Annotated in this window: 53 protein-coding genes (2 of these 53 cut by a window edge); 36 read left to right on the top strand and 17 right to left on the bottom strand. The window is 61.3% G+C overall.

Annotation, left to right across the window (positions count from 1 at the left end; genetic code table 11):
• Together F8197_RS20660 and F8197_RS20655 are read left to right on the top strand one after the other, a co-directional pair.
• On the top strand, positions 1-296 hold the 3' portion of the coding sequence (locus F8197_RS20660; protein ID WP_152883394.1) for an aldo/keto reductase. 715 nt of this gene lie to the left of the window's left edge; the window shows 296 of its 1,011 coding nt (coding positions 716-1,011); the start codon falls outside the window, past its left edge; it ends in the stop codon at positions 294-296.
• A 96-nt stretch (positions 297-392) separates the two neighbouring features.
• The gene (locus F8197_RS20655) at positions 393-1,898 is read left to right on the top strand and encodes a Fic family protein (protein ID WP_152883393.1); all 1,506 of its coding nucleotides are present in this window, start codon (positions 393-395) and stop codon (positions 1,896-1,898) included.
• Here F8197_RS20655 and F8197_RS20650 read toward each other — a convergent pair.
• The 3 genes from F8197_RS20650 to F8197_RS20640 all read right to left on the bottom strand — a co-directional run bounded on the left by F8197_RS20650 (position 1,862) and on the right by F8197_RS20640 (position 5,663).
• Positions 1,862-2,938, bottom strand: a complete 1,077-nt coding sequence (locus F8197_RS20650; protein WP_373996941.1) for an SUMF1/EgtB/PvdO family nonheme iron enzyme — start codon at positions 2,936-2,938, stop codon at positions 1,862-1,864. The genes F8197_RS20655 and F8197_RS20650 overlap by 37 nt on opposite strands.
• Before the next feature lie 230 nt (positions 2,939-3,168).
• On the bottom strand, positions 3,169-5,103 hold the full coding sequence (locus F8197_RS20645; protein ID WP_152883392.1) for an arylsulfatase: 1,935 nt from the start codon (positions 5,101-5,103) through the stop codon (positions 3,169-3,171).
• Between the two features lie 119 nt (positions 5,104-5,222).
• Entirely contained in the window at positions 5,223-5,663 is a 441-nt protein-coding gene (locus tag F8197_RS20640) for a DUF3597 domain-containing protein (protein WP_152883391.1), read from the bottom strand.
• Between the two features lie 118 nt (positions 5,664-5,781).
• Between F8197_RS20640 and F8197_RS20635 the strand changes: the two genes are divergently transcribed.
• Complete coding sequence (locus tag F8197_RS20635; RefSeq protein ID WP_152883390.1) at positions 5,782-7,056, top strand: MFS transporter; 1,275 nt, start codon at positions 5,782-5,784, stop codon at positions 7,054-7,056.
• Here the strand turns inward: F8197_RS20635 and F8197_RS20630 are convergent.
• Positions 7,004-8,431 carry a PLP-dependent aminotransferase family protein gene (locus F8197_RS20630; protein WP_152883389.1) on the bottom strand — a complete coding sequence of 476 codons (1,428 nt, stop codon included), beginning with the start codon at positions 8,429-8,431 and terminating at the stop codon, positions 7,004-7,006. The genes F8197_RS20635 and F8197_RS20630 overlap by 53 nt on opposite strands.
• 74 nt (positions 8,432-8,505) lie before the next feature.
• On the opposite strand from F8197_RS20630, the gene F8197_RS20625 reads away from it, so the two are divergent.
• Positions 8,506-8,745 (top strand): hypothetical protein, encoded by a 240-nt coding sequence (locus F8197_RS20625; protein WP_056142708.1) that lies wholly within the window; start codon positions 8,506-8,508, stop codon positions 8,743-8,745.
• A gap of 178 nt (positions 8,746-8,923) precedes the next feature.
• On the opposite strand, the gene F8197_RS20620 is transcribed toward F8197_RS20625, so the two are convergent.
• Both F8197_RS20620 and glmS read right to left on the bottom strand, forming a co-directional pair.
• Entirely contained in the window at positions 8,924-9,457 is a 534-nt protein-coding gene (locus tag F8197_RS20620) for a hypothetical protein (RefSeq protein WP_152883388.1), read from the bottom strand.
• A 556-nt stretch (positions 9,458-10,013) separates the two neighbouring features.
• Positions 10,014-11,843, bottom strand: coding sequence for a glutamine--fructose-6-phosphate transaminase (isomerizing) (gene glmS / locus F8197_RS20615; RefSeq protein WP_152883387.1), 1,830 nt, complete (start codon positions 11,841-11,843; stop codon positions 10,014-10,016).
• Between the two features lie 141 nt (positions 11,844-11,984).
• Here glmS and F8197_RS20610 point away from each other — a divergent pair, with 141 nt between their 5' ends.
• Positions 11,985-12,437 (top strand): Lrp/AsnC family transcriptional regulator, encoded by a 453-nt coding sequence (locus tag F8197_RS20610; RefSeq protein ID WP_152883386.1) that lies wholly within the window; start codon positions 11,985-11,987, stop codon positions 12,435-12,437.
• 139 nt (positions 12,438-12,576) lie between these two features.
• Here F8197_RS20610 and F8197_RS20605 read toward each other — a convergent pair whose 3' ends face one another.
• Entirely contained in the window at positions 12,577-14,802 is a 2,226-nt protein-coding gene (locus F8197_RS20605; RefSeq protein WP_152883385.1) for a TonB-dependent siderophore receptor, read from the bottom strand.
• 535 nt (positions 14,803-15,337) lie between these two features.
• Positions 15,338-16,702: a bifunctional UDP-N-acetylglucosamine diphosphorylase/glucosamine-1-phosphate N-acetyltransferase GlmU gene (gene glmU / locus F8197_RS20600; RefSeq protein WP_152883384.1), complete on the bottom strand. Its 1,365-nt coding sequence runs from the start codon at positions 16,700-16,702 to the stop codon at positions 15,338-15,340.
• Between the two features lie 26 nt (positions 16,703-16,728).
• Here glmU and F8197_RS20595 point away from each other — a divergent pair, with 26 nt between their 5' ends.
• The 4 genes from F8197_RS20595 to F8197_RS20580 all read left to right on the top strand — a co-directional run bounded on the left by F8197_RS20595 (position 16,729) and on the right by F8197_RS20580 (position 19,185).
• Positions 16,729-17,616 carry a DUF6279 family lipoprotein gene (locus tag F8197_RS20595; RefSeq protein ID WP_373996927.1) on the top strand — a complete coding sequence of 296 codons (888 nt, stop codon included), beginning with the start codon at positions 16,729-16,731 and terminating at the stop codon, positions 17,614-17,616.
• A gap of 51 nt (positions 17,617-17,667) precedes the next feature.
• Positions 17,668-18,324: a 16S rRNA (guanine(966)-N(2))-methyltransferase RsmD gene (rsmD, locus tag F8197_RS20590; protein ID WP_152883383.1), complete on the top strand. Its 657-nt coding sequence runs from the start codon at positions 17,668-17,670 to the stop codon at positions 18,322-18,324.
• Positions 18,325-18,423: 99 nt separating this feature from the next.
• Complete coding sequence (gene coaD, locus F8197_RS20585) at positions 18,424-18,915, top strand: pantetheine-phosphate adenylyltransferase (RefSeq protein WP_019924066.1); 492 nt, start codon at positions 18,424-18,426, stop codon at positions 18,913-18,915.
• Positions 18,916-18,930: 15 nt separating this feature from the next.
• Entirely contained in the window at positions 18,931-19,185 is a 255-nt protein-coding gene (locus F8197_RS20580) for a YfhL family 4Fe-4S dicluster ferredoxin (protein ID WP_026637688.1), read from the top strand.
• Here the strand turns inward: F8197_RS20580 and F8197_RS20575 are convergent.
• A complete protein-coding gene (locus F8197_RS20575) occupies positions 19,182-19,361 on the bottom strand; it encodes a hypothetical protein (RefSeq protein ID WP_152883382.1) in 180 nt (59 codons plus the stop codon). The two genes, F8197_RS20580 and F8197_RS20575, sit on opposite strands and share 4 nt — an antisense overlap.
• Positions 19,362-19,516: 155 nt before the next feature.
• Here F8197_RS20575 and F8197_RS20570 point away from each other — a divergent pair, with 155 nt between their 5' ends.
• Entirely contained in the window at positions 19,517-20,479 is a 963-nt protein-coding gene (locus F8197_RS20570) for a LysR family transcriptional regulator (RefSeq protein WP_019924063.1), read from the top strand.
• A 33-nt stretch (positions 20,480-20,512) separates the two neighbouring features.
• Here the strand turns inward: F8197_RS20570 and F8197_RS20565 are convergent, their stop codons facing one another.
• Positions 20,513-22,075 (bottom strand): methyl-accepting chemotaxis protein, encoded by a 1,563-nt coding sequence (locus F8197_RS20565; RefSeq protein WP_152883381.1) that lies wholly within the window; start codon positions 22,073-22,075, stop codon positions 20,513-20,515.
• An 81-nt stretch (positions 22,076-22,156) separates the two neighbouring features.
• The gene (locus F8197_RS20560) at positions 22,157-22,612 is read right to left on the bottom strand and encodes an Lrp/AsnC ligand binding domain-containing protein (protein ID WP_008443393.1); all 456 of its coding nucleotides are present in this window, start codon (positions 22,610-22,612) and stop codon (positions 22,157-22,159) included.
• A 233-nt stretch (positions 22,613-22,845) separates the two neighbouring features.
• Here F8197_RS20560 and putA point away from each other — a divergent pair, with 233 nt between their 5' ends.
• Positions 22,846-26,496, top strand: a complete 3,651-nt coding sequence (gene putA, locus F8197_RS20555) for a trifunctional transcriptional regulator/proline dehydrogenase/L-glutamate gamma-semialdehyde dehydrogenase (protein WP_152883380.1) — start codon at positions 22,846-22,848, stop codon at positions 26,494-26,496.
• A gap of 48 nt (positions 26,497-26,544) precedes the next feature.
• Here putA and F8197_RS20550 read toward each other — a convergent pair whose 3' ends face one another.
• Together F8197_RS20550 and F8197_RS20545 are read right to left on the bottom strand one after the other, a co-directional pair.
• Positions 26,545-27,231, bottom strand: coding sequence for a 5'-methylthioadenosine/adenosylhomocysteine nucleosidase (locus tag F8197_RS20550; RefSeq protein ID WP_152883379.1), 687 nt, complete (start codon positions 27,229-27,231; stop codon positions 26,545-26,547).
• Between the two features lie 384 nt (positions 27,232-27,615).
• Positions 27,616-29,577, bottom strand: a complete 1,962-nt coding sequence (locus F8197_RS20545) for a diguanylate cyclase domain-containing protein (protein WP_152883378.1) — start codon at positions 29,575-29,577, stop codon at positions 27,616-27,618.
• Positions 29,578-29,952: 375 nt separating this feature from the next.
• Here F8197_RS20545 and F8197_RS20540 point away from each other — a divergent pair, with 375 nt between their 5' ends.
• The 23 genes from F8197_RS20540 (at position 29,953) to F8197_RS20435 (ending at position 52,489) form a co-directional block, all read left to right on the top strand.
• On the top strand, positions 29,953-31,614 hold the full coding sequence (locus F8197_RS20540; protein ID WP_152883377.1) for a GMC family oxidoreductase: 1,662 nt from the start codon (positions 29,953-29,955) through the stop codon (positions 31,612-31,614).
• A 111-nt stretch (positions 31,615-31,725) separates the two neighbouring features.
• Complete coding sequence (locus tag F8197_RS20535) at positions 31,726-32,508, top strand: ABC transporter ATP-binding protein (protein WP_056142663.1); 783 nt, start codon at positions 31,726-31,728, stop codon at positions 32,506-32,508.
• Positions 32,508-33,215, top strand: a complete 708-nt coding sequence (locus F8197_RS20530; protein WP_152883376.1) for an ABC transporter ATP-binding protein — start codon at positions 32,508-32,510, stop codon at positions 33,213-33,215. Before F8197_RS20535 ends, F8197_RS20530 begins: the two co-directional genes overlap by 1 nt.
• A gap of 33 nt (positions 33,216-33,248) precedes the next feature.
• Complete coding sequence (locus F8197_RS20525) at positions 33,249-34,445, top strand: ABC transporter substrate-binding protein (protein WP_152883375.1); 1,197 nt, start codon at positions 33,249-33,251, stop codon at positions 34,443-34,445.
• Between the two features lie 109 nt (positions 34,446-34,554).
• Positions 34,555-35,439, top strand: a complete 885-nt coding sequence (locus F8197_RS20520) for a branched-chain amino acid ABC transporter permease (protein WP_152883374.1) — start codon at positions 34,555-34,557, stop codon at positions 35,437-35,439.
• 10 nt (positions 35,440-35,449) lie between these two features.
• On the top strand, positions 35,450-36,433 hold the full coding sequence (locus F8197_RS20515; RefSeq protein ID WP_152883373.1) for a branched-chain amino acid ABC transporter permease: 984 nt from the start codon (positions 35,450-35,452) through the stop codon (positions 36,431-36,433).
• Between the two features lie 137 nt (positions 36,434-36,570).
• Positions 36,571-38,643 (top strand): 3-hydroxybutyrate oligomer hydrolase family protein, encoded by a 2,073-nt coding sequence (locus F8197_RS20510; protein WP_152883372.1) that lies wholly within the window; start codon positions 36,571-36,573, stop codon positions 38,641-38,643.
• A gap of 409 nt (positions 38,644-39,052) precedes the next feature.
• Complete coding sequence (locus F8197_RS20505; protein ID WP_373996926.1) at positions 39,053-39,814, top strand: sulfite exporter TauE/SafE family protein; 762 nt, start codon at positions 39,053-39,055, stop codon at positions 39,812-39,814.
• Between the two features lie 183 nt (positions 39,815-39,997).
• Positions 39,998-41,935, top strand: coding sequence for a tRNA uridine-5-carboxymethylaminomethyl(34) synthesis enzyme MnmG (gene mnmG / locus F8197_RS20500; RefSeq protein ID WP_152883371.1), 1,938 nt, complete (start codon positions 39,998-40,000; stop codon positions 41,933-41,935).
• On the top strand, positions 41,932-42,591 hold the full coding sequence (rsmG, locus tag F8197_RS20495) for a 16S rRNA (guanine(527)-N(7))-methyltransferase RsmG (protein WP_056142643.1): 660 nt from the start codon (positions 41,932-41,934) through the stop codon (positions 42,589-42,591). The genes mnmG and rsmG overlap by 4 nt, the downstream gene beginning before the upstream one ends.
• A 141-nt stretch (positions 42,592-42,732) precedes the next feature.
• Positions 42,733-43,503 carry a ParA family protein gene (locus tag F8197_RS20490; protein WP_152883370.1) on the top strand — a complete coding sequence of 257 codons (771 nt, stop codon included), beginning with the start codon at positions 42,733-42,735 and terminating at the stop codon, positions 43,501-43,503.
• Positions 43,504-43,514: 11 nt separating this feature from the next.
• On the top strand, positions 43,515-44,399 hold the full coding sequence (locus tag F8197_RS20485) for a ParB/RepB/Spo0J family partition protein (protein WP_019924047.1): 885 nt from the start codon (positions 43,515-43,517) through the stop codon (positions 44,397-44,399).
• 279 nt (positions 44,400-44,678) lie between these two features.
• Positions 44,679-45,014, top strand: a complete 336-nt coding sequence (locus F8197_RS20480) for an ATP synthase subunit I (RefSeq protein ID WP_019924046.1) — start codon at positions 44,679-44,681, stop codon at positions 45,012-45,014.
• A 21-nt stretch (positions 45,015-45,035) separates the two neighbouring features.
• The gene (gene atpB, locus F8197_RS20475) at positions 45,036-45,833 is read left to right on the top strand and encodes a F0F1 ATP synthase subunit A (RefSeq protein WP_026637683.1); all 798 of its coding nucleotides are present in this window, start codon (positions 45,036-45,038) and stop codon (positions 45,831-45,833) included.
• A gap of 71 nt (positions 45,834-45,904) precedes the next feature.
• Positions 45,905-46,174 carry a F0F1 ATP synthase subunit C gene (gene atpE, locus F8197_RS20470; protein WP_371851800.1) on the top strand — a complete coding sequence of 90 codons (270 nt, stop codon included), beginning with the start codon at positions 45,905-45,907 and terminating at the stop codon, positions 46,172-46,174.
• Between the two features lie 37 nt (positions 46,175-46,211).
• Positions 46,212-46,682: a F0F1 ATP synthase subunit B gene (locus F8197_RS20465; protein ID WP_026637682.1), complete on the top strand. Its 471-nt coding sequence runs from the start codon at positions 46,212-46,214 to the stop codon at positions 46,680-46,682.
• Between the two features lie 2 nt (positions 46,683-46,684).
• Positions 46,685-47,218 carry a F0F1 ATP synthase subunit delta gene (locus F8197_RS20460; protein WP_152883369.1) on the top strand — a complete coding sequence of 178 codons (534 nt, stop codon included), beginning with the start codon at positions 46,685-46,687 and terminating at the stop codon, positions 47,216-47,218.
• Positions 47,219-47,286: 68 nt separating this feature from the next.
• Positions 47,287-48,828 (top strand): F0F1 ATP synthase subunit alpha, encoded by a 1,542-nt coding sequence (atpA, locus tag F8197_RS20455; protein ID WP_152883368.1) that lies wholly within the window; start codon positions 47,287-47,289, stop codon positions 48,826-48,828.
• A 61-nt stretch (positions 48,829-48,889) separates the two neighbouring features.
• A complete protein-coding gene (gene atpG / locus F8197_RS20450) occupies positions 48,890-49,765 on the top strand; it encodes a F0F1 ATP synthase subunit gamma (protein ID WP_019924040.1) in 876 nt (291 codons plus the stop codon).
• Positions 49,766-49,795: 30 nt separating this feature from the next.
• A complete protein-coding gene (gene atpD / locus F8197_RS20445; RefSeq protein WP_056142632.1) occupies positions 49,796-51,196 on the top strand; it encodes a F0F1 ATP synthase subunit beta in 1,401 nt (466 codons plus the stop codon).
• 66 nt (positions 51,197-51,262) lie between these two features.
• Complete coding sequence (locus F8197_RS20440) at positions 51,263-51,685, top strand: F0F1 ATP synthase subunit epsilon (protein ID WP_026637681.1); 423 nt, start codon at positions 51,263-51,265, stop codon at positions 51,683-51,685.
• Positions 51,686-51,821: 136 nt separating this feature from the next.
• A complete protein-coding gene (locus F8197_RS28640; protein ID WP_193333493.1) occupies positions 51,822-52,016 on the top strand; it encodes a hypothetical protein in 195 nt (64 codons plus the stop codon).
• The gene (locus F8197_RS20435; protein ID WP_152883367.1) at positions 52,007-52,489 is read left to right on the top strand and encodes a type II toxin-antitoxin system VapC family toxin; all 483 of its coding nucleotides are present in this window, start codon (positions 52,007-52,009) and stop codon (positions 52,487-52,489) included. The genes F8197_RS28640 and F8197_RS20435 overlap by 10 nt, the downstream gene beginning before the upstream one ends.
• A gap of 3 nt (positions 52,490-52,492) precedes the next feature.
• Here the strand turns inward: F8197_RS20435 and F8197_RS20430 are convergent, their stop codons facing one another.
• Positions 52,493-53,320 carry an AraC family transcriptional regulator gene (locus F8197_RS20430; RefSeq protein ID WP_152883366.1) on the bottom strand — a complete coding sequence of 276 codons (828 nt, stop codon included), beginning with the start codon at positions 53,318-53,320 and terminating at the stop codon, positions 52,493-52,495.
• Between the two features lie 81 nt (positions 53,321-53,401).
• Between F8197_RS20430 and F8197_RS20425 the strand changes: the two genes are divergently transcribed.
• Both F8197_RS20425 and F8197_RS20420 read left to right on the top strand, forming a co-directional pair.
• The gene (locus F8197_RS20425; protein ID WP_152883365.1) at positions 53,402-54,016 is read left to right on the top strand and encodes a glutathione S-transferase family protein; all 615 of its coding nucleotides are present in this window, start codon (positions 53,402-53,404) and stop codon (positions 54,014-54,016) included.
• Between the two features lie 62 nt (positions 54,017-54,078).
• Positions 54,079-54,771, top strand: a complete 693-nt coding sequence (locus tag F8197_RS20420; RefSeq protein WP_152883364.1) for a CPBP family intramembrane glutamic endopeptidase — start codon at positions 54,079-54,081, stop codon at positions 54,769-54,771.
• On the opposite strand, the gene speD is transcribed toward F8197_RS20420, so the two are convergent.
• The 3 genes in view from speD to F8197_RS20410 are tightly spaced (each overlapping or abutting the next) and all read right to left on the bottom strand, a layout consistent with a single transcriptional unit that may run on beyond the window.
• Positions 54,738-55,208, bottom strand: a complete 471-nt coding sequence (speD, locus tag F8197_RS20415) for an adenosylmethionine decarboxylase (RefSeq protein ID WP_373996925.1) — start codon at positions 55,206-55,208, stop codon at positions 54,738-54,740. The genes F8197_RS20420 and speD overlap by 34 nt on opposite strands.
• Positions 55,205-55,381: a hypothetical protein gene (locus tag F8197_RS28635; protein ID WP_019924033.1), complete on the bottom strand. Its 177-nt coding sequence runs from the start codon at positions 55,379-55,381 to the stop codon at positions 55,205-55,207. Before F8197_RS28635 ends, speD begins: the two co-directional genes overlap by 4 nt.
• Positions 55,378-56,816, bottom strand: partial view of a DUF4178 domain-containing protein gene (locus F8197_RS20410; RefSeq protein ID WP_152883363.1) — the 3' portion only. The gene runs 28 nt beyond the window's last position; only the last 1,439 of its 1,467 coding nucleotides appear in the window; the start codon falls outside the window, past its right edge — the gene reads right to left on this strand; it ends in the stop codon at positions 55,378-55,380. The genes F8197_RS28635 and F8197_RS20410 overlap by 4 nt, the downstream gene beginning before the upstream one ends.

Genomic DNA, 56,816 nt, shown 5'->3' with positions numbered 1-56,816 from the left:
CCGGCATCCTGGCCGGCGGCACGCATTTCGAATACGCCAAGGCGCCGCCTGCGATTATCGAAAAAGTGGCGCGCCTGACCGCGCTGGCCACCCGCCACGGCATCAGCATCAAGGCCGCCGCCTTGCAGTTCGCGCTGGCGCATCCGGCAGTGGCCAGCGTGATCCCGGGCGCCAGCCGTCCCGAGCGCCTGCTGGAAGACCAGGCCGCGCTGCGCCAGGCGGTGCCGGCAGCGTTCTGGCAGGAGTTGCGCGAGCAGGGGCTGGTGTCGGCGCTGGCGCCGTTACCGGGCGCATGAAGATGGACGGCAACCGGAGAGAAACCGCTAGTTTTCGGTCATAAAGTGCCATAATTCCTCTGCTTTTCAGTCATTCGAACGAGGCAGGGGGAAACAATGGCACAGTTTTCAGACACCGACACTGCAGAAGTCCTGTTCACCGACGGTAATGCGGCGCTGCAGCGGACCCTGGCCCGTCAAGTGGATGCGGGTACGCTCAGGCGCATCTACGCCGGGGTGTACACGACTAACCTGGACAGCCCGCTTGAGGCCATCGTAGTTCGCAACTGGGCGGCGATCATCAGCCACCTGCTGCCAGCAGCTGTGTTGGCATATCGCTCCGCAATCGAACACCGGCCCGTAGCCGGGGTTATTCACGTACGCCGCGCCAGCACGCGGCGCACGCTGCACCTGCCCGGCCTCGTGGTCGAGGTATACCCGGGCGCGGACCAGCCACCTTTGCTGGAACACCCCAACGCCGACCTGTTACACAGGCAAATCTACCTTCCTGGCGAGGCACGAGGTTTTCTTGAAAACATGGGTACCGCGCGCGGTGCGGTGAACCGGGTACTCCCGCAAGCCGACATCGAAACCCGGCTCGATAAAATTCTGACCGTGCGGGGCGACTTCAAACTCAATGCGCTGCGCGACCATGCACGCAGCGTCGCCGCATTACTGGGGATGGCCGCAGAGGGCAAGCGTCTCGACAGCTTGATCGGCGCGCTGCTTGGCACGCACGCGGAAAAAAAATTGCACAGCAAGCTGGCGCTGGCGCGCGCAGCCGGCAAGCCTTACGATCCGGACCGGCTCGACCTGTTCGATATGCTGCAGGGCGCACTGGCTGCCGAGGTGTTTGCGCACCCGGCCGATCTTGCCAGCAAGGGGACGGCGCTGGAAAATTTCGCTTTCTTCGAAGCATATTTTTCGAATTTTATCGAAGGCACCACGTTCGAGGTAGCCGAGGCCAAGCAGATCGTGTTCGAGGGTGCGATCATTGCCAACCGCTCGCAGGATTCGCATGACATTCTCGGCACTTTCCAGGCCGCGAACGCAGCGCCATGGCGCAACCAGCCGGCGGCAACTGCGCAAGACTTTCTCGGCTGGCTCAAAAGCGTCAACGCCCTCGTCATGCAGGCGCGCCCCGACCAACTGCCGGGTCAATGGAAAGAACAGCGCAACATGGCAGGCAACACGTTATTCGTCTTGCCCGAACAGGTATCAGGAACCCTGGTCGAAGGCTACGAGCGTATTCGTGCATTGACCGACCCGGTGGCACGCGCACTGATGACGATGTTCGTCGTGTCGGAAGTCCACCCGTTCAAGGACGGCAACGGACGCACGGCCCGGCTGGCGATGAATTGCATACTCAGCGCGGCTGGCATTTGCCGGATCATGGTGCCCACCGTGTATCGCGAAAACTATCTGTTACCCCTCAAGCGCCTGTCGAACGACCGCGATGCCAGCCCGTATGTGCGCAGCATGACGCGTGCCCATGACTGGACATCGCGCTTCGACTACGAGCAGCCGCTGCACGACGTCCAGATACAACTTGCGCGGTGTAATGCGTTTCAGGAAGATTTGCGCAATTATCGGCTGATCTTCCCCGACACGACATCCAAGTGAGCGGCAGTGAGGTCCCTTTGCACCGTGCGAAAGCCGATGTGCGCTGCGGCCAGGTCGCGTTCCTGCGACTCGCGCGCCGAGGCCCGGTAGCGGACGCAGTAGTCGGGGGCGCACAGGAATGAGCCGCCCTTGATCACCATCGTGGCGTTGGCGGCATTGCCGGCGTTGGGCGCTTTGGGCGCGTTGCCGGCACCGGCGATGCGGCCGGCTGCGACAGCGGTATCGCCATTGGCGTGCGGCTGGCGCGGGCCGGTGTAGGGGTCTTGCGTCCATTCCCAGACGTTGCCGATCATGTCGTACAGGCCGAAGCCGTTGGGCGCGTAGCAGCCCACGGGGGCGACGCCCGCATGGCCGTCAGCCCCGACATCGAGTTGCGGAAACGCGCCTTGCCAGTAGTTGGCGGCGGGCTTGCCTTCGGCGTCCGTCGGCGCGGTGTCGAGTTGATTGTCGCTGCGGCCGGCCTTGCCGGCGTATTCCCATTCCGCCTCGGTGGGCAGATCGCGGCCCAGCCAGCGCGCGTAAGCCAGGGCGTCGGCTTGCGTGACCAGGGTCACCGGCAGGTGGCCGCCGGGTGCTTTGACAGGGGCTGATGCTGATGCTGGTGCTGGTGCTGGTGCCGATGCCGATGCCAGTGATGGCGATGGCGATGGCGCGGCAGCTTGCGCCGTGCGCCACTGCGCGCCTTTTTCCAGCGTCCACCAAGCATACGGCCGTTGCTGCAGTTCTTCCGCTGTCGGCACATGGAACACCACGCCAGCGCCTTGCCGTTCCGCTTCCGTCACATAGCCAGTAGCTGCCACGAACGCGGCGAACTGCGCTTGCGTCACTTCCGTGCGGTCGATCCAGAAGCCGGCAACGCGGGTGGCGCCGGGCTGCGCGGGACGCTCATCCGGATAGCCGCGCTCACTGCCGAAGATAAAGCTGCCGCCTTTTACCTGCACCATGCCCGCGTGAGGATCGGCGCCCCAGCCGGCCGGCAGGCCGCTGTAGGCGGCGCACAATGGTTCACTGCCCAGCTGGGCAGCCGGTGCATTGGCCAGCGCATTGCCGGTGCTGGTGCCGGTGCTGGTGCCGGTGCTGGTGCCAGTGCTGCTGCTGCCGGTGCGGTTGCTGCTGGTCACGGTGCTGGTATCGCTGCTGCTGCCGCTGCCATTACCGCTGCCGGTACCGGTGCTGGCGCTGGTATGCCAGACCAGCGCCAGCAGCGCGGCGCCCAAGGCCAGCGCTGGCAGCGCCATGCGCCAGGCCCTGCTGCGTGACGCCACGCCCATCAGTAATAGCCCTGCGGCTTCAGTGGCTCCACGCCGCCCACGCGCTGCATGAATTGCTGCCACTCGCCGACCATGGTGTTGGTCAGCGCCTGGTTTTGCGCAGCGACGTCGGTGGTTTCGCCGCGGTCGCGGGTGAGGTCGTACAGTTGCCAGCGGCCGTCGAGCGGACCTGTCGGCGGCTCGTTCCACAGCGCCTTCCACTTGCCGTCGGCGCTGATCAGGTAGGCGCGGCCGTATGACTCGTGCCCCAGCGGTTCGGTGCGTACGCTGGCGGTGCTGCCTTGCAGCAGCGGCAATAGCGACTTGCCGGTGACGGGATAGACGTTGCGGCCGTTGTACACCACCTTGCCCCGGTTGCGATCGACGCCGCTTGCGTCGATCGCGGCCGGCGCAGTCTGGGTGGGCGGCGTTACGCCGGCCAGCGCCAGGAACGTCGCGGTGTTGTCGGTAATGTGGGTGAGGGCGCTCAGGTTGGGCAGACGCGCGGTCTGGCCCGGCAGGCGCACGATCAGCGGCGTGGCGACGCTGCCTTCGCCGGCATAGCCCTTGGTCAGGCGGAACGGCGTGGCGCTCACCTCGGCCCAGCGCAGGCCGTATTGCAGGCGCCTGGCTGCCTGGGCGCCGTTGTCGGTGCCCAGCGTGGCGTACACCGGTTCGGTGGCGTTGGCTTCGTCGGTCAACCTGGGGTCGGCGCCGCTGTCGATCGGCCAGCCTTCGGCGCCGTTATCGGACTGGAACATGATGTAGGTGTTGTCGTATTCGCCGATGTCCTTCAAATGCTGGATCAGCAGGCCGATGTTGTGGTCGAGGTTATCGACCATGCCGGCGTAGATTTCCATGTAGCGCGCTTGCGCCTTCTTTTCCAGCGCACTCAAGCTGGCCCACTTCTTGTTGACCTTGCCCGGACCGTAATCGGCATAGCCCTGCGCCATGCCGTTGTTGGCGTTGATGTACTTGGCATTGGCCGTGTTGAAGCCGGCCGTGGCCGGGCTGCGCGACGTGGTTTCCGGCGCACCTGGGTACGGCGTGAAATCGGCCGGGATGATGCCGAGCGGCTTCTGGCGGGCGATGCGCGCATCGCGCACGGCCTCGTAGCCGGCGTCATATTTGCCCTTGTACTTCGACAGCCACGGCTCCGACACTTGCAGCGGCCAGTGCGGCGAGGTGTAGGCGGCGTACGCAAAGAATGGCTTGCCGTCGGCCTTGTTGCTGTCGATGTAAGAGATCAGGCGTTTGGTATAAAAATCGGTCGAATAAAACGGTTCGCCGCCGGCGCCACCGGGCTGGCCCGGTTGTCCAGGCTGCACGAACATGCCGTCTTCCGTGTAGTTGGTGGAGCCTTCGCGTTCGTGGGCGTAATGGTTGGCGGCGGCGCCGGCCAGCAGCGCATAGCTGCGCTCGAAACCCCACTGGTCCGGCGTCTTGCCGGCGGTGGTGACGGCGCCGCCGGCAATCGCGGAACCGAGGTGCCACTTGCCGGCCATGTACGTGTGATAGCCGTTATCGCGCAGCAGCTGGGCAAACGACAGCGAGCTGTCGTTGAGGAAGCCTTCGTAACCGGGCAAGCCACGCCGTTCATCGTTGGGCGCGCCCATATGGCCTTCGCCCACCAGGTGGTGGTCGGTACCCGACACCAGCATGGCGCGCGTGATGGCGCAGACGGTGCCGGTGTGGTGGTTGGTCAGCAACCGTCCCTGTTTGACCAGCGCATCGAGGTTGGGCGTCTCGATCTCGCCACCAAAGGCGCCGAGGTCGGAATAGCCGAGGTCATCGGCCATGATGTACAGGATGTTCGGCTTTTTCTTGATCGCCGGCGCCGCCTCGGACAGCGGCGCCTTGGCGGACTCGCTGCAGCCGGCAAGCACCAGGGCGCTGGTGACGGACAGGCCGATCAGGCTTCGTTGAATGACGCGCAGCAGGCGTGGAGCGGGCATGATATTCCTTGCGGATGAAAAGTGTGCAAAGAATAAATGTTATCGAGGTGATCAGAAACGAAGCATTTCGACTTAGCTCATGCGGTTTTTACATGCCCTGCCTGCTGCGCGGTTGCCGATCAGTCTTTCAGGTCGGCCGGCACCTTGCCGCCATTTTCCGCCAGCTTGTTCATGACCTGGCGGTGCAGCCAGATGTTCATCTTGGCCGAGTCGCCGGTGTCGCCGCTGTAGTGCAGTTCCTGCGCCAGGTCCTTGCGCGATTGCAGGCTGCTGTCGAGGTCCAGCAATTTCAGCAGATCGACAATCGACGTGCGCCAGTTGAGCGGCTGGCCGGCTTGCTGCGCCCTGGTGTTGAGGATGGACTCCACGTCCACTTCGGACAGGTGCACAGCCGCTGGCGCTGCGGTGGTGTCTGCGGCAGGCACGGAAGGTGACGCCGGTGCGGTTGGCACAGCGGCAGGGTTGGCTGGCGCCGGCACCGTGGTGCCTTGCGGCGCCTGGGCGATGGCCGGGTGCGAGGCCGGGAAGATTTTGTGGAAGATGTTGCTCAGTATGCCCATGTCGGGATCTCCTGTGGGTGGGTGTAGGGGATCAGCATACCGGTTGGGGGCGGGGGGTCTGTGCGGGAGCTAACAGCTTCGGAACCAAGCTGCGGCTCTGCGGCTATACTCGCACCCCATGAAAAATACCTATAACGAGACCCCCACCCGCATCCTGCGCCGCCAGCAACTCTCGCTGGTGCTGCTGGTCGTCTGCGGCGTGATCAACTACCTCGACCGCGCCACGCTGGCCGTCGCCAATGAATACATCCGCGCCGACCTGGGGCTGTCGCTGGGGCAGATGGGATTGCTGCTGTCGGCGTTCTCTTGGAGCTATGCGCTGTGCCAGTTGCCGGTGGGTGCGCTGGTGGACAAGATCGGGCCGCGCTGGCTGCTTGGCGGCGGCCTCGTGGTGTGGTCGCTGGCGCAGGCGGCCGGCGGTTTTGCGGCCACGTTCGGCTACTTCGTGCTGGCGCGGATTGCGCTGGGCATCGGCGAAGCGCCGCAGTTTCCGGCGGCGGCGCGCGTGGTGAGCAACTGGTTCCCCGCACGCGCGCGCGGCACGCCAACCGGCATCTACAACTCGGCCTCGCCGCTGGGCGTGGCGCTGGCGCCGCTGGTGCTCGCGCCCCTGATCATCGCCACCAGCTGGCACTGGGCCTTCTTCATCACCGGCGCCATGGGCCTGGTGGCGGCGCTGGTCTGGGTGGTGCTGTACCGCGACCCGGTGCGCGCCGACATGACGGCCGCAGAGCAAGCCTATCTCGAAGTGGACGAGGTGGCTGCTGCCGCCCCCAAGGCGAACTTCTCGTCGTGGCTGGCGCTGTTCCGCTACCGCGTGACGTGGGGCATGATGCTCGGCTTCTTCGGTTCGGTGTACCTGAACTGGGTGTATCTGACCTGGCTGCCCGGCTACCTGCGCACCGAGCGCCACATGGACCTGGCGTACGCAGGACTGGCGGCGTCAGTGCCGTTCATGTGCGGCTTTGCCGGTGCGCTGATCGCCGGCTGGGCTTCCGACCGCGTGGCGCGCGCGGCGTCTTCGCCGGTGACCGGTCGCCGCAACGCAGTGGTGATCGCCACGCTAGGCATGGTGGTGTTTACCATTCCGGCGGCGCTGGTGGACAGCAATCTGGTCGCGGTGGCGTGCATCTCGATCGTGATTTTCCTGGCCAACGCCTCGTCGGCCTGCGCGTGGTCGCTGGCGACGGTGGCGGCGCCGCCCAGCCGGGTGGCCTCATTGGGTGCGCTGCAAAACTTCGGCGGCTTCTTGGGCGGCGCGCTGGCCCCCATCCTCACCGGTTACATCGCCCAGACGTGGTCGTTCGTGCCGGCGTTGCTGGCGGGGGCGGGGATTGCGTTCATGGGGGCGATGTCGTATCTGTTCCTGGTGACGAAGCCGATTCCGGAGTGATCGAACGCTGCGCCAGCAGGTGAGACAGCCGTTGCAGGCCTGCCTGCAAGCGGCCCCGGTCCTTGATGCTGCCCAGCGAAATCCGGATGGCATTCACGGATTCGGTGCTGGTTGCAAATGCCTCTGCGGGCGTGACGGCGATCCCCTCGCTGCGGGCTGCGCGCGCCAGCTGCGCGGAGTTCCAATACGCCGGCAACTCGAGCCAGACGTGCAGACCGTCGCCGGTGCCGCCGTACCGTCCCGCCAGGATAGTGCGAGCCATGCGGTGGCGCAGGCGCGCCTCGTTGCGCACGCCTTCCATCAATCTGCTGGCCGAGCCGTCGAGGATCCACTGCGTAGCCAGTGCGGCCGTCAGCGGAGCGGTCATCAGCGCAAACGATCGGAGTGCGTCCAAAAAACGCTCGCGTTCCTGCGGATTGCGTATGAGCACAAATGCGACGCGCAAGCCGGGCGTCAAACATTTCGACAGGGTCGAGATGTACACCACCTGTTCCGGCGCAAACGTGGCAACCGGTGGCGGCGGGGCATCGGCAAGCAGCCAGTAGGGATCGTCCTCGACGATGCGTACATTGCAGCGCCTGGCGATGCCGGCAAGCTCCTGGCGCCGGTGCTTGGGCATGGTGATGGCGGTGGGGTTCTGCAAGGTGGGGTTGAGGTACACCAGCGCGGGCTGATGCTGGCGGCATGCTTGCTCGAGCATCCCGGGCACCATCCCGTGCTGGTCCGCTGCCACCGCGATGACTCTCCGGCCGAACTGGGTGGCTGCGGCAAGCAAGCCGGGATAGCTCGCCGGCTCGGCCAGGATGATATCGCCAGGCGCCGTCAGCGTCAGGATCGATGCGGCGATCGCCGCCTGCGCGCCCGGGCAGACAATCACTTGCCGGGCATCCAGGTGTCCGAACATCGGTGCGAGCCAGGTGGCGCCTGCCTTGCGGTCGGAGTCGCTGCCGCCGGCCAGGTGGTAGGTCATCAGCAATTCGCTATCGGCCCGCATCAGCACTTGCGACAAACCTTGTTTCAACAGGTCGTCGAAGTCCACGCCAGCGGGCGGTGGCGGGGTGTTCATGCTGAGGTCGAGAATCGACGTCAATTCGACTTTCGGCGCTGCGACATACGTGCCGCGCGCACCGCGCCCTTCCAGCAGGTTGCGGCGCCTGGCTTCGTCGTAGGCGCGCGTGACCGTCGTCAGGTCCACGTCGAGCTGGGCTGCAAGCTGGCGCTGTGGAGGTAACCGGTCACCGGGCGTCAACGATCCGTCTGCCACCGCCGCCTGCAACGCATCGGCAATCTGCAAAAACCGTGGCCCCTGGTTCGCGACCAGGCGCGGCAGCCAGCCAGTCAAATGTCCATCTTGTATGGTTTTCGCCTGGGACATTTTGTCTCGATGTATGGAAATTGTTTTTCAGTAGTATGCTTCAAATCGACAGCGTCACGTAATCACCTGGAAAAATGATGGATTGGATCCCGATAGTTTTCGTAATATTCAAGTTTCTCGTGCTGGGCACGGGGATGTACTACGCCATCAAGTGGCATTACGACCAAGGCAAGAAGGTGTCGGTGAACGAGCGGCGCGCGGTGCTGCGTGCGGGGGGCAAGGTGGTGGTGATCTTTGTGCTGGGGCTGCTTGGGGTGGGGCTGGCGACGTTCCTGATGATCAGGATGATGGGGATGGAGCTGAGCTTTTCCTGATGGTAAAGATTGGTCGGCTGGCAGCGATGCACATTTGGACGAACAATAAAGTTTGACACAACCTGCGAGGTCCCGGACCTGTCCGACCGGTAGCTGTCGCCCCTTTGCAGACTCTCGACAGAGGCAACACGGACACGGGTCATTTACAGCCTTCTAGGCCTTCTTTTTGAGCAAATGCTTAATTTTCAAGCGCATCGAGAACTCGCCCGATCAATCTTAGTTGTTGTGCATAAAGTATTGCCGAAGTCCCACTTGGATGACCCAATGCCTTGAGTTCAATTCGTTGTTTCGCATCTGCAAGCAATTGGCGGGCCGCTTGAATTCGAGCGGACGCTGCCTGACATGACCTATTTTCGGAAACGTACCACCCCCAGACCCGCCTCAAAACTTCATTCAGTTCCTCTTCGTTAAACGCGGTTGGCGTCGAAGAAAACCTCCCAGCATGAAGCAGGAGTTTCTCGCCTGATTCCGTCTCAAACGAAATCGATTCAGCTTTCCGGCTGGTGTATAAGTAGGTCTGCTCAACGCGGCAACGCTCCAGAAACCCAAAAGCCTCTGAAGCATTGACCACGTCCTCGGCGACCAAAACAAAGACCGGCTGCTCCGCATCTGGATGGCAGTACGAAAGCAACCTGATGGTAAGACATTTACCGATCGATTGAATATTGGAAACAAAGACGTCTACATCTGGAAGTAGCAATGACTCATCCATTTAAAGCTCATATGTCGATTTGCAGGCGCACGCAGGTGCGCCCGGGTTGAATGAAGCGTTAATTTGCTTGTCTGCTCTTGGCCGTTTTCGGCCGGTCGCGCCAGCATAGCATGCTGTTGTTGCAAAAAACATCATGCTATGCCCGACACGTCTTTGTCGCCCCAAAGCGGAAGTTCATCCCTTTTAACCGCACACTTGGCGTTAGCACGGCATCAATCTGTTTTTAATTCCGACTCATAGATTTCGGCTTCGTACAAACAGGCGCTGAGCGTTGGAAAATATGCCAGGACCATCGGACGCCCCTCCGGACTAGTGAACCCTTGGTCTAGGACCACTCGGTCACCAATCCTCGGAACTCGACCTTCGGGTGAGAGAATTTTATAGCGGTCGGCAGGCAACTCCACCAAGAGTCTGGCACGGGGGGAATCCAATACGAATTTAGCAGCCATGAGTTTGACCGTTCCTGTGTAGGTGCCTTGAATGACCGGTCTTGGTTCCGAAACCGGAAGTTCCTGTGAGCATGTCTGCCCTGGCCCCGCAAACCACCCCGGCTCGCTTACTCCACCGTCACCGACTTCGCCAAATTCCTCGGCTTATCCACATCCGTCCCCCGCGCCAGCGCCGTGTGATACGCCAGCAATTGCAGCGACACCACGTGCAGGATCGGTGACAGCAAGCCGTAGTGCTCGGGCAGGCGGATGACGTGGACGCCTTCGCCCGGCGTGATGCGCGAATCGACGTCGGCGAAGACGTACAACTGGCCGCCGCGGGCGCGTACTTCCTGCATATTCGATTTCAGTTTTTCGATCAGCGCGTCGTTCGGCGCCACCGTGACCACCGGCATTTCCTCGGTCACCAGCGCCAGCGGGCCGTGTTTCAGTTCGCCGGCCGGATAGGCTTCGGCGTGGATGTACGAAATCTCTTTCAGTTTCAACGCGCCTTCCAGCGCGATCGGGTAGTGCATGCCGCGCCCGAGGAACAGGGCGTTTTCCTTGCGGGCGAAATCTTCGGCCCAGGCCATGATCAGCGGTTCCAGCGCCAGCACCGAGGCGATCGCTACCGGCAGGTGGCGCATCGCTTTCAGGTGCTGCGCTTCCTGCTCGTCGGAGAGGCGGCCGTTGACTTGCGCCAGCGTCAGCGTGAGCAGGAACAGGCCGGCCAGCTGGGTGGTGAAGGCCTTGGTGGAGGCCACGCCCACTTCCACGCCGGCGCGGGTGATGTAGGCCAGTTTGCATTCGCGCACCATGGCGCTGGTGGCCACGTTGCAGATGGTGAGCGTGTGTTCCATGCCCAGGCTGCGCGCATGCTTGAGCGCGGCCAGGGTGTCGGCCGTCTCGCCGCTTTGCGAGATGGTCACGACCAGGGTGTTCGGATGCGGCACGCTGTCGCGGTAGCGGTATTCACTGGCGATCTCGACGTTGACAGGGATTTTTGCGACCGATTCGATCCAGTACTTGGCGGTCAGGCCCGAATAGTAACTGGTGCCGCAGGCCAGGATCAGCACGCGGTCGATCTGCTTGAAGACGGCATGGGCGCCGTCGCCGAACAGCTCGGGCATGACGGCCATTACGCCTTCCAGGGTGTCGCCGATCACGCGCGGCTGCTCGAAGATTTCCTTCTGCATGTAGTGGCGATACGGTCCCAGGTCGGCCGCGCCGGTGTGGGCGTGCACGGTTTTGACGTCGCGCTGGACCGGCTTGCCGTTGACATCGACGATCCAGGTGCGGCCCAGCTGCAAGTCCACCACGTCGCCCTCTTCGAGGTAGATGATCTGGTCGGTGGTGCCGGCCAGCGCCATGGCGTCGGACGCGACAAAATTCTCGCCCTGGCCCAGGCCGACGATCAGCGGCGAGCCCTGGCGGGCGGCCACCACGCGGTGCGGTTCTTCACGGGCGAACACGGCAATGGCGTAGGCGCCGGTCAGGCGTTTCACCGCTTGCTGCACGGTTTCGAACAGGTCGCCGTTGTACAGGTGGTCCACCAGGTGGGCGATGACTTCGGTGTCGGTCTGACTCTGGAACACGTAGCCGAGCGCGGTCAGTTCGGCGCGCAGCTCGTCGTGGTTTTCGATGATGCCGTTGTGGACCAGCGCAATGCGCGCCACGTCGGTCGACGGCGAGAAGTGCGGGTGGGCGTTGTGGGTAGCCGGCGCGCCGTGGGTGGCCCAGCGGGTGTGGGCGATGCCGGTGAAGCCGTGCAGGTGGGTATGCTCGATCTGCTGTTCCAGGTCGGCCACGCGCGACGTGCTGCGCGAGCGCTGCAACTGGCCGTCCACGTGCAGGGCCACGCCGCACGAGTCGTAGCCACGGTATTCGAGGCGCTTCAGGCCTTCGATCAGGATCGGGGTGATATTACGTTGCGCTACCGCGCCGACAATGCCGCACATGGGAAACCTCTTCAATGAGTTGAGGAGTTCATCCTAGTGGAGACTCGATGAAATATGTTTTCTAATTATTCGCAGCCGTGAAATATTATTTCAGCACTGTGATAGCATGAAATATTATTTCATTTTAATGCCAATAATTTTATGGATGACATCGATCGCCGCATTTTGACTGCCTTGCAGCTTGATGCAGGGCAGACCAATAGTGAGCTGGCGCAGGCCGTTCACGTCTCTCCTCCCACCTGTTTGCGGCGCGTCAAGCACCTGACCGATACCGGCGTCATCACGCGCCGGGTGGCGCTGGTCGATCCTGCAAAGATCGGCCCCAGCCTGACGGTGATCGTGGAAATTTCGCTCGATGCGCAGGCGGTCGAGCGCATGGCCGAGTTCGAGGCGCTGGTGGCAACCGAACCGGCGGTGCTGCAATGCTACCGGGTGGCGCCGGGCCCGGATTTCGTGCTGATCGTGCAGCTCAGTGACATGCCGGCATACCACGCGCTGGCGCACCGTCTGTTTGCCGCGCACGCCAATGTGCGCAATGTGAAGGCGTATTTCTCCACGTTCCGCAGCAAGTTCGAGACCCGGGTGGCGGTGTAATCCACAGCTTTCACACCGTTTATACAGAAGTTTTACCGGGCTTTTCCACCGGTTGTGCACCGGCTTATCCATGTAGTTATCCCGGTGGTTCTCACCAGCTTGTTGACAGGTTTGCCCACAGGGATATCCACAGGCAGTTTCAGAACCTCGCGGTGAGTGCGAGCCGCACATTGCGCGGTTCGCCCCAGAACACGCTGTCGTAAAAGCCCACGTTGCGGTAATACTTGCGGTCCGCCAGGTTGGAGACATTCAGCTGCACGCCCAACTGGCGGTTGATCTCGTACGACGCCATGGCGTTGATGAGCGCGTAGCCGCCCTGGCTGATGCGTGCATTGCGGTCGCCGGTACCCGGCTGGCCGTACCAGGTCACGCCGTAGGTGCCGCTTTGCGCGGTCACGCCGCCGCCCACCTTCAACCCTTTCAATACATCGTCGAGCCGATAGGCCGTGGACAGGCGCAGCAGGTGGCGCGGCTGGTTGGGCTCGGCCCGCTCGCCATCGACATCCTTCACGCGCAGGAAGGTATAGCCGGCGCTGACGTTCCAGGACCGGTTGACCTGGCCCGCCACCTCGAATTCGATGCCCCGGGCGGTGATGCCGTCGCCATTGGCGACATAGGCGCTGTTACCGTTGGGGAGCTTGAAGCCGGGCGGCACGGTCGGGTCCAGTACCGCCAGGTTCTTCTTGAGCGTGCGGAACACGGCAGCCGATGCATTGAGGCGCTTGTCGAAGAATTCGCCTTTGACGCCCAGCTCGCTATTGGTGCCGGTCTCGGGGTCGAGCAGGGTGTTGTTGCGGTCCCTGGCCGATTGCGGACTGAACAGCGAGGTGTAGCTGGCATAGGCCGAGATATCGTCGGTCAAATCGAGCACCGCGCCCATATATGGCGTGAACTCATTTTTCGTCTTGCGCAGGTTGTCGTAGCCGATCAGCCGGCCCGAGGTATCCCAGGCGCCTTCCTCGGTGCGGTAGTTGCTCAGGCGGCCGCCCAGCACCAGCGTGAGCGGATCGGCCACATTGAAGCGTCCGGCCAGGTAGGCGCCGCCCTGGCGCACCTCGGTTTCGGTGTGCGAGCCGTCCGGCGTAAAGGTAGGCATGGGGATGTTACCGGTCCAGGTGCGGTAGTCGGCAATCTGGGGCTGATACGCAATGGTTGCCTCGCCGCCCTGGCTGTGGCTGACCGACCGCGAACCGTTCCAGCCGGCGATCAGCACGTGGCGCCGGCCGAGCAGGCTGAACGGGCCGGTGGCGTACAGGTCGAGGTTGTCGTCGATGTTTTTGCCTTCACCCCACACGCCGGTCCACAGGCGCATGCCGGTGCCGGTGGCCGGATCGGGGTAGCCGGCGCCGCCGTAAGCGACGGTGGTGTTGTTGCGGCTGTCGGTGCGGGTGTAGCCGAGGTGCACTTTCCAGCCGTTGTCGAAGCGGTGTTCGAGCGAGGTAAAGGCGCTGTGTTCGCGGTTGCGCCAGGTGCTCCACGGCGTGGACAGCGAAAAATTGCGCGGCAGCCGGGCCAGGCTGCCATCGGCATTCCAGTAGGGCACGGCGCCCCAGGTGGCGCCGGTGGGATTGTTGTGCTGGAAGGTGACGCCTGCGGTCAGCAAGGTCGCAGCGCCCAGGTCCGCTTCCACGATGGCCATGCCGACGGTCTTGCGCTCGTGGTACATGTCGTAATACGAATCGCGATCCTGGTAGGCCATGGCGGTGCGACCGCGCACGCTGCCGTCGGCGCTCAGCGGTGCGCTCACATCGATTTCGGCGCGGCGATCGTCCCAGCGTCCCAGTATCGCCCTGGCACTGGCTTGCAGCGTGCGGCCCGGGCGCTTGCGCACCAGGTTGATGGTGGCCGACGGGTCACCGGTGCCGCCCATCAGGCCGCTGGCGCCGCGCACCACCTCGATGCGGTCGTAAAGAATGGTGTCCTGCAGTGGCGCATTGCCGCCCATGGTCATGCCATCGACCTGGATATTGGTGATGGAAAAGCCGCGCGCATAAAAGCTCGTGCGTTCGCTGTCTTGCTGGCCGACCGTCACGCCCGGCGTCTGGGTCAACACCTCGTCGAGGCGCACCGCGCCCAGGTCGTCGATCATTTCGCGCGTGACCACGCTGACCGACTGCGGCGTGTCGCGGATCGACATCTCCATGCGGGTGGCCGTGCGCATGGCGCCGGTGGTGTAGGAACCGGAGCCGTCGGTCACGCTGCCGAGCGTGTCGCTCTTGACGGTGACCTGGTTCAGTTGCACAGGATCGGCGGTTTTATCGCCGGACTGGGCCAGCGACGGTTGCGCTGCTGCGGTCATGACCATCAGGACTGCCAGGTGGAGCGCGGTGGGGCGGAAAGAGGCGGGGCGTAAAGCTGCTTGCATAAAACTTCCTTGCGGTTGGGCACAGGCGTGCGCGGGCCTGGCTCGGGTGGAGCCTGGCGTTGGGTTTCTAGGGATAGCTGGCGGCTTCCGCGAACGGGAAGGGGGCTTGCTGCATAGCCGGCAGGAGTGCCGGCAGAGTCATGTGACAGTCGATGAGAATGATTCTTATTCTAACATCGATATCATGGTGAAACAACAATTTTTGACAGTTATCCAGTGCTTGCGCACGGGCTGTACCGGGCTTTTCCACAAAGTTGTGCACACCTCGTTTTCAGGCATAAAACCAGGGAAGCCAGTTATTCCCGGTTGTCCCGCGCTTATCCAACAGTTGTTCCGGTGGTTGCGCACAGGGTTATGCACAAATACCGGAAGTCACTCAAAATTCGGAGTGGGAGTCGGCACGACGAATACCGTTTGTGCCTCAGGGAAGAAACGCGTGCAGATATCCACTGGCTGTGCACTGCTTGCACACCAGCTGCTCACAGCTTTATCCACAGGAAAAGAAGCGCGCCTGGATCCAGGCGCGCGGGAAGAGTTACTTCTTGATTTTTACCGGACGGGTCCAGTTCTCGATGGTGACCTGGCGCGCGCGTGAGACGGTCAGCTTGCCGGCCGGAGCATTCTTGGTGAGTGTCGTGCCGGCGCCGATGGTGGCGCCCTGGCCCACGGTCACAGGAGCGACCAGCTGGCTGTCGCTGCCGACAAAGGCATCATCCTCGATCACGGTGCGGAACTTGTTGGCGCCGTCGTAGTTGCAGGTAATGACGCCCGCGCCGATGTTGACGCGCGAACCGATGGTGGCGTCGCCGATATAGGCCAGGTGATTGGCCTTGCTGTGCGCGGCCACCTGGCCGTTCTTGATTTCCACGAAGTTGCCGACGTGGACGTCTTCGGCCAGCACCGTGCCCGGACGCAGCCGCGCGTACGGCCCGATGAGCGAGACTTCGCCCACCACCGCTTCCTCGATATGGCAGAACGGCTTGATCTTCGCGCCGGCCAGGATGCGGCTGTTGACGATCACGTTATATGGGCCGACGTGGACACCGTCGCCAAGTTCCACCTTGCCCTCGAACACGCAGCCGACATCGATGGTCACATCGCGCCCGCACACCAGTTCGCCGCGCACATCGAGGCGGAACGGGTCGATTACGGTGACGCCCTGTTCCAGCAGCCGCTTGGCGATATTTTGCTGGTGGATGCCTTCCAGTTCGGCCAGTTGCACCTTGCTGTTTACGCCCGCCACCTCCCACTGCGCCGACGGCTGGGCCGACACCACCGGCACGCCATCGGCCACGGCCATGGCGACGATATCGGTCAGGTAGTACTCGCCCTGGGCATTCTCGTTTTTCAGCTGGCCCAGCCATTTTTTCAGTTGCACGGTCGGCACGACCAGGATGCCGCTGTTGATTTCCTTGATCGCGCGTTCAGCCTCGTTGGCGTCTTTTTGCTCGACGATGCGGGTAATCTGGCCGTTCTCGCGCACGATGCGGCCCAGGCCGGTCGGGTCGTCCTGCACCACCGTCAGGATACCCAGCTTGTCGGTGCCGGCAGCGTCGATCAGCGCCTGCAGCGAGGCGGCGGTGGTCAGCGGCACGTCGCCGTACAGGATCAGGGTAGGGGCGTTGTCGTCGAGCTCGGGCAAGGCCTGCATGACGGCATGACCGGTGCCCAGTTGCTGCTCCTGCCGGGCGGTGGCGACCGGTTGCGGCTGCTTGCCGAGGAGCTCCAGCACGGCTGCGCCGCCATGTCCGTAAATCACGCATACTCTATTCGTAGCCAGCCTGCGTGCCGTATCGAGCACGTGGGCCAGCAGCGGTTTTCCCGCCAGGGGATGCAAAACTTTCGGCAAGGCCGACTGCATGCGCTTGCCCATGCCGGCAGCCAGGATCACAACGTTCATAAGTATCACTTAGAGAGAGTAAGTTAATGCAAAAGTCTAACATGCCCTCCAGCGCCAGCCAGACGCTGCGCCGCCTTTTCCTGATCACCCTCATCGGCCTGCTGGCCGCGTGCAGTTCGCTGCGCCTGGCCTACAACAATGGCGACACCTTGCTGTACTGGTGGCTCGACGGCTACGTCGATCTGAACTCGGACCAGAAGGACTGGGTCAAGAAGGATATCGACAAGCTGTTCCAGTGGCACCGCAAGACCCAGCTCGAGGATTACATTCAGATCCTGCAAACGGGCCAGCGCCAGCTGGCGGGCAACCCCACCACGGCCGACCTGCTGGGCGACTTCGATGAAATCAAGAAGCGCACCCAGCGCCTGCTGCTGCAAGCCAAGCCGGAGCTGGCCGAGCTGGCGCGTTCGCTGCAACCGGACCAGATCGACAAGCTGGAGAAGAAATTCGCGTCCAACCTCGATGATTTCCGCAAGAAAAACATGAAGGGCGACCGCGAAGCCCAGCAGAAATTCCGTTATAAAAAATCGATGGAGCAGTTCGAGCTGTGGTTCGGCAAGTTCACGACCGAACAGGAAGTGCAACTGCGCAAGGCATCGGACGCCCGTCCGCTCGACAACGAACTGTGGCTGGCCGAACGCCAGCGCCGCCAGGGCGCCATCCTGACCCTGGTGCGCAAGGTGCAGAAGGACAAGCTGAGCAAGGAAGCCACGATGGCCCTGATCGATACATTGGTGAAAGACAGCTTCAACCGCCTCGACAATTCCGAGCACAAGGCCTTCTTTGATGCCTCCGAAAAAGGCACGGCCGAGCTGATCCTGACCGCGATCCGCATTGCCACGCCGCAGCAAAAAGCCCACGCCCAGCAGCGCATGCAGGGCTGGATCGGCGACTTCCAGAGCCTGGCCAAATAGGCTGCGTGATATAGTGTGGCCTGTTGAATCAAAGACTTAGAACAGCGCCACATGCCAAAAAAGCCCACCAAATCTGCCGCCAAACCGGCCAAAGTCCCGGTCCACGGTCCCCAGCACAGCAACCAGGTGCGCATCATCGGCGGGCTGTGGAAACGCACCCCGCTGCCGGTCTTGGCCGCGCAAGGCCTGCGTCCCACTCCCGACCGCGTGCGCGAAACGGTCTTTAACTGGATCAACCACCAGCGCGACGCCAACTGGGCCGACGCCCAAGTGCTCGACCTGTACGCCGGCAGCGGCGCGCTCGGCTTTGAAGCGGCCAGCCGTGGCGCGCAATCCGTCACCATGGTGGACATGGCCACGTCAGTCGTGCGCCAGCTCGAAGACATCAAGGCCAAACTGAAGGCAGACAATGTGCAGATCCTGCGCGGCGACGCGCTGGTGGTGGCGCAAGCGGCCGCCGCCCGTGGCCAGAAATACGACCTGATCTTCCTCGACCCGCCTTACCAGCAGGAATTCCTCGAGCGCAACCTGCCGCTGTGCGTGCGCCTGCTCAAGGAGGGCGGCCTGGTGTACGCGGAATCGGGCGCGGCGCTGGCCTGGCCCGACGGCGACACGCCGGACTGGATGGCAGGCTGGGAAGTGATCCGCGCCGACAAGGCGGGCATGGTGTTTTACCACCTGCTGCAAGCCAAGTCGGCTGTGGTGTAGTTGACCCGAAGTTGCCCTGTAGTGACTGCTAAATTTTAAGGCACTCGCGGTTTTGGGGCATAATGCACGTTCTATAATGGTGCAGTGCAGGGAGACACAATGGTAGTAGCTGTTTATCCGGGAACGTTCGATCCGCTGACCCGTGGCCACGAAGATCTGGTGCGCCGCGCCTCGGGTTTGTTCGATACGCTGGTGGTTGGCGTGGCGGACAGCAAGAACAAGAAACCGTTCTTTTCACTGGACGAACGCCTGGCCATTGCCAACGAAGTGCTGGGGCATTACCCCAACGTCAAGGTCGAGAGTTTTTCCGGCCTGTTGAAAGATTTCGTGCGCGCGCACGACGCCCGCGTGATCGTGCGCGGCCTGCGCGCCGTGTCCGATTTCGAATACGAATTCCAGATGGCGGGCATGAACCGCTACCTGCTGCCCGACGTCGAAACCCTGTTCCTGACGCCGTCCGACCAGTACCAGTTTATCTCCGGCACCATCGTGCGCGAGATCGCAGTGCTCGGCGGCGACGTCTCCAAGTTTGTGTTCCCCTCGGTCGACCGCTGGCTGCAAAAGAAAATTGCCGCCACCAAGACCGACTAAGAAAGAAGTTCTGTCATGGCCTTAATGATTACCGACGACTGTATCAATTGCGACGTGTGCGAGCCCGAGTGCCCGAACGATGCGATCTACATGGGTCCGGAAATTTACGAAATCAATCCCGACAAATGCACCGAGTGCGTGGGCCACTTCAACGAGCCCCAGTGCCAGCAGGTGTGCCCGGTCAGCTGCATTCCGTTCAACCCCGAGTGGCGCGAGACGGAAGAGCAGTTGCGGGCGAAGTTTGAAGCGCTGCAGGCGCCGAAAGCTTAAAGTTCGGCGCGCTTCGGCGCGAAATGCAGTTTGACGGCCAGCGCGGCAGCGCGCACGCAGCCGGTCAGCAGCGGTTTGAACAGCAGCGCCAGCAGCGCAGCCACACCCATCCCCAGCGCCAGCTGGATAACGGCGATCAGCGACAAGCCTTGCAGAACTGCGATGAGAGTGGACATGATGGAGCCGGACATTTAGAATCAGGCTCAATATAGTGCAGCGCAACATAAGCTGCCAATTTAGTTCTCCGATAACAATTATGCGATTGGTGAATGGATTGGCGTATGATGGCTGCACACCATCTCCCCCTTCCACCTCCTATATCCGAGCCAACATGAGCTTTCTGACGCTGGACTTGAATTTGTTACGCGTCTTTGACGCCGTGATGACAGAGCAAAATCTGACACGCGCGGCCGGCCACCTGGCCATGACCCAACCTGCGGTATCGAACGCCATCAAGCGCCTGCGCGAAAGCCTCGGCGACGAGCTCTTGATCCGCACCGCCTACGGCGTGAAACCCACGCCGCGCGCCGAAGCGCTGTGGCCGTCCGTGCGCAGCGCGCTGGCCAGCCTGGAAGCGGCCGTGGCGCCCGAAACCTTCGATGTGTCCGCCGCCCACGCGACCTTCCGCCTGGCCATGGCCGACGCCACCGCCGCCATGTGGCTGCCGTCGCTGATGCGATCGATCGAACGCGAAGCGCCCGGTGTCAACGTGCGCATGATGCCGCTGACCACGCGCGAACCACGGCCGATGCTGCTGCGCGGCGATATCGACCTGGCGGTCGGCTTCTTCCCCGGCGTGGCGGCGCAATTGTCGTACGAGACCGGCTCGCCGATCCGCCACGAGCGCCTGTATTCGGGCCAGTACGTGTGCGTGATGCGGCGCGAGCATCCGCTGGCCAAGGTCGAGCTCAACCTCGACAACTACTGCAAGGCCAATCACCTGCTGGTCAGTTTCTCGGGCCGCGCCCACGGCCTGGTCGATGAAGCGCTGGCGCAGTTGCAGCGCGAACGCCGTATTTTGCTGACGGTCAACCAGTTCTTCACGGCCGGTCGCGTGGTGGCCAACTCGGACCTGATTACCGTGTTGCCGCGCCACCTCATCGCGTCCACCGGCATGACCGATGCACTGATCTGGAAAGAGTTGCCGTTCCAGCTGCCGGCGGTCCACCTCGACATGCTGTGGCACGAACGCGATGCGCGCAGCCCCGCGCACAAATGGCTGAGGTTGCACCTGGAAGGCATGAACCAGGGGGCGGCAAGAGCTGCCACCGCTGCCAAGAAAGACGCTGCTTAAAAAAAAATCGGACCGCAACTGCGGTCCATTTTTTTATACGCTCGACCGGTAGCCGATCCTGAAGCCACCCCAATGCTTGCCATCGACGTAAATCGGCGCCGACAGGTCGTGCATCACTTCCCCCGTATCGCGTTTATAGGTCTGTAACAGGAACGGTTTTGTGTTCGAGCCGCAGCGCTTGCCGGTGCGGTCGCTGAAGATGCGCTTGGTGCGGTTGTTGACGATATCGACGTCGTAATTCCCCGTCAGCGGCTGCGAGAATTTCCGGTTGTGGGTCGGAAAATAGCCATTGTTATCGACCGCGCCCGCGTAGGCCAGCTGCGGCATGGCCGCCAACAATGCTTCCTGCAAGGTCGGCAATACCCGGTCGGTAAAATCGTCGAAGCGGGTCTTGTGCTTGGGCGGGTCGGTATTGGGAATGGCCGTGTAGGTGCGGTCGAACAGCGCCTCGCGTGTGATCTTGCCCGACTTGATGGCCGCCTCGAAGATCTTGCCCACCTCGTGGGCAGCAGTTTGCGCGGCAGTGCGGATGGCGTCGTGCGAAGTTTCGATGGCCGACTCGCCCAGGGCGCCGGTGATCAGTTCGGCGCGTTCGGCCAGGGCCATGGCCGAGCTGGCCGCACGCGGCAATTCTTTCTCGGTCGAGAGCAGGCTGTCGCGGATGCTGGCAATTGCGGCAGCGATCTCGTCGGCGATGGCCACGTGTTCGCGCGACGACCGGGCGATTTCGCCGATTTCCGTTTCCGACACGCCCGATGAGCGTTCGATATTGCCCAGCAGCCCGTGCACGGTTTCCACGTTGCCGGCCGCCTCGCTGACCTTGGTGGCCAGCGCGTTCATGCCGGTGGCGGCGCGTTCGGCTTGCTGGTTGATCTCGCGCACCATGATGCTGATCTCGTCGGTGGCTTCCTTGGTGCGCAGCGCCAGCTGGCGTACCTCGCTGGCCACCACGGCAAAGCCACGGCCCTGTTCGCCGGCACGCGCGGCCTCGATGGCGGCATTCAGTGCCAGCAGGTTGGTGCGGGCCGAGATTTCGCTGATCGCCTCGGTAAAACCGTAGATTTTGCGGGAGTTGGTTTGCAGATCGGTCATCACGGCTGCTGCCGCCTGGGCGTCGTGGCGTGCGGTGCGGATCCGTTGCAGACCGGTATCGGCCTCGGCGCGGCCGGTGACGGTTTCGCCGCGCACCTGGGTGGCAATCTTGGCGGCGCGTTCGGCGTTGGCGGCGATGCGCTCGGTGGTGGCGGCATTTTGCGCCGAGCTGTGGGCGATGCCGCCGGCGGTGCCGACGTCGAGCTCGATCTTCTTTTTCACCGAATCGACGAAATACGAGGTTTCCGCCGCGCCGATCATGATGGCGTCGATTTCCTCGCCCACGGTGTGGGCGAACTGGCGTACGCCGCCGTCGTCGCTGTCGCGGCGCGCGGCAAACCAGGCAATGGCTGCGCCCGCCAACGCGGCAGGCGCAGCCGTGTAGACCAACGCTGGCGTATCGCCAGCAGCCAGCTTGAACAAATACGCGAGAGCCGTACCGCCCGCCGTCGCACCCAGTATCCACAATCCACGCTGCACCAACTTGTGTTGCAAATGACTCATGTCTCCCCCGCGTTGTTCTTGTCACCGGGCGCGCTGCAGCGCTGAACGCTGGCAGCGTCCGGATTTAATTTATTGCTGGTACTATTTTATGGGCAACTTGGTGGTATTCTTGACTTCTTCCATGACCGCATAGGTGTGTGTTTCGCGCACGCCTTTTTGCAGCAGGGTCTTTCCGAGGAACTCGCGGTAAGCGGCCATGTCCTTGACGCGCGCTTTGACCAGGTAGTCGAAACCGCCGGCAACCATGTGGCATTCGAGCACTTCGGGGATTACCTGCACGCTGTGCTTGAAGGCGTCGAAGACTTCGGGCGTGGTGCGATCAAGCACCACTTCGATGAAGACGAGCAGGGACACGTCGAGCAACTGCGGATTGAGTTGCGCGGTATAGCCCATGATGTAGCCCGACTCGTGCAGCTTGCGCACACGCTCCAGGCAAGCGGCCGGCGACAGGTTCACCCGGGCAGCCAGCTCCACATTGCTGATGCGGCCATCGCTCTGCAACTCCATCAATATCTTTTTGCTGATCTTGTCTAACATTTCAGGGAACTCCCAAATAAATATTATTTGGTTAAATTGTCGCACTAAAAACAATCTATTGCTAGTCCCCTGTAATACCAGAATTAATCCGAAAGAATACACTTTACAATCGAATCATCAGCAGTTCACCGATTCGTGACCCAGAATCACCCATCTTCACGCGCTCAAGCTACCCGCTTGCAGCGCGTGTTTTTGTAAGTGGACTGCCTTCATTCAAACTTGAAAGTCCTTTCATGCACGCAGCAGACCCCACCGTTTTCACCCCTTTTGCAGCGCTCCAGGCGGAGATCCTGCGCGACCCGATCCCGCTGCGCGCCGCAGTGACGGCAGCCTACCGCCGCGATGAAATCACCGCCGTGCAGTGGCTGCTCGGCCAGATTGCCAACCACGACGGCGCCAGTGTCGAACAGGCACGCCAGCTGGCCCATAAACTGGTCAGCGCGGTGCGCCAGCAGCGTACCCGTGCCTCCGGTGTCGATGCGCTGATGCACGAGTTTTCGCTGTCGTCGGAAGAGGGTGTAGCGCTGATGTGCCTGGCCGAAGCACTGTTGCGTATTCCCGACAACGCCACCGCCGACCGCCTGATTGCCGACAAAATCAGCAAGGGCGACTGGCGCAAGCACTTGGGCGAGTCGCCATCGCTGTTCGTCAACGCTGCTACCTGGGGCTTGCTGATCACCGGCAAGCTGGTCTCCACCAACAGCGAAACCGGCCTCGGTTCGGCCCTGACCAAGCTGATTTCGAAAGGTGGCGAGCCGTTGATCCGCAAAGGCGTGGACCTGGCCATGCGCATGCTGGGCAATCAGTTCGTTACCGGCCAGACCATCGGCGAGGCGATCAAGAACGGCCAGGCCAACGAGGCGCGCGGCTACCGCTACTCGTACGACATGCTGGGCGAGGCGGCGCTGACCGAAGCGGACGCCAAAAATTACTATGCCTCGTACGAAACCGCGATCCACGCGATCGGCAAGGCCTCGAACGGCCGCGGCATCCGTAACGGCCCCGGCATCTCCGTGAAACTGTCGGCATTGCACCCGCGCTACAGCCGCGCCCAGCGCGCGCGCGTGATGGCCGAACTGCTGCCGCGCGTGCGTGCGCTGGTACTGCTGGCCAAGCAATACGACATCGGCCTCAATATCGATGCGGAAGAGGCCGATCGCCTCGAGCTATCGCTGGACCTGATGGAAGCGCTGGCCCACGATCCGGCGCTGGCCGGCTTTGACGGCATCGGCTTTGTCGTGCAGGCGTATCAAAAACGCTGCCCGTTCGTGATCGACTACCTGGTGGACCTGGCCCACCGCAGCGGCCGCAAGTTCATGGTGCGGCTGGTCAAAGGCGCGTACTGGGATGCGGAAATCAAGCGCGCCCAGGTCGACGGCATGCCCGGCTACCCGGTGTACACGCGCAAGGTGTACACCGACGTCTCGTACCTGGCGTGCGCCCAGCGCCTGCTGGCCGCCACCAACGTCATCTACCCGCAGTTCGCCACCCACAACGCGCAAACGCTGGCCACGATCTACACCTGGGCCAAGCGCGACGGCGTGACCGATTACGAATTCCAGTGCCTGCACGGCATGGGCGAGTCGCTGTACGACCAGGTGGTCGGCAAGGACAACCTCGACAAGCCGTGCCGCATCTACGCCCCGGTGGGCACCCACGAAACCTTGCTGGCCTACCTGGTGCGCCGCCTGCTGGAAAACGGCGCCAACTCGTCGTTCGTGAGCCAGATCGTCGATGAAGCGATTCCCGTCGAGTCGCTGATCAAGGACCCGGTGGCGCAGGCGCGTGAGCAGGGCGGCCTGCCGCACCCGGCCATCGCACTGCCGCTGGCCATGTTCGGCAGCGAGCGCAAGAACTCCGCCGGTTTCGACCTGGCCAACGAAGACGTGCTGCGCGACATCGCCGCCGCACTGGCAACGCCGCGCAGCTGGCACGCGCTGCCGCTGCTCGCTGGCGGCGTCTCGGCCGGCCAGCCGATCCAGCAGATCACCAACCCGGCTCAGCGCGCCGACATGGTGGGCCAGCTGGTGGAAGCGACTGCCGCCGACGTGGAGTCGGCGCTGATCGCCGCCAACCACTACGCCATGGACTGGCAAACCACCGAACCCGCCTTGCGCGCCGCCGCCCTCGAGCGCGCTGCCGACCTGTTCGAAGCCAACGCCATGGAGCTGATGACGCTGGCCATCCGCGAAGCCGGCAAATCGCTGCCCAACGCGATTGCCGAACTGCGCGAAGCGGTCGATTTCCTGCGCTACTACGCGGCCGAAGTGGCGGGCGCCACCAATCCGCTGGCGCTCGGTCCCGTTACCTGCATCAGCCCGTGGAACTTCCCGCTGGCGATTTTCACCGGTCAGGTGGCAGCGTCCCTGGCCGCCGGCAACGTGGTGCTGGCCAAGCCGGCCGAGCAAACCCCGCTGATCGCATTCCGCGCGGTGGAGCTGCTGCACGAAGCAGGCATCCCGCGCGCCGCGCTGCAATTTTTACCAGGCCGCGGCGAAGTGGTAGGCGCCGCGCTCACGGCCGACGCGCGCGTAAAAGGTGTGATCTTCACCGGTTCGACCGAAGTGGCGCAGCTGATCAACCGCACCCTGGCCAAGCGTGCGGCGCTCGAACACTGCGACATCCCGCTGATAGCCGAGACCGGTGGCCAGAACGCCATGATCGTCGATTCGTCGGCCTTGCCCGAGCAGGTGGTGCAGGATGTGATCTCGTCGGCATTCGACAGCGCCGGCCAGCGCTGCTCGGCGCTGCGCGTGCTGTTCCTGCAGGAAGATATCGCCGACAAGACCATCCACATGCTCAAGGGCGCGATGCAGGAACTGAACGTCGGCAGCCCCGACCGCCTGGTGACCGATATCGGCCCGGTGATCGATGCCGAGGCGCAAGCCAACCTGCTGGCGCACATCAATAAACTGAAAGGCACGGCGGTCAACTACTTCTCGCTCGATCTGCCGTCGCACGTGATTACAGCCGGCACCTTCGTGCCGCCGACGGTGCTGGAAATCCGCTCGCTGGCCGAACTCACGCACGAAGTGTTCGGCCCGGTGCTGCACGTGATCCGCTACCGCCGCGCCGACCTGCCCAAGCTGGTCGAGCAGATCAACGCGTCCGGCTTCGGCCTGACCCTGGGCGTGCATTCGCGCATCGATGAAACCATCGACTTCATCACGGCCAACGCCCACGTCGGCAATATTTACGTCAACCGCAACATCGTTGGCGCCGTGGTCGGCGTGCAACCGTTCGGCGGCGAGGGCAAATCGGGCACCGGTCCCAAGGCCGGCGGCCCGCTGTACCTGAAACGCCTGCAACGCAATGCGGTAGCCGCCAGCGCCCACCAGCGCCAGCCGGCCCCGGCGCTCGATGCGCTGACTGCCTGGGCCAACCTGCACGGCCAGCAGCGCCTGGCCGCGCTGATCGAGCAATACGGCCGCACCAGCATGCTGGGCAACCTGACCACGCTGCCGGGCCCTACTGGCGAACGCAACACCCTGGCGCTGCTGCCGCGCGGCGCCGTGCTGTGCGCAGCCGGCACCCAGCCGGCGCTGCTGAACCAGTTGGCGGCGGTGCTGGCCACTGGTAACACGGCGCTGGTCGCGAACGAAGCCGCCAGCCTGCTGCCGACCGACTTGCCGGCAGCGGTAAAAGACTGCATCGGCCGCGCTGGCGACGGCGTGGACGGCCCGTTCCAGGTGGCGTTGGTGGAATCGCAGCTGGCGGCCAGCCTGCACCCGCGTTTGGCGGCCCGGGAAGGGGCCCTGGCAAGCCTGATCGACACCAATGCAGAGGATGCCATCCCCCTGTGGCGTTTGCTTGCTGAGCGGGCCCTGTGCGTGAATACGACCGCGGCAGGCGGCAATGCCAGCCTGATGACGCTGTCGGTATAGTCAAGAACCTGTTGTAGACCCTTTGGGCCGGCGTTTGCCGGCCTTTTTTTATGCCTTGCAGAAGTTCTCGATCACCTCGAACGCGTAGCGCGACGCCACGGTTTCGATGAAATGCAGGAAATCGACGGCCGCATCGTCATTGGCATTGTCGGAAATGGTGCGGATCACCGCGAACGGTATGCCCAGCTCGAAGCACACTTGCGCCACGGCCGCGCCTTCCATTTCCACCGCCAGGAGGTCGGGCAGAGCGGTTTTTAATGCTACGAGCTGTTCCAGGCGGCCGATGAACTGGTCGCCGCTGGCAATCAGACCACGGTGCACGCGCGTGGTTTTGGCGGCAGCCGTTGCCAGCCGTTCGGTCAAGGCCAGGTCGGTGGCAAAGCGCGACAGGCCGGTCAATGGCACTTCGAAACGGGGAAACAGCGGTGACGCATCCATATCGTGCTGGACCAGGCAGTCGGCCACCACGATATCGCCGACATTGACGTGCGGATCCCCGCTGCCGGCAACGCCGGTGAAGACGATGTGGGTAACACCGAACTTTTCCACAAGGATTGCGGCTGTCATGGCAGCGGCAACCTTGCCAATTCGCGACAGAACGCACACAGCGTCGATTTCCCACAGTTTCCCTGTCGTGTACTCACGCATGCCGTGAACGCGCGTGGCGGAGCTCTGAAGGGCTTCCAGCAGCCCCTGCTGTTCTTCGGCCAACGCACTGATGATGCCAAGACGCATGTTTTATCCCTTGTTTTTGGATGAATGACGACGTTTTGCATGTGGACAGCAATGTCCTTGTCCACAGCGCAGCCTTCAAAACGGTCGATTTTAAGGCGTTTCTTGCGTTCAGAACGGGACTTGGACTGCGAGCAGGCTTGTGATTGTCGGTGTTTTCGGGCTGTTTTGAGTGGTTTTCGGGTTTTGCCGTGGCTGTTGCTGTTTACTTGTTTACAAAGAATTTATATAAAATAATAGTAGTAGTAAACGCGGTCAAAGCTGTGGATAAGTTCTGTATACGTTTACGAATCAGCTGTTTACAACTTTTACAAGCAGGCGCATAAGCGCTGTACCAGTTGCAGAACAATTTCTGCATAAAATTACGGCCCTTGCTTCATCAAGCGCTTACTCACATCGATCCTTGTGGATATCCAGAACGTTATCCACAGAAGCATAGTGCTGGAAGCGATTTCTGCCGCTTTCCTTGGCCCTATACATGGCTTGATCGGCGTTTTTCATGAGTGTTTCGACATCTTTGCCGTCTTGCGGGTACAAAGCGATGCCGATGCTGCTTGAAATCTCCGCGATATGGACGCCGTCGCCGTCCAGGTCGAACGGTGTGCTCATCTGCTTGAGGATTTCCCTGGCGGTGCGGGTGACGTCGGCCGGGTTGCGCAGCTCGCCAAGCAGGGCGATGAATTCGTCGCCACCGAGCCTGGCCACCACGTCGGTGCCGCGCATCGAGGCAGTCAACCGTTCTGCCACTTGTTTGAGCAGCAGGTCGCCCTTGTCGTGGCCCATGGTGTCGTTGACCTCCTTGAAGCGGTCGAGATCGACGAACAATATCGCCATCGGCAACTTGGCCCGGTCCGATTTCTTCATTTCCTGGCGCAGCCGTTCGTGGAACATGCGCCGATTCGGTAACCCGGTCAGCGTGTCGAAGTTGGCCTGGCGCCAGATCCGTTCTTCCGATGCCTTCTTTTCCGTCACGTCGCTGAGCAGCGCGACGTAGCGGAACGGGTTGCCGAAATCGTCGTGGACAGTGTTGAACCGGATTTCCGCCAGGTACTCGGTGCCATCCTTGTGGCGGTGCCACACTTCGCCGTCCCACTGGCCCGTCTCGCGGATGGTTTTGGTCATGCGCGCAAAAAACTCGACACCTTCGCGCCCGGCGGTCAATTCGTAGCTGCGGCGGCCGATCACTTCCTGTTCCACGTAGCCGCTGAGCAGGGAAAAAGCGGGATTGACGGTCAGGATGCGGCCGGCGGCATCGGTCACCATCATCGCTTCGCCGATATTGTGGAACAGCAACGCCGACAATTTCATCGATTCCTCGTTGGCGCGCAGCTTTTGCTCCATGTCGCGGCTCTCGCCCAGCAGTGCGCGGATGCGCAACTCGCGTTCTTCCTGGCGCGCATAAGTGCGCAGCGAATACATGCCGCCGGCCGTTATCAGGCACAACAGGCAAACCAGGCCAGCGCCAGCCACCAGGTAGCTGCGGTTTTTCTGGCGCGCCGCCTCGGCATCGCTGCTGCCCACCAGCATTACCAGCGGAAATTGATCGAAAACCCGGTAACTGTAGGTGCGATGCAAGCCGTCGATGATGCCAACCGCCTTGTAGGTGCCGGTGTTGCCGTTGCGTAGATGCCTGAACAACTCGCTGTTGGACAAGTCGCGTCCGAACGATTGTTCGAACAGGGGCGCGCGGGCGATGATCTTGCCATCGCGGTAGAACAGGGTGATCGAAATATCGGCGGTAAACCGCGAATTGTCGAACACCGAGGCGTAGCGCTCGACATTGAGCGGCGCCAGCAGCACGCCGATGAACTCGCCCTTGGCGTTTTCCACCCGGCGGCTGACGAAAAACAGTTTTTTACCCGTGTATTTGCCACGCACCGGTGCGCCGATATACGGCCGGTTGCCGTTGGCGTTGTCGAGATGGATCTTGAAGTAGTCGCGTTCCGCGTAGTTCTGGCCGGTGACATCGATATCGAGCGAAGTGGCAACGACATTGCCCCGGGTATCGAGAAAAGTGAGCCAGTAATCGACATTGAAATTGGCCGCGCGTGCCGATAACAACTCGGAAATGGCAGCGCGCGAAGGATTTTGCGTGCTGGGCAGAACCTTGATGGCATTGGCAAAACCAATCATGGCCAGGTCCACCGACTGCAGCGAGTTGGCCACGTAGGCTTCCATCGCTTTCACGTAGTGATCGGTCTGGCTTTGCAATGCCTGTTCGCGTTCAACGTAGGATGTGCGGACCTGGGTGATGACGACCGTAACGGCCAGCGTTGCAGCCAGAAACAGGCCAGTGAGCAAGCGACGGCGAAAGCGCAGGTAGGCAGGCGATCGCGGTTGGGTAGGCATGGATGACAATCGGTCTCCGACACGGTTGTGAGGCGTTGTCTTGCACAAGCCGAGTATAGGGGAAAGCCTGTGCTGGCGCGATGTTCGTGTTGGCGCGTGCTGTGGTTTACTCTAAAAGATGTATATAAAGAATAGTAGTAGTTGTTTACGTGGACACTTTTCTGTGGATAAGTCGCTATTTTGGATTAGAATCAGGCGTTTACGCGCTGTAGAACCGGGCGCGTAAACTGTGTATGTGGACAGGCACTGTTTTTGGATAAAAAATGGTGTCCCCAAAAAAAATTCGATTACGCACATTTCGCACCTGTGGATATCCATAAGGTTATCCACATGGGTAAACACCTCTTTTCAGGGGCGTGACCGGGGAGCCGCAGCTTGGAATCAGCAGGTGACTACGACTACATCATCATCGGCGCCGGCTCGGCCGGTTGCGTCCTGGCCAACCGCCTCAGTGCGGATTCCACCAAACAAGTGCTGCTGATCGAAGCGGGCGGACGCGACGATTATTTCTGGATCCATGTCCCGGTCGGCTATTTGCACTGCATCGACAATCCGCGCACCGACTGGATGTACCGCACCGAAAGCGAAGCCGGCCTTGGCGGACGCAGCCTGATTTACCCGCGCGGCAAGGTGCTCGGCGGCTGTTCGTCGATCAACGGCATGATCTATATGCGCGGCCAGGCCGCCGGTTACGACCGCTGGGCCGAACTCGTCGGCGACGACAGCTGGCGCTGGCAGTCAGTGCTGCCGTTGTTCAGGAAGAGCGAGGATTACCACGGCGGCGCGTCCGATTTCCATGGCGTGGGCGGGCCGTGGCGGGTGGAAAAGCAGCGCTTGTCGTGGCCGCTGCTGGAAGCGTTCCGCGCTGCCGCCGAGCAGTGCGGCATCCCGAAAACCGACGATTTCAACCGCGGCGACAACCACGGCTGCGGCTATTTCGACGTCAACCAGAAGCGCGGCATCCGCTGGAACACGGTCAAGGCGTTCTTGCGGCCGGCCGCACGCCGGCCCAACCTGACCATCATGACCGGCTGCCACGTGGAACGGTTGCTGTTCGCGCCGGCTGCGGGGGAGGGCGGCTCTGGCGTGGGCGGTCCGCGCTGCACCGGCGTGGTGTTTACCGGTGGCGGCACGCGCTATACGGCCAGCGCCAGCGCCGAGACCATACTGGCCGCCGGCGCCATCGGCACGCCGCAGATCTTGCAGTGTTCGGGCATCGGCGCGGTCGACCGCCTGCACGCGCTCGGTATTGTGCCGGTACTCGATCGGCCCGGCGTGGGCGAAAACATGCAAGACCACCTGCAACTGCGCATGATCTTCAAGCTCGGCCGTGGCACGCGCACGCTCAACACGCTGGCGGCAAGCTGGTTCGGCAAGCTGCGCATCGGCGCCCAGTACGCAGCGTTCCAGAGCGGTCCGATGTCGATGGCGCCGTCGCAACTGGGGGCATTTGCCCGGTCCGATCCGGGCCAGGCCACGCCCGATTTGCAGTACCACGTGCAACCGCTGTCGCTGGAAAAATTCGGCGACCCGCTGCACGCGTTTCCCGCTTTTACCGCCAGCGTGTGCCACTTGCGGCCGACATCGCGCGGTCATGTGCGCATCGCCAGCGCCGATGCGCATGTACCGCCCAAAATTTCTCCGCTGTATTTGAGCACCGCGCACGACCGCCAGGTGGCGGCCGCCGCGCTGGCGTTGACGCGCCGCATCGTTGCCGCTCCGGCGCTGGCCGCCCTGGCTCCCGAAGAATTCCGGCCCGGCGCGCACCTGCGCACGGACGCGGAACTGGCCGACGCCGCTGCGGCGATCGGCACCACCATCTTCCACCCGGTGGGCACGTGCAAGATGGGTCGCAGCGACGATCCGGATGCCGTGGTGGACAGCCAATTGCGCGTAATCGGCGTGCAAAACTTGCGCATCGCCGACGCCTCCATCATGCCGCTGATCACCGCCGGCAACACCAATTCTCCCACCATCATGATTGCGGAAAAAGCAGCCGAGCTCATCAAGAAACCCAATCAGCATAAGGGTGTCTGACTAGATCTGGATCAAACAATCCTCGTATTTATACCGTATTGTTGGTCAATTTGTTACTGTGTATGATCTGAAAAAAAGGCGGTACCTTGCATATAAAAACAAGGAGACAGGATGTCAGGCTTTATTTTGGAAACACAGCATTTGACCAAGGAGTTCCGCGGATTTACCGCCGTTAGCGACGTCAATCTTCGCGTCCAGCGCGGTCATATCCATGCCCTCATCGGCCCCAACGGCGCGGGCAAAACCACCTGTTTTAATTTGCTCACCAAGTTTTTGGTGCCCACGTCCGGCCGCATCCTGTTCAACGACAAGGACATCACGGCAGCCAAACCGGCGCACATCGCGCGGCTCGGCGTGATCCGCTCGTTCCAGATTTCCGCCGTGTTTCCGCACCTGACGGTGCTGCAAAATGTACGTATCGGCTTGCAGCGCCAGCTTGGCACCAGCTTCCATTTCTGGCAAAGCGAACGCAAGCTCGCCGTCCTCAACGATCGCGCCATGGCCTTGCTGGCCGAGGTCGATCTGGCCGGTTTCGCGGACACCGTCACGGTCGATATGCCTTACGGGCGCAAGCGCGCGCTCGAAATCGCCACCACCCTGGCAATGGAACCGGCGCTGATGCTGCTCGACGAACCCACCCAGGGCATGGGTCACGAAGACGTGCACCGGGTTACCGAGTTGATCAAAAAAGTGTCGGCCGGGCGCACCATCCTGATGGTCGAACACAATATGAAAGTGGTGGCCGGCATCTGTGACCGCATCTCGGTGCTGCAGCGCGGCGCCATGCTGGCCGAAGGCACGTACGCCGAGGTGTCGCGCAACCCGCAGGTGATGGAAGCGTATATGGGAACCGAAGCAGGCACCGAAGTCGGCGAACTCGAAGGAGCGCACTGATGACCGCCGCGCTCGACATCTGCAACCTGCAAACCTGGTACGGCGAATCGCACATCCTGCACAACGTCAACTTGCGCGTGCAACCGGGCGAGGTGGTCACTTTGCTCGGTCGTAACGGCGCCGGCCGCACCACTACCTTGCGCGCCATCATGGGCCTGACCGGCGCCCGCAAGGGTTCGATCAAGGTCAACGGTGCCGAGGCGATCGGCCTGCCCACACACCAGATCGCCCACCTCGGCGTTGGCTATTGTCCCGAGGAGCGCGGCATTTTCGCCTCGCTGTCCACCGAGGAAAACCTGCTGCTGCCACCGCAACTGGCCGGCGGCAAGCAGGGCATGCCGGTAGCCGATATCTACGCCATGTTCCCCAACCTCGAGGAGCGCAAGCACAGCCAGGGCACCCGGCTGTCCGGTGGCGAGCAGCAAATGCTGGCTGTCGCGCGCATCCTGCGCACCGGCGCGCGGTTGCTGCTGCTCGATGAAATCTCGGAAGGGCTGGCGCCCGTGATCGTGCAAGGCCTGGCGCGCATGATCAAAACCCTCAAGGCCAGCGGTTACACCATCGTCATGGTGGAACAGAATTTCCGGTTTGCCGCGCCCCTGGCGGACCGGTTCTATGTGATGGAACACGGTCAGATCGTCGAGACCTTTGTTGCATCCGAACTCAGCGCCAAGATGTCAGTGTTGACGGAGCTTCTCGGCGTGTAGCGGTTTTCATTCGAATATTCCTCGGGAGACACCATGAAACGCAAAGTACTCGTCAGCGCCTGCGCGCTGTGCCTGTCGTATGGCGCGCAGGCGCAAATCTCAGGCGACACCATCAAGATCGGCATGATCACCGACATGTCCGGCCTGTACACCGATATCGACGGTGCCGGCGGCGCCGAAGCGATCAAGATGGCCATCGCCGATGCCGGTGGCGCCATCGCCGGCAAGAAGGTGGAATTCATCTCCGCCGACCATCAAAACAAGGCCGACATTGCCGCGTCCAAGGCGCGCGAATGGTTCGACCAGCAGGGGGTGGACATGCTGATCGGCGGCACCAATTCCGGCGCCAGCCTGGCCATGGCCAAGGTCGCTGCGGAAAAGAAAAAAGTATTTATTTCGATCGGCGCCGGTTCGGCCCGGCTCACCAACGAGGAGTGCACGCCGTACACCGTGCACTATGCCTACGACACCATCGCGCTGGCACGCGGCACCGGCGGCGCCATCGTCAAGCAGGGCGGCAAGAACTGGTACTTCCTCACCGCCGATTACGCGTTCGGCCAGTCGCTGGAAAAGGACACGGCCGACGTAGTGAAATCGGCCGGCGGCAAGGTGCTGGGGGCAGTGAAGCACCCGCTGTCGGCATCGGATTTTTCATCGTTCCTGCTGCAGGCGCAATCGTCGGACGCGCAAATCCTTGGCCTGGCCAATGCCGGTGGCGACGCCATCAATGCCATCAAGGCCGCCAACGAGTTTGGCATCACCAAGAAAATGAAACTGGCCGGGCTGCTCATTTTCATCAACGATATCCACTCGCTCGGACTCAACCTCACGCAGGGCATGTACCTGACCGACGGCTGGTACTGGGACCAGAACGACGACACCCGCGCCTGGTCCAAGCGCTATTTTGCCAAGATGAAAAAAGAGCCATCGATGTTGCAGGCGGCCGATTATTCCGCTGCCGCCCAGTACCTGAAAGCCGTCAAGGCCACCGGCACCGACGATGCCGACAAGGTCATGGCCTGGCTCAAGGCCAACAAGGTCAACGACATGTTCGCCAGGAATGGCGTGATCCGCCCGGACGGACGCATGGTCCACGATATGTATTTGATGGAAGTGAAAAAGCCATCGGAATCGAAATATCCGTGGGATTACTACAAGGTGGTGGCCACCATTCCCGGCGACCAGGCTTACGCCACCAAGGCGGAAACCAAGTGCAGCTTATGGAAATGATGTGATGCCTGCCCGGGGCGGCCATTCGGCTTGCCCCGGTTCCTTGCCCTCCCGACCCCCGCCTGGCGCAACGCACCTCACGCAGGCGACTTTTTTTGTTAGTGATCTCATGGAAATATTCGGCCGTCCCTTGACCGTGTGGTTGAGCCAGCTAATGCTGGGACTCGTCAACGGTTCTTTCTACGCGATGTTGTCGCTGGGCCTGGCAGTGATTTTTGGCCTGCTCAACGTGATTAACTTTTCCCATGGCGCCCTGTACATGATGGGCGCGTTCGTGGCCTGGATGGGCATGACGTATTTCGGCCTCAGCTACTGGTGGATGTTGCTGCTCGCGCCGTTGACCGTCGGCGCGTTCGGCGTGCTCGTGGAAAAAACCATGCTGCGCTGGTTGTATAAACTCGACCACCTGTACGGGCTGCTGCTCACCTTTGGCATCACCTTGCTGGTCGAAGGCGTGTTCCGCTCGTTTTACGGTGTGTCGGGCCAGCCGTTCCAGACGCCCGACGCGCTCGCCGGCGCCACCGACCTCGGCTTCATGGTCATGCCGCACTACCGCGCCTGGGTGGTGGTCGCCTCCGTGGTGGTATGCCTGGCCACCTGGTACGTGATCGAAAAAACCAAGCTGGGTTCGTACCTGCGCGCCGGTACCGAAAATCCCAAGCTGGTGGAAGCGTTCGGCGTCAACGTGCCGCTGATGGTCACGCTCACCTACGGCTTCGGCGTCGCCTTGGCGGGCTTTGCCGGGGTGCTGGCGGCGCCGATCATCCAGGTCCAGCCGCTGATGGGCCAGAACCTGATTATCGTCGTGTTTGCCGTTGTGGTGATCGGCGGCATGGGCTCGATCATGGGCTCGATCCTGACCGGCCTCGGGCTTGGCGTGATCGAGGGCCTGACCAAGGTGCTGTACCCGGAGTTTTCCTCGACCGTGGTATTCCTGGTGATGATCGTGGTGCTGCTGCTGCGTCCCGCCGGTTTATTTGGTAAAGAAAAATAAGAGGCTCTTCATGAACAAGACACTTGGTTATTCCCTGGCTCTGGCGGTCGCGCTGGCGGCGCCCTTTATTGGCTACCCCGTGTTCCTGGCCAAGCTGCTGTGCTTTGCGCTGTTCGCTTGCGCCTTCAACTTGCTGATCGGTTTTACCGGCCTGCTGTCGTTCGGCCACGCAGCCTTCTTTGGCGGCGCCGGCTACGTGGTGGGCAACGCCCTGAAAGTATGGGGCTGGCCCGTGGAGCTGAGCCTGTTCATGGGACTGCTCAGCGGCGCCGGCCTGGGCCTGGTGATGGGCGGGCTGGCGATTCGCCGCCAGGGGATTTATTTTTCCATGATCACGCTGGCGCTGGCGCAGATGGTATTTTTTGTCGCGCTGCGCGCCGGCGGCTTTACCGGTGGCGAAGATGGTTTGCAGGGTGTTCCACGTGGCAGCGTGCTCGGCATGATCGACCTCGGCAACGACCTGCTGCTGTACTTCTTCGTGCTGGCGCTGGCGGTCGGCGCGTTCGCGCTGATCGTGCGCACGGTCCATTCGCCGTTCGGCCAGGTGCTGATGGCGATCAAGGAAAACGAGCCGCGCGCGATTTCGCTCGGTTACGACGTGGACAAGTACAAGCTGCTGGCGTTCGTATTGTCGGCCGCGCTGGCCGGCCTGGCCGGCGGCCTCAAGGTACTGGTGCAGGGCTTCGAAACCCTGACCGACGTCCACTGGACCATGTCCGGCCTGGTGGTACTGATGACCCTGGTTGGCGGCATGGGCACGCTGGCCGGTCCCATCCTCGGTGCGGTGATCATCATCATGCTTGAAAATAAGCTGGGCGACTGGGGCATTTACCTGTCGTCGGTCAGCGGCATCGAATGGTTCACCACCATCGGCGAGGCGGTCAACATGGTGGTGGGACTGATCTTCATCATTTGCGTGCTGGCATTCCGGCGCGGCATCATCGGCGAGTTCCTGGCCTGGAGCCGCAAAAAGCCGGTCGCCAGGCCGGCCTGAGACTTTTCTAAACCAAGTATGACGTAGCACATGCGCCGGGCGATCTGCCCGGCGTTTTCCATTTGGACGGGGTAAATTTCTGGCAGCAGTCTGGAGGGACTCTTTCCGTCCATCATTTACCAACCTGGAGGATGAGCATGAAAACCACGACACCTGTCTCCGCCGTTACGGCCGCTATTGCCACCCTGGCGTTGAGCGCCTGCGGATCGCACCATGGCCACCACGGCGAACCGAACGAAGCACCACGCTACCTGCGCGACATCAGCGTCGCCACCTACGATGGCGTATCGGATGATTTGCTGACCGGCGGCCTCGGCGCTTCCGGACTGACTGCCGCCGCGCCGGTTCCCGGCTATGCCGATCCACTCAATCCCACGCCGGCCGAGCTGCGTCGTAACGCCATCTATTTCAATTACCGGGCGATTGCCGACGTCAATCCCAACTCCGGCTATGGCCGCCTGTACGGTCCCAATGTCGATATCAACGGCGTACCCACCACCGGCGAGGGCAAGATCGCCGGTACCGAGTACATCGCCTACGCCGACGACGGCAGTGGCAAGCAGAATGTGACGGTCATGGTGCAGATACCGGACAGTTTCGATGTCAGCAACCCGTGCATCATCACCGGCGCCTCGAGCGGTTCGCGCGGCGTGTATGGGGCGATTGCCACAGCAGGCGAGTGGGGTCTCAAGCACAAGTGCGCGGTGGCTTATACGGACAAGGGTACCGGCACCGGCCTGTACACATTCGAGGATGACAGCGTGAACCTGCGCACCGGCGTGCGCGCACCACGTGCGACGGCCGGCAACAACGCCAATTTCTCTCCGACTATTACGGACGCCGAGCGTGCCGCGTTTGCTGCCGCGTACCCGGGCCGCATCGCATCGAAGCATGCGCATTCGCAGCAAAACCCGGAAAAGGACTGGGGCACGCACGTGCTGCAATCGGTGGAGTTCGCTTACTACGCGCTCAACGAAAAGTATGGCGAAGTGGGCAAGGACGGCAAGGGCCACCGCGTGCGCTTTACGCCGCGCAACACCATCACCATCGGCTCGAGCGTTTCCAACGGCGGCGCTGCCGCGCTGCTGGCGGCCGAGCAGGACCGCAAGGGCCTGATCACCGGCCTGGCGGTGAGCGAGCCGCAGATCCAGCCCAGGGACGCCACCAGCTACTCGGTGCGCCAGAACGGCACGCCGGTGACGGGGCAGGGCAAGCTGCTGATCGATTACTCGACGTATGCAGCGCTGTACCAGCCGTGCATTGCCGCCACGGCAGCGACGTCCGGCCGCTGCACGTCGCTGGTCGCCAAGGGTTTGCTGGCGGGCGCCGACCTGGCGGCGCAGCAGCTTGACGCCAGGGCGCGGCTGCGTGCCTATGGCTGGCTGGCGGAGTCCGATCCCTTGCAGGCAACTTATTCGCCAATCAATGTGCTGGTGGCTGTCACCTATACGTTTGCCTATGGCCGCTTCGCGCCCACCGACAAGGTGTGCGGCTTTACCTTCGGCCCGGTCGATGCGGCAGGCTTGCCCACCACGTTCACGGCGGCGCAAAAGGCGGCCAGCTTTGCCACCCAGAACGGCATCATCGGCACGCCGATCTACGAGGATTCGGTCGGCGGCGCCCGGTCGTATGCAGCGGGTGTTTCGCCCAGTACCAACCTGGCCGACCAGTCGCTTGACGGTTTCCTGTGCCTGCGGGCGCTGGCCACCGGCATCGATCCCGTCAACGGCAACGCGCTGACCGGCGCGCTTGCGGCACAGAGCAAGCGGGTACGCGATGGGGCCGCCGAGGTGGTTGCAAATGGCAAGCTGAACGGCAAACCGGCGATCATCGTCCATGGCCGCAGCGACACGCTGATGGTGGTGAACTTTACGTCGCGTGCGTACCTGGGACTGAACGCGGCAGCGGAAGGCTCGTCAAGCAAGCTGCGCTATATCGAGGTCACCAATGGCAACCACTTCGATGTGCTGACCAATGCGCTGCCGCAGTACGTGATCCCGCTGAACGTGTACCTGTTCCGTGCGCTCGACGCGATGATGGCGCATCTGCGCAGCAATGCCGCATTGCCGCCATCTCAAGTGGTGCGCACGACCACGCGGCCGGATAACACGGTGCCGTTGACGGAAGCGAGCCTGCCGCCGATTGCAGCAGCCCCGGCGCCAGCCAACGCGATCACTGTCAGCGGCACGACGGTGGACGTGCCGCAGTAAGTTTGGTATTCGGCGGCAGCGTAATGCGCTGCCGCCTTCTGCTTGTTTGTATTCCGTACTACCAACTGCGCACTGAGCAAGTTCCACTTAGCTTAACCCGCACCCGCACCCACTCGCAGCTACAGCCACATCGCCACGTCGCTGCACTGACCAGTATCGACACAGCAACCGAGTTGGGGACTCATCACATAGGTGCTTCGCTACTGGAATCTGTTGCCCATGCAATTTGCAGAGCTATGCCGAATCGGCATGATCTGCACGCGCTTTGGGCCGGAGTTCGTGGTAGTGCAGACGCTGCCGCCTGTTGCTCCTTCGTATCACTTGCCATTGCCATGCCATCTCGGCATGAAGCCTGGGGCCGGTTTTTCCGTACAATACAGCCTTGAAAAATTGACGGACGGCGGTAGCAGTGGATTACTTGATATTGGGTGTGGCCGCATTTGGCGCGGGACTGGTCGATGCGGTGGTGGGCGGCGGCGGGCTGATCCAGATGCCTGCGATTTTTTCGGTGTTCCCCAACACCGCGCCCGCCACCTTGATCGGCACCAATAAACTGGCGTCGATTTTCGGCACCAGCGTGGCGGCGGTCAGTTATGCGCGCCGCGTGGCGGTAGCCTGGACCGTCGCCGCACCAGCGGCGTTTGCCGCGCTGATCTTTTCCTTCCTCGGTGCCTACACGGTGACCAAGGTGTCGCCCGACTTTCTGCGCACAGCCTTGCCGGTGGTATTGCTGCTGGTGGCGATCTATACGTTTACCAAGAAAGACCTCGGTTCGGTGCACGCGCCGTTGCACACCGGGCGCAAGGAGCAAACGCTGGCGCTGATCATCGGCTCGGCGATCGGCTTTTACGACGGCTTCTTCGGTCCCGGCACTGGCAGCTTCCTGGTGTTCCTGTTCGTGCGGGTCTTCGGCTTCGACTTCCTCAGCGCGTCGGCGGTCAGCAAAATTGTCAACGTTGCCTGTAACTTTGCTGCGCTGGTGTGGTTCGGCTACAGCGGCCACCTGCTGTGGCAGTTGGGTCTGATGATGGCTGTGTGCCAGATTGCCGGCTCGGTGATCGGCACCGGCCTGGCGATGAAACATGGCAGCGGATTTGTCCGTAAACTGTTCCTGATCGTGGTGTCGGTGTTGATCGCCAAGACTGGGTACGACGCTTACCTGAGGTGGTAACGATGGCGTGATGTTTCACGTGGAACCAAAACCAGATCAAAGAGCAGGGCGTTTGTCGAAAGATGAGCGCCCTTTTTCAATGTTTCACGTGGAACCAAAGCAGAATATTTTTGCCTAAAAAAGTCGCAGCTACAAAAAGACTCTATAATTTGACCTTACTCCCTCCGCTTTAAAAATTCCATCATGTTATTTCCAACTTCATTCGACGTCATCGTTGTCGGCGGTGGTCACGCCGGCACCGAGGCCGCACTTGCTTCCGCCCGCATGGGCCAGAAGACTTTGCTCTTGACGCACAACATCGAGACACTGGGCCAGATGTCGTGCAATCCTTCCATCGGCGGTATCGGCAAAGGCCACCTGGTCAAGGAAGTCGATGCCATGGGTGGCGCGATGGCGATCGCTACCGACGAATCGGGCATCCAGTTCCGCATCCTGAATTCCTCGAAAGGCCCGGCAGTACGCGCCACGCGCGCCCAGGCTGATCGCATCTTGTACAAGGCAGCGATCCGTGCGCGCCTGGAAAACCAGCCAAACCTGTGGCTGTTCCAGCAGGCCGTCGATGACCTGATGGTGGAGGGCGACCGCGTGGTCGGCGCCGTTACCCAGATCGGCTTGAAGTTCCTGGCGCCAGCCGTGGTGCTGACCGCTGGTACTTTCCTCGACGGGAAAATCCACGTCGGGCTGCAAAACTACTCGGCCGGCCGTGCCGGCGATCCGCCAGCGATCTCGCTGTCGGCCCGTTTGAAAGAACTGAAACTGCCGCAAGGTCGTCTGAAAACCGGCACGCCACCGCGTCTCGACGGCCGCTCGATCGACTTCGCGCAAATGACCGAGCAGCCGGGCGACCTCGATCCGGTGCCGGTATTCTCGGTCATGGGCAACACCGCCATGCATCCGCAGCAGCTGCCGTGCTGGGTTACCCACACCAATAACGAAACCCACGACATCATTCGTGCCGGCCTCGATCGCAGCCCGATGTACACGGGCGTGATCGAAGGCGTGGGTCCGCGCTATTGCCCGTCGATCGAAGACAAGATCCACCGCTTTGCTTCGAAAGAATCGCACCAGATTTTCCTGGAGCCGGAAGGTCTCACGACCCACGAATTCTATCCAAACGGCATCTCGACCAGCCTGCCGTTCGACGTGCAAATCGCCTTGGTGCGTTCGATGAAGGGGCTGGAAAACGCCCACATCCTGCGTCCCGGCTATGCCATCGAATACGATTATTTCGACCCGCGCGGCCTGAAAGCATCGCTGGAAACCAAGGCCGTGGGCGGCCTGTATTTCGCCGGCCAGATCAATGGCACCACCGGTTACGAAGAAGCGGCAGCGCAGGGCATGTTGGCCGGCATCAACGCCGCGCTGCAAACCCAGGGCCGCGAAGCGTGGACCCCGGCGCGTTCGGAAGCATACTTGGGCGTGATGGTCGACGACCTGGTCACGCAAGGCGTGATGGAACCGTACCGCATGTTTACCAGCCGCGCCGAGTATCGCCTGAGCCTGCGCGAAGACAACGCCGACATGCGCCTGACCGAAATCGGCCGCAAATTGGGCTGCGTGGGCGACGCCCAGTGGGAGTCGTTCGACCGCAAGCGCGAGGCAGTTGCCCGTGAACTCGAGCGCCTGCGTTCCACGTGGGTCAATCCCCGCATCGTGGAAGCTGCCGAATCGGAACGCGTGATTGGCCAGGCTATCGAGCGCGAATACTCATTGGCCGACCTGCTGCGCCGCCCGGGCGTGGGCTACGACAAGCTGATGACCCTGTCCAGCATCGACGGCCGCGACCTGGCCGGCCCGGGCGTGACCGACGACGCCGTGCGCGAACAGATCGAAATCCAGCTCAAGTATTCGGGCTATATCGACCGCCAGACCAAGGAAGTTGAACGCCACGAGCACTACGAAAACCTCAAACTGCCGGAAGGTTTTAATTACCTGGACATCACCGCGCTGTCGGTGGAAGTACGCCAGAAACTGCATGCCCAGCGCCCCGAAACCCTGGGCCAGGCCTCGCGCATCTCCGGTGTGACGCCGGCGGCGATCTCGCTGCTGCTGGTCCATCTGAAAAAAGTGGGCTTTGGCGGCTTTTTGAACAAGGAGCAGAAAGACGAGGTGGCGCAATGAAGGTCTTTGATCGCGCCGTGGTTGCTGACGTGTTGCGCACCGGAATCGCCGGCCTTGACCTGGACCTGAGCGAGGCCCAGGTCGAGAAATTGCTCGACTACCTGGCCCTGCTGAACAAGTGGAATGCGGTGTACAACCTGACGTCGGTACGCGATCCTCTGCAGATGGTCACACTGCATTTGCTCGATTCGCTGGCCGCCGTTGCCGCGTTCAAAGACGCCAAAAACGTGCTCGACGTGGGCGCCGGCGGTGGCTTGCCCGGCATGGTGCTGGCCATCAGCCGGCCGGACATGAAGGTGTCGATGATCGACACCGTGCACAAGAAAACCGCGTTCCTGAACCAGGTCAAAGCGGAGCTGGAACTGACCAATGTGACGGTGTACACCAAGCGCGTGGAGCAGCTGGAAGTCAAAACCAAGTTCGACGTGATCACCTCGCGCGCCTTTGCCGACCTGTCCGACTTCGTCAACTGGTCGGGCCATTTGCTGGAGCAGGGCGGCCAGTTCATCGCCCTGAAAGGCACGGCGCCAGCGGAGGAACGAGAGCGGCTGCCGGAGCCATGGAAGGTGCAGAAACTGCAGCCTTTGCAGGTGCCGGGGCTGGAGGCGGAGCGCCATCTGGTGTTCATAAAATCAGAACACGCAGAAACAGTATAAATGGTTTAAATCGTATAAATCGTATAAATCGTATAAATCGTATAAATCGTATAAATCGTTTATATCAAATAAACGGTATAAATCATTTAAACCGTATAAATAATTTGTTGGAAAATTCTGTAGGAAGACGATAAAAAATACATGGCGAAAATTTTCTGCGTAGCGAATCAGAAGGGCGGGGTGGGCAAGACTACCACCACCGTCAACCTGGCGGCCGGACTGGCAAAGCTGAACCAGCGCGTGCTGCTGGTGGACCTGGACCCGCAGGGCAACGCCACCATGGGCGCCGGCATCAACAAGGCCGGCCTGACCGCCTCCACCTACGAGGTGATGCTGGGCGAGTCCGACGTGGCTACCGCGCGCCTGCGCTCGGAGGCAGGCAGGTTCGACGTGCTGCCATCGAATCGCGAGCTGGCCGGCGCCGAGGTGGAGATGGTGGCGCTCGATAACCGCGAGCGACGCCTCAAGCTCGCGCTAGCGGCGGTGGACAAGGACTACGACTTCATCCTGATCGATTGTCCGCCGGCATTGTCGATGCTCACCCTGAACGGCCTGTGCGCCGCGCACGGCGTGATCATCCCGATGCAGTGCGAGTACTACGCGCTCGAAGGCTTGTCCGACCTGGTCAACACCATCAAGAAGGTGCACGCCAACCTTAACCAGGATCTGAAGATCATCGGCCTGTTGCGCGTGATGTTCGATCCGCGCATGACGCTGTCGCAGCAGGTCTCGGCCCAGCTCGAACAGCACTTCGGCGACAAGGTCTTCAAAACCATCATCCCGCGCAACGTGCGTCTGGCCGAAGCGCCGTCGTATGGCATGCCCGGCGTCACGTTCGATCCATCGTCCAAGGGCGCGCAGGCGTATATCGCTTTTGGCGCCGAGATGGTCGAACGCATCAAGAAAATGTAAGGCACCTATTTATGGCAACCAAAAAACTCAAGGGCCTGGGCCGCGGTCTAGACGCGCTGCTTGGCGGCAGCGACGACAAGGCGGCGGACGCCAACACGCCATCCGAATTGCCGGTCACGCAAATGCAGGCCGGTAAATACCAGCCGCGCACGCGCATGGACGAGGGCGGCCTGCAGGAACTGGCGGCATCGATCAAAACCCAGGGCATCATGCAGCCGATCCTGGTGCGCCCGGTCGGCACCGATCCGCTGACCGGCGCGGTCACGTACGAGATCATTGCTGGCGAACGCCGTTTCCGCGCAGCGCAACTGGCCGGACTGGACGTGCTGCCGGTATTGGTGCGCAACGTCGATGACCAGGCTGCCGCTGCCATGGCGCTGATCGAGAACATGCAGCGCGAGGACCTCAATCCGCTGGAAGAAGCGCAAGGCATCCACCGCCTGATCACCGATTTCAGTTTTACCCATGAACAGGCTGCCAACGCGGTGGGCCGTTCACGCAGCGCCGTGTCGAACCTGCTGCGCCTGATGAACCTGGCGTCGAGCGTGCAAACCATGCTGATGGCCGGCGATATCGACATGGGCCACGCACGCGCGTTGCTGGCAGTCGATGCGGCCACGCAAATCAACCTGGCCAACACGGTAGTTGCCAAACGATTATCGGTACGCGAAACGGAAAAACTGGTGACGCGCACGCTGGAAGAGCAACAGGCGGCGCCGGCCGAGGCGCGGCAAAAGGAAAAGTCCGGAGATATCACCAGGCTGGAAGAAGAACTGTCGGACAAGCTGGCCACGCCGGTGGTCTTCAAGATGGGCAGCAAGGGACGCGGCCAGATGATTATCGACTTTGCCGACCTCGATATCCTCGATGGCGTGCTGGCAAGACTGCGTGCGTGAGCCAGCACGAGGAAAAATGGGAAATGACAGCGGATCGCAGCATTGTTGATTTCAAATCACAAATAAGCTGTTTTCTCCCTTTTACCTCATCCGGCGCCAAAGTGGTGCAACACGATTGGAAATGTTTGTAAAAGCGTCTCTTTCGCGCACTATATGCTCTGGTGCGGTGCAGCATGTTTGACGTGATACAGGAAAGACACATATAATCACGCGTCTTTGAGTTTATCGGCAATTTTTTGGAGCCTCGCAGTGATTAAAACGACGAGTGTTTCGAGGCCGATGTTTAAAGTCGTCGCCCTCCAGTTGGCCATCGCAACTGGATTCGCCTTGCTCGCCTGGAACCTGGGTGGAGTACTCAAAGCATGGTCGGCCGCCTATGGCGGAGCAATCGCAGTCATCGGTAGCCTGGTGTACGCGATGATTGTCATGGGCGCAACGAATGATCCAAAAAAGACTTTCCGGACGCATTTTCGCGCGGAAATGGTCAAGTTTTCCATCACTGCAGCGCTGTTTATTGTCGCGCTGGTGCTATTTTCATCGGCCGCTTGGTTATGGCTGATCTTAGGTTTCGCGGTGGCAACCATGGCGTATTGGTTTGCACTGCTTGCAGTTTAATTAACAAAATCTGACGACATTATGACCACTGAACACGGGGGGCACTCAGCCCCGGCTAACGCCACAGAATACATCAAGCACCACTTGCAACATCTGCAAACCAGCGATGGCATGTTTAACCTGGACACGTTCTGGGTTTCGGCCATCCTGGGCGCGATTTTCCTCGGTGTCTTCTACATGGCTTCGCGCCGCGCCACCGCTGGCGTGCCGGGCAAGCTGCAAAACTTCGTCGAACTGGTCATGGAACTGGTGAACGACACTGTTAATAGCGCGTTCCACGCCAAAAGCGCGGTGATCGCACCATTGGCCATCACCATTTTCGTCTGGGTGTGGCTGATGAACGCCATGGACTTCCTGCCGGTGGACCTGTTGCCGAAGGCACTGGAGTTCTTCGGCGTGTACAACCTGCGTGTGGTACCAACCGCCGACGCCAACCTGACCTTCGCCCTGTCGCTGTCGGTCCTGCTGTGCATCTTCGGTTTCTCGATCAAAGCCAAGGGCCTCGGCGGTTACGCCAAGGAGCTGTTCACGGCGCCATTCCATGCAACCGGCTTCGCAGCCATCTTGCTGGCACCGGTCAACTTCCTGCTGCAAATGGTTGAATTGTTCGCCAAGCCAGTTTCGCTGGCACTGCGACTGTTCGGCAATATGTATGCCGGCGAACTGATTTTCATCTTGATCGCGTTGTTGCCTTGGTGGGCGCAGTGGCTGTTGGGTGGTCCATGGGCAATCTTCCACATCTTGATTGTAACTTTGCAAGCTTTTGTGTTTATGGCGTTGACGGTTGTGTATCTGGCCCTTGCGGTTGAGAAGCACTAATCACCAACTTTATAGTTTTATTTTTTAGTATCTTTCGTTTTTTAAATTAGGAGAAATATATGCAAGCTCTGATCGCACAAGTACAAGGCATGACCGTTCTGGCAGTCGCTATCATCATTGGCCTGGCCGCTATCGGCACCGCACTGGGCTTCGCCATTCTGGGCGGCAAATTCCTGGAAGCGTCGGCACGTCAACCAGAACTGATGCCACAACTGCAAACCAAGCTGTTCGTTATCGCTGGTCTGCTGGATGCGATCTCGATGATCGGCGTTGGTGTTGCTCTGCTGTTCACGTTCAACAACCCATTCCTGACCGCTGTTATCGCCGCTGCTGGCCAGTAATACTGCTCCAACCGGGGAAACTAATTAGGAGCAAGGTATGAACGTTAATATGTCGCTCATCGGCCAGATGATCACCTTCGCGGTGCTCGTATGGTTCTCGATGAAATTCGTATTCCCGGCGCTGAACACCGCGCTGGACGAGCGTGCCAAGCGTATCGCCGATGGTCTGGCAGCTGCCGACCAAGGCAAGGCTTCGATGGCAGTCGCTGAAAAGCGCGCTGCAGAAGCCCTGACCTCCGCCCGTGACGAAGCTGCCCAGCGCGTCGCGGACGCAGAAAAGCGTGCGCAACTGGTCGCAGAAGAAATCAAGACCAACGCCAAAGCTGAAGCCGACCGCATCATTGCGCAAGCCAAAGCTGAAGCCGATCAGCAAGTTACCCAAGCCCGCGAAGCACTGCGCGCACAAGTAGCCGACCTGGCCGTTAAAGGCGCCGAGCAGATCCTGAAGCGCGAAGTCAACGCGTCGGCCCACGCCGACCTGCTGGCCCGCCTCGCGACTGAGCTGTAATCATGGCTGAACTCGCAACCGTCGCCCGTCCTTACGCGGAAGCCCTCTTCCGCGTAGCCCAAGCCGGCAACCTCGCGCAGTGGTCCGATCTGGTGTCCGAAATGGCCCAGATCGGCAGCAACGCCGATGTCCAGGACTATGCCCGCAATCCGAAAGTGTCGGAGAGCGATATCGCCGCCACCATCGCGTCGCTGGTGAAATCGCCGATGACCGCAGAAGCGAATAACTTCCTCGGCATGGTGGTCGCCAATGGCCGTATCGAATTGCTGCCGGAAATCGGTGCCCAGTTCCAACTGCTCAAAAACAGTGCAGAAGGTGCAGCGGACGCCGAGATCACGAGCGCGTTCGATCTGAGCGCCGCCCAGGTGTCCGATCTGGTCGCCACGCTGGAAAAGAAATTCAGCCGCAAGCTTAACCCGACTGTCACGGTCGACCCATCGTTGATCGGTGGTGTGCGCGTGGTGGTTGGCGACGAAGTGCTCGACACTTCGGTCCGCGCCAAGCTGCAACAGATGCACGTCGCGCTGGTTCAGTAAGAACCCGCTGGCTACGGCAGACCAAACATACCCTCGCGCAAGCGGAGAGAACTAAATTAGGAGTTAGCATGCAACTCAACCCATCTGAAATCAGCGAGCTGATCAAGAGCCGGATTCAAGGCATTGACAGCGGCGCTGAAGTGCGCAATCAAGGCACGGTGATTTCCGTAGCCGACGGTATCTGCCGCATCCACGGTCTGTCGGACGTAATGCAAGGCGAGATGCTGGAATTCCCAGGCAATACCTTCGGCCTGGCAATGAACCTGGAGCGCGACTCCGTCGGTTCCGTGATTCTGGGTGCTTACGAGCACATCTCGGAAGGCGACACGGTCAAGTGCACCGGCCGCATCCTGGAAGTACCAGTCGGTCCGGAACTGCGTGGCCGCGTGGTCAACGCCCTGGGCCAGCCAATCGACGGCAAAGGTCCTGTCGATGCCAAGCTGACCTCGCCAATCGAAAAGATCGCACCGGGCGTTATCGCCCGTGAATCCGTTTCGCAGCCGATGCAAACCGGCCTGAAATCGATCGACGCGATGGTACCAATTGGCCGTGGCCAGCGCGAGCTGATCATTGGCGACCGTCAAACCGGTAAGTCCGCCGTTGCGGTTGATGCGATCATCAACCAAAAAGGTCAGGGCATGACCTGTATCTACGTGGCGATCGGCCAAAAAGCCTCGACCATCAAGAACATCGTGCGTTCGCTGGAACAGCACGGCGCCATGGAATACACGATCGTCGTCGCGGCTACCGCGGCGGAATCGGCGGCCATGCAGTACATCTCGGCATACTCGGGTTGCACCATGGGAGAATACTTCCGCGACCGCGGTGAAGACGCCCTGATCGTGTACGATGACCTGTCGAAGCAAGCAGTTGCCTACCGTCAGATCTCGTTGCTGCTGCGCCGCCCACCAGGCCGCGAAGCGTATCCAGGCGACGTGTTCTACCTGCACTCGCGCCTGCTGGAACGCGCAGCCCGCGTGAACGCCGACTACGTGTCCGCCTTCACCAACGGCGCCGTTACCGGCAAAACCGGTTCGCTGACCGCTCTGCCGATCATCGAAACCCAGGCTGGCGACGTTTCGGCATTCGTGCCAACCAACGTGATTTCGATCACCGACGGTCAGATCTTCCTGGAAACTTCGCTGTTCAACTCGGGTATCCGCCCTGCGATTAACGCCGGTATTTCGGTGTCGCGCGTTGGTGGTGCTGCTCAGACCAAGGTCATCAAAAACCTGTCCGGCGGTATCCGTACCGATTTGGCCCAGTACCGTGAACTGGCTGCGTTCGCGCAGTTCGCGTCCGACCTGGACGAATCGACCCGCAAACAGCTGGACCGCGGTGCCCGCGTGACCGAGCTGCTCAAGCAAGCTCAGTACTCGCCACTGTCGATCTCGCTGATGGCTGCCTCGCTGTTCGCTGTGAACAAAGGCTACCTGGACGACGTCGAAGTGAAGAAAGTACTGCCATTCGAAGCCGGCCTGCACGCTTACCTGAAGACCAAGCAAGCTGACCTGCTGTCGAAGATTGAATCGTCGAAGCAACTGGACAAAGACGGCGAAGCATCGCTGGCTGCCGCCATTGCCGACTTCAAGAAATCCGGCGCATTTTAAGGTGCTTGACGGCGCCGGGGTTCGCCCCGCGCCGTCCTCAGCGCAGAAGGAGTAAGGACTCATGGCAGTAGGCAAAGAGATACGTGGCAAGATCAAGAGCGTAGAAAATACGAAGAAGATCACCAAGGCGATGGAAATGGTTGCCGCATCGAAAATGCGCAAAGCGCAGGATCGTATGCGCGCCGCCCGTCCCTACAGTGAAAAGATTCGCAATATCGCCGCCAATCTGGCCGCCGCCAATCCGGAATACACGCACCCGTTCCTGGCTGTAGAGCAAAAGGACACGGCCAAGAAAGTTGGCTTCATCGTGGTCACGACCGACAAAGGTCTGTGCGGCGGTATGAACACCAACATCTTGCGCATGGTGACGCAGAAATCCCGCGAGCTGGAAACGGCTGGCAACAAGATTGCGGCAGTTGCCATCGGTAACAAAGGTTTGGGGTTTTTGAATCGCGTAGGCGTTCCTGTGGTCGCGCAAGTGACCCAGATCGGCGACACGCCGCACCTGGAAAAATTGATCGGACCCGTCAAGGTCATGCTCGAGAAGTTCCAGAACGGTGAAGTTGACGCCGTGTACATCTGCTACACCAAGTTTATCAACACCATGAAGCAGGAGCCGGTTGTGGAGCAGTTGCTGCCACTGCCAGCTGCCAAGACTCAGGCGGACGCAGGTAATCACAATTGGGATTACATCTACGAACCTGACGCGGCTGCGGTGATTGACGAACTGCTCGAGCGCTATGTTGAAGCGCTGGTGTACCAGTCGGTCGCGGAAAATCTGGCGTCCGAGCAATCGGCGCGCATGGTGGCGATGAAAGCGGCCAGCGACAACGCTGGTAGCGTCATCGGTGAACTGAAGCTGATCTATAACAAGACGCGTCAGGCTGCGATTACCAAAGAACTCTCCGAAATCGTCGCCGGTGCGGCAGCGGTTTAAACGAATTTAACTATATTTGAAGGAACGAACATGGCTGATGGCAAAATCGTTCAGTGTATCGGCGCTGTGGTGGACGTTGAGTTTCCACGCAACGCGATGCCCAAGGTATTCGATGCCTTGAAAATGGAAGGCTCCGAGCTGACCCTGGAAGTACAACAGCAGCTGGGCGACGGCATTGTCCGTACCATTGCGCTGGGTACCTCCGACGGCCTGCGTCGCGGCATGATGATCCAGAACACCGGCAAACCCATCATGGTGCCAGTCGGTAAAGCAACCCTGGGTCGCATCATGGACGTGCTGGGTAACCCGATCGACGAATGCGGCCCAGTCGCTCACGACCAGATCGCTTCGATCCACCGCGCTCCTCCTGCGTACGACGAACTGTCGCCATCGCAAGATCTGCTGGAAACCGGCATTAAAGTTATTGACCTGGTGTGCCCGTTCGCCAAAGGCGGTAAAGTCGGTCTGTTCGGCGGTGCAGGTGTCGGCAAGACCGTGAACATGATGGAACTGATCAACAACATCGCTAAAGCGCACTCGGGTCTGTCCGTGTTCGCCGGTGTGGGTGAGCGTACCCGTGAAGGTAACGACTTCTACCACGAGATGGCTGACGCGAAAGTGGTCGATCTGGAAAATCCAGAGAACTCCAAGGTAGCGATGGTGTACGGTCAGATGAATGAACCACCAGGCAACCGTCTGCGCGTTGCGCTGACCGGTCTGACCATGGCGGAAGCATTCCGTGACGAAGGCAAAGACGTTCTGTTCTTCGTGGACAACATCTACCGCTTCACGCTGGCCGGTACCGAAGTATCGGCACTGCTGGGCCGTATGCCATCGGCTGTGGGTTACCAGCCTACGTTGGCCGAAGAAATGGGCCGTCTGCAAGAGCGCATCACTTCGACCAAGACCGGTTCGATCACCTCGATCCAGGCCGTGTATGTGCCAGCGGATGACTTGACCGACCCGTCGCCTGCTACCACCTTCGGTCACCTGGATTCGACCGTGGTTCTGTCGCGTGACATCGCTTCGCTCGGTATCTACCCTGCGGTCGATCCACTGGACTCGACCTCGCGCCAGCTGGACCCGCTGGTCGTTGGCCAGGACCACTACGACACCGCACGCGCCGTTCAAGGCACGCTGCAGCGTTACAAGGAACTGCGCGACATTATCGCGATTCTGGGTATGGACGAGCTGGCTCCTGAAGACAAGCTGCTGGTATCGCGCGCTCGTAAGATGCAGCGTTTCCTGTCGCAGCCGTTCCACGTTGCTGAAGTATTCACCGGCGCGCCTGGTAAATACGTTTCGCTGAAAGACACGATCAAGGGCTTCAAAATGATCGCGTCGGGCGAACTCGACCACCTGCCGGAACAAGCGTTCTACATGGTAGGCACGATCGAAGAAGCCATCGAAAAAGCCAAAAAACTCAACTAATCGTTGAGCTAATTGTTGAGTGCGGTCCTGGCGTTTGCCGGGGCCGTTCCATCCGATAGGACACACATGGCAAACACTATTCACGTTGACGTGGTTTCCGCCGAGGAGTTGATCTACTCGGGCGAAGCCGAATTCGTCGCGTTGCCGGGCGAACAGGGCGAGCTGGGTATCTACCCGAAGCACACGCCGCTGATCACCCGCATCCGCCCGGGCGCGGTGCGCATCAAGGTTCCTGGCCGTGCTGAAGAAGAGTTCGTCTTCGTCGCCGGCGGCCTGCTGGAAGTGCAGCCGAACGCCGTGACGGTGCTGGCCGATACCGCAATCCGCGGCGCCGACCTGGACGAAGCCAAAGCGGCAGCGGCCAAGAAGCGTGCCGAAGAAGCGCTGGCCAACACCGGCGCCGGCATCGACTACGCGAAAGCGCAAGCCGAACTGGCAGCAGCGGTAGGCCAACTGGCCGCCATCGCCAAACTGCGCGCCAAGCACTAAGCAGCGGCAACGCAACAGCAGTACAGCAAAAAGGCAGCTTCGGCTGCCTTTTTTATTGCATAACGGTGGTGGCGACATTCGCGATGGATTGCGTTACACTGGTCGTATTGATCAAAATTTGAGCAGGTGGCTCATCATGACAACCACTCAGCGTAAGACCTCGCCGACCACAGCGGTTAAGAGCGCACCCAACTATCCCGATACCCCCGAAGGCCGACGGGCACGCCGTGCTGCCGCGTTGGCGAAAGCTGCGGGCATTTGGAAAGATCGCACGGATATTCCTAAAGACGGTTTGGAATACCAACGGATGATGCGGGAAGAATGGCGCTAGTCCTTTTCGACAGCAACATTATTATCGATTACCTCAACGGGATCGGAGAGGCGCGCGACGAGCTGACATATTGGGATGAGCCTGCTATTAGTGTCGTGTCCTGGATGGAGGTTCGCGCCAATATCAAGCCGGATGAAGAAGACAGGTTTGAGCTGCTATTTAGTGACGGTGATTTTGAAATCATCCGCATTGATGATGCCATTATGACTGCCGCCGCCAAGATACGTACAGAAGGTATCCGGCAAGGGCCAAAAATCGCCTTGATGGACGCAATTATCAAAGCAACTGCACAGGTGTACAACCTTACCGTTATTACTCGGAATACAAAAGACTTCAAGGGCCCTAACGTTCGGGTGCCATATGAAATTGAGACATTAACATTGACGCGTATCGTCAATGTTCGCTCACCCGAACCTCCAGCTTCGGCGGCTTCCGATCGAAAAAAGACTTCTTCCAGAAAGCCCCCGTCCTGAACGTCAGGATTTGCAGCTCTCACGGTAATGCGCTGGCGGCTTGCCCACCAGTTCTTCGAAATCCGACGTGAAATGTGCCTGGTCGTAGTAGCCAAGATTCTGCGCCAGCGTGGCCAGGTCGATGTCGTCGCCGTTGCCCAGCTGGTCGGCGGCGTCGAGCAGGCGGTTGCGGCGGATGACCCACTTGGGTGTGGCACCCACGACCTCGCGAAACAGCGTCTGCAAGGCGCGCACGCTGGTGCCCAGGCGCTCGGCCAGTTGCGCAACCTGGGTTATTTCGGGATGCTGCCTGATCAGTTCCATGGTCTTTGCAACCCGTTCAATGCCAGGGTCCAGCTGTGCCGGCAGCGCACGGCGGAAAATCGCGTTGGCGGCTGCCACCATGGCTGTGTCATCGCCGGCGTCGGCGGCATCGAGCACGCTGCGTTCATGTTCTTCATCAGCGCCGCCAAACACTGCCGAGACCGGCATTTGCAGGTTGGTGATGGTTTGCACGGCACGTTTTAAAAAGCCGCGAAATGCACCCGGGCGAAAGCGTGCGCCAAGCACGGCGCCCTTGCCGGTCAGGGTATATTCAAAAGATCCCGTCATCACGCCGAACGTCGCGCTGCGGCCGCGGTCAAACACGACCTGGATGCATGGCGAGGGCAAGGTGCGTTGTACGTGCACCACCCCAGGCGGCAAATCCCATGCGACCATCCAGTACCACTCGATATATGGCGCCAGGTCGGGCGGGGCGGCGTAGCGCTCGAGGCGGAACCGCTGGCCCACGGCAGCCGGGTTGACCACGCCCTTGTAGCGGTCTTGCAGCGTCAGCGGTGTCGTTGTCATCGTGGTTATCCGATTGTGCGCGTTTTTCCAAGACTGCCATCTTAGCAGCAGCTATCGTCAGGTTTTCACCAGGAGATCATCATGGACCAACTGATTTTTCATCACTGCCCCAACTCGCGTTCGACCGGCGTGCTCGCGCTGCTCGAGGAGCTGCACGCACCGTACGAACTGCACGTCATGAACATGAAGCGCGGCGAAAACCGCGCGCCGGCCTACCTGGCGATCAACCCGATGGGCAAGGTGCCCGCCATCGAGCACAACGGTGCCCTGGTCACCGAGCAGGTGGCGATTTATCTCTACCTGGCCGACCTGTTCCCGGCTGCCAAACTGGCGCCGCCGATCGGCGATCCGCTGCGCGGCCCTTACCTGCGCTGGATGGCGTTCTATGGCAGCTGCTTCGAGCCGGCGCTGATCGACAACTGGATGCAGCGCGCGGCGGTCGACAAGGCCATGAACGGCTATGGCGACTTCGACGATGTGTTTAACACCCTGGTCGCGCAGTTGGGGCGCGGTCCGTGGATGCTCGGCGACCGGTTCACCGCGCTCGACGTGCTGTGGGGGACGTCGCTGGCCTGGATGACCAAGCTGCCCAAGCGCGACGAAATCATCGACTATGTCGCGCGGGTGAAGGCGCGTCCGGCGATTCAAACCGCGCAACAGAAGGACCAGGAACTCGCTGCCGCCCAGCCTGATTGATGCCGTTGATTTCTGCGGTAGCTCATGCCATGATCGGCGCCCGTCCAGTCTGAAAGTTGTCGATGATCGCAGTTCCCGTTGCCACCCTGGCCGGCTTGCTCGTTGCGCTCGGCGGCACGTCGGTGTTAGCGCTCATCAAGTCACGCAACAAGCTCGCGCCGATCAAGGCCGCGTTTCATTTGTCGTCGATGTGGGGCCTGGCGCTGGCGGTGGTGGCGATTGTCCTGTTCTGGGAACGCAGGTCTCTGACCAGCATCGGCATCGAAGGCGGCCACTACGGCGCCTGGGCCGCCGGCGCCCTGATCGGCCTGACCATGATCACCTTTACCGTGCTATCGCTGCACCTGGCTTTGCAGCGCGGGCGCAGCGCGATGCCGGAAAGTTCGGCCCAGGGCCTCAAGCGCCTGACCGACATGCCGCTGTGGTTCCGCTACGCGGCCGTGATCACGGCTGCCATCACCGAGGAAATCCTGTTTCGCGGTTATCCGATCGAACGACTGCAAGAGTTGACCGGCAACATCTGGCTGGCGGCAGCGATGCCGTTATTGGTGTTCGTGCTGGCGCACCCGGGTGGCTGGTCGGCGGGCCACCTGGTGGGTGTGCTGTTCGGCGGCGTGCTGCTCACCGGTCTCTATCTCGTCACGCGCGACCTGGTCGCGTGCATGATCACGCACGCGCTGATCGACTCGACCATCATCTTTTTGCCGGCGTTGCTGCGCCGCTATGGCAACCGGACGGCGGGCGGTGACCGATAGATCGACTGCACGCTGTGTGCAGACGGTTGCAAGGCCTGCACCACGATAGCAAGCGCTAACTCCGGCTGCGCATCGCCGCACATGAAGATGTCGGCAGCAGCAAAGCCGCACTCGGGCCAGGTGTGGATCGAGATATGCGATTCGGCCAGCAGCACCACGCCGGTCACGCCCTGGCCGTCGCCGAAACCGTGAAAGTGGCTGTGCAGCACGCGCGCGTTGGCCGCCTCGGCGGCCGCGCGCAGCAGGGCGTCGAGCGATTCGCAGCTGCACAGTTTTTCAGCAGCGATGCCACCGAGATCGGCCAGCACATGGGTGCCGGTCGGGCGGTGCTTGAGCGTCGCAGTCGCAGTCGCAGTCGCAGTCGCCGCCGCGTGCGCAGCTGGTACCGGCACGATGGCGATGTCTGGCACGCTGGCCGGTAAAACCTCGCGCTTCACTTGTGGCCTCCGCCGCCGGAGCCATTGCCATAGCTGCCGCCGCCGCCACCGAACGAGCTCCACGTGCTGCCGCGATAATTGGACTTGTCGCGGTCGCCCGAGACGGCGCGCACCCACGAGGCGCCCGACGTGGCCAGGGTGACGATGACGGCGTACAGGAAAAATTTGCTCATGACTTGTCGTTGTTATCGAGGAAGGTGGCCGGCAAATAAATGGCCAGCGCGCCCAGGGCGCTCAGGTACCAGGTCGATGAAAAATTCATCAACATCGGCAAGGCATTCACCACCAGCATGAACATGATGATGTACTTGGCCGCATCGCGGTGGCGGTTGCGCGCGAACGGCTTGGCGCCGACGGTGGCGTTGACCTTGCCGTGGAACTGGGCGCCGAACCATGCGCGCATCTGGTCGGCCGGCACCGGGGCGGAGCGCGACCACGTCATTTCGTGTTCGGTCGTCTCGCGCGCCAGCTTGATCTGGCCGGATTCGTATTCCTCGACGTGGGTGACATCGCCGACGGCCACGCGCCAATTGAAGGCGCCGGCAGCCCAGGTGACGGTTGAACCGTATTCGTACAGGCTCTTGTAGCGCACGCGGTCGATCACCACGTTATCCGCGCCAGGCTGGTACTGCAGCGGCCACTCGGCCATGACGGTGGCGCCGGACCAGCCTTCGTCGGTCTCCACCAGCCACGAAAAGCCGGCGCGGGCGCCGTACAGCAGGTACTCGGTCCACTCGGTGCCTTCGTCATCGGCGCGGCGCATCACGCCGATGATGGTGAAATCCTGGCTGTTGATGTTGGCGGTGGCGCCAAGTTCAATGGTGGTCGCCACCTTGGCTACCTGTTCGCCGGCGGCAAGCACCTGCGCCTTGGGACTGGTGGCGTCGATCTGCGCCTGGCAGGCGGCGCAGACCAGGGTGGTGGTCACGCCGGGCAGGTACTTGATGGCGCTGCCGCACGACGGGCAATCGAGGGCGGCCAGCTTGCCGCGATAGCGGCCGGCCGCGCGCAGGATGGTGTCTTCGTCGCGCAGCAACTGCGGTTGCAGGCTGTCGAGGGTGACGGCCGCGCCGGTGTACACCACCGGGGCGCCGTCGGAATAATCGAGCGTGATGAATTCTTTACCACGGCGGAAATCGGCCACTTTGGATTGATAGCCGTCGCCTACGCGGAACGGCAGCTCGCCTTGGCCCCCGACGCAATCGGCCACGCGGATTTCGGCGGCCGTGTAGGGCGCGCCGTTGATGTCGTAGTTGCGGCCCGGTTGCAGCTGTTCGAACGCCGGCAGGCGGGCATCGCCCTTGAATTCGGCGGTGATCGTGTACAGGCCGGAGGAGTCGCCGAGCCACGCCGTGGCGCCATCGTCGAACAGCAGATACCACTCGTTCCACATGCCGGCCGCATAGCGCAGCTGGATGCGGCCGATGACCGTGAACGGTCGACCGGCCAGCACGCCGGCGGTGCCGATCTGGATCGGCGAATAGTCTTCCAGCACCGCCGACATCTTGCCGAAGTATTTGACCGTGTCGGCGTCTTTGAGCACGGTGGTGGCGCAGTACTCGCACACGGCCACCACCGACGCGTGCGAGCGGAATGTGACTTCCGCGC

This window comes from Duganella sp. FT27W (assembly GCF_009295655.1).
In the GTDB taxonomy this organism is placed as follows: domain Bacteria; phylum Pseudomonadota; class Gammaproteobacteria; order Burkholderiales; family Burkholderiaceae_D; genus Rugamonas; species Rugamonas zoogloeoides.
The sequence above is the reverse complement of the archived record's forward strand: the minus strand, read 5'-3'. Positions and strand labels throughout refer to the sequence as shown.

Coding starts and splice junctions, on each gene's coding strand:
- F8197_RS20655 (WP_152883393.1), top strand. CDS start 393: ATGGCACAGTTTTCAGACACCGACACTGCAGAAGTCCTGTTCACCGAC.
- F8197_RS20645 (WP_152883392.1), bottom strand. CDS start 5,103: ATGCCCGCTCCACGCCTGCTGCGCGTCATTCAACGAAGCCTGATCGGC.
- F8197_RS20640 (WP_152883391.1), bottom strand. CDS start 5,663: ATGGGCATACTGAGCAACATCTTCCACAAAATCTTCCCGGCCTCGCAC.
- F8197_RS20635 (WP_152883390.1), top strand. CDS start 5,782: ATGAAAAATACCTATAACGAGACCCCCACCCGCATCCTGCGCCGCCAG.
- F8197_RS20630 (WP_152883389.1), bottom strand. CDS start 8,431: ATGTCCCAGGCGAAAACCATACAAGATGGACATTTGACTGGCTGGCTG.
- F8197_RS20625 (WP_056142708.1), top strand. CDS start 8,506: ATGATGGATTGGATCCCGATAGTTTTCGTAATATTCAAGTTTCTCGTG.
- F8197_RS20620 (WP_152883388.1), bottom strand. CDS start 9,457: ATGGATGAGTCATTGCTACTTCCAGATGTAGACGTCTTTGTTTCCAAT.
- glmS (WP_152883387.1), bottom strand. CDS start 11,843: ATGTGCGGCATTGTCGGCGCGGTAGCGCAACGTAATATCACCCCGATC.
- F8197_RS20610 (WP_152883386.1), top strand. CDS start 11,985: ATGGATGACATCGATCGCCGCATTTTGACTGCCTTGCAGCTTGATGCA.
- F8197_RS20605 (WP_152883385.1), bottom strand. CDS start 14,802: ATGCAAGCAGCTTTACGCCCCGCCTCTTTCCGCCCCACCGCGCTCCAC.
- glmU (WP_152883384.1), bottom strand. CDS start 16,702: ATGAACGTTGTGATCCTGGCTGCCGGCATGGGCAAGCGCATGCAGTCG.
- F8197_RS20595 (WP_373996927.1), top strand. CDS start 16,729: ATGCAAAAGTCTAACATGCCCTCCAGCGCCAGCCAGACGCTGCGCCGC.
- rsmD (WP_152883383.1), top strand. CDS start 17,668: ATGCCAAAAAAGCCCACCAAATCTGCCGCCAAACCGGCCAAAGTCCCG.
- coaD (WP_019924066.1), top strand. CDS start 18,424: ATGGTAGTAGCTGTTTATCCGGGAACGTTCGATCCGCTGACCCGTGGC.
- F8197_RS20580 (WP_026637688.1), top strand. CDS start 18,931: ATGGCCTTAATGATTACCGACGACTGTATCAATTGCGACGTGTGCGAG.
- F8197_RS20575 (WP_152883382.1), bottom strand. CDS start 19,361: ATGTCCACTCTCATCGCAGTTCTGCAAGGCTTGTCGCTGATCGCCGTT.
- F8197_RS20570 (WP_019924063.1), top strand. CDS start 19,517: ATGAGCTTTCTGACGCTGGACTTGAATTTGTTACGCGTCTTTGACGCC.
- F8197_RS20565 (WP_152883381.1), bottom strand. CDS start 22,075: ATGAGTCATTTGCAACACAAGTTGGTGCAGCGTGGATTGTGGATACTG.
- F8197_RS20560 (WP_008443393.1), bottom strand. CDS start 22,612: ATGTTAGACAAGATCAGCAAAAAGATATTGATGGAGTTGCAGAGCGAT.
- putA (WP_152883380.1), top strand. CDS start 22,846: ATGCACGCAGCAGACCCCACCGTTTTCACCCCTTTTGCAGCGCTCCAG.
- F8197_RS20550 (WP_152883379.1), bottom strand. CDS start 27,231: ATGCGTCTTGGCATCATCAGTGCGTTGGCCGAAGAACAGCAGGGGCTG.
- F8197_RS20545 (WP_152883378.1), bottom strand. CDS start 29,577: ATGCCTACCCAACCGCGATCGCCTGCCTACCTGCGCTTTCGCCGTCGC.
- F8197_RS20535 (WP_056142663.1), top strand. CDS start 31,726: ATGTCAGGCTTTATTTTGGAAACACAGCATTTGACCAAGGAGTTCCGC.
- F8197_RS20530 (WP_152883376.1), top strand. CDS start 32,508: ATGACCGCCGCGCTCGACATCTGCAACCTGCAAACCTGGTACGGCGAA.
- F8197_RS20525 (WP_152883375.1), top strand. CDS start 33,249: ATGAAACGCAAAGTACTCGTCAGCGCCTGCGCGCTGTGCCTGTCGTAT.
- F8197_RS20520 (WP_152883374.1), top strand. CDS start 34,555: ATGGAAATATTCGGCCGTCCCTTGACCGTGTGGTTGAGCCAGCTAATG.
- F8197_RS20515 (WP_152883373.1), top strand. CDS start 35,450: ATGAACAAGACACTTGGTTATTCCCTGGCTCTGGCGGTCGCGCTGGCG.
- F8197_RS20510 (WP_152883372.1), top strand. CDS start 36,571: ATGAAAACCACGACACCTGTCTCCGCCGTTACGGCCGCTATTGCCACC.
- mnmG (WP_152883371.1), top strand. CDS start 39,998: ATGTTATTTCCAACTTCATTCGACGTCATCGTTGTCGGCGGTGGTCAC.
- rsmG (WP_056142643.1), top strand. CDS start 41,932: ATGAAGGTCTTTGATCGCGCCGTGGTTGCTGACGTGTTGCGCACCGGA.
- F8197_RS20490 (WP_152883370.1), top strand. CDS start 42,733: ATGGCGAAAATTTTCTGCGTAGCGAATCAGAAGGGCGGGGTGGGCAAG.
- F8197_RS20485 (WP_019924047.1), top strand. CDS start 43,515: ATGGCAACCAAAAAACTCAAGGGCCTGGGCCGCGGTCTAGACGCGCTG.
- F8197_RS20480 (WP_019924046.1), top strand. CDS start 44,679: ATGTTTAAAGTCGTCGCCCTCCAGTTGGCCATCGCAACTGGATTCGCC.
- atpB (WP_026637683.1), top strand. CDS start 45,036: ATGACCACTGAACACGGGGGGCACTCAGCCCCGGCTAACGCCACAGAA.
- F8197_RS20465 (WP_026637682.1), top strand. CDS start 46,212: ATGAACGTTAATATGTCGCTCATCGGCCAGATGATCACCTTCGCGGTG.
- F8197_RS20460 (WP_152883369.1), top strand. CDS start 46,685: ATGGCTGAACTCGCAACCGTCGCCCGTCCTTACGCGGAAGCCCTCTTC.
- atpA (WP_152883368.1), top strand. CDS start 47,287: ATGCAACTCAACCCATCTGAAATCAGCGAGCTGATCAAGAGCCGGATT.
- atpG (WP_019924040.1), top strand. CDS start 48,890: ATGGCAGTAGGCAAAGAGATACGTGGCAAGATCAAGAGCGTAGAAAAT.
- atpD (WP_056142632.1), top strand. CDS start 49,796: ATGGCTGATGGCAAAATCGTTCAGTGTATCGGCGCTGTGGTGGACGTT.
- F8197_RS20440 (WP_026637681.1), top strand. CDS start 51,263: ATGGCAAACACTATTCACGTTGACGTGGTTTCCGCCGAGGAGTTGATC.
- F8197_RS28640 (WP_193333493.1), top strand. CDS start 51,822: ATGACAACCACTCAGCGTAAGACCTCGCCGACCACAGCGGTTAAGAGC.
- F8197_RS20435 (WP_152883367.1), top strand. CDS start 52,007: ATGGCGCTAGTCCTTTTCGACAGCAACATTATTATCGATTACCTCAAC.
- F8197_RS20430 (WP_152883366.1), bottom strand. CDS start 53,320: ATGACAACGACACCGCTGACGCTGCAAGACCGCTACAAGGGCGTGGTC.
- F8197_RS20425 (WP_152883365.1), top strand. CDS start 53,402: ATGGACCAACTGATTTTTCATCACTGCCCCAACTCGCGTTCGACCGGC.
- F8197_RS20420 (WP_152883364.1), top strand. CDS start 54,079: ATGATCGCAGTTCCCGTTGCCACCCTGGCCGGCTTGCTCGTTGCGCTC.
- F8197_RS28635 (WP_019924033.1), bottom strand. CDS start 55,381: ATGAGCAAATTTTTCCTGTACGCCGTCATCGTCACCCTGGCCACGTCG.